Source organism: Sphingobium chlorophenolicum, assembly GCF_000722875.1.
GTDB lineage: Bacteria > Pseudomonadota > Alphaproteobacteria > Sphingomonadales > Sphingomonadaceae > Sphingobium > Sphingobium chlorophenolicum.
The window spans coordinates 1-57358 of sequence record NZ_JFHR01000032.1 but is presented as its reverse complement, the minus strand read 5'-3'; the positions used below and the strand labels follow the sequence as shown (position 1 = coordinate 57358).

Sequence of the window (57358 nt, the reverse complement as noted above, 5' to 3'; positions counted from 1 at the left end):
ATAAAGTCGCGTATCTCATCGCGCTTAGCGTCATCGTCTTCAATGATGAGAATCTTCATGTCAGTTTCTTCAGTAAGGTGGTGAGCCGGACACTGTTGGAGGGTGAGCGGTACTTGTAAAGTACACCGCCAATCACATGCTGTTCGTAGCGCCGCGAGAGCATCTCGGACGCCTTGTCAAGCTTATAGCGCTTACCGCCGATTGTGATCTCGGGATATTGGGTGATAATGATGATCTTGGCAGCAAGGTTGCGGGCCTTGAGCGCCCGAAGTACCTCGACACCCCCCAGCGCCTGGTCATGACCTCGTTCGGCCGCGCTTCCTTCGGTGGAGAATGTCGGCAGCGCCATGTCAAGGATGATCAAGTCGAATTCGTCGGCTGACACTGCCCAAAATGCCGCGTGCACGCTGTCGACATGCTCAAGCTGCAACGCGTTGCCAAAGAATTCAGCCAGGCAGGCGGTGAGCTCCTCACGCTTGTGAAGTTCGTCCTCGACAAGAAGAATTTTACTAATCGTCATTCTCCCCGCCGGCGACTTCAGTTTTGAGGCGGAAGCGAAGCTCGATGGCGTCATCTAGCAGATCGAACGACACAGTCGACTTGCCCTCGTTGAGGCGCGTAATGAATTTAACTTTCTTGATCCCCGAATAGCCCTCGGTGACCATGTCGCGACCGGTTTCCGAAGAGGTAAGAGCCTCCGAGACGCGCGCTATGCATTTTTCGCCGCCGCTGGCGGGTAAGACTGATCGCACTGCGACCTCGAGTACATGAAGGTTGGTCTCCTCAATTGGGCTGCTCGACATGTGTACAGTGACGTCGGTGCCTGCTTTGCCGTGCTTGAATGCATTTTGCAGCAGAACGGCGAGGCAGTCGTATAATCGATGGACAGAGATGCCGTAATATTTGGTGAGTAGAGGTTTCCCGCTGACGATCGTTGGTGCCGCCGTGCGGCCATACTCAATATCAATAATATTGCAGATTTCGGGGATCGACGCCGGCACGAAGCCAGTCTGAGGTACCTGAAACCAGCTTGCTACCTGCGTGAACACTGAAGCGACCGCATCTTCCAGGGCGGACTTAATCTTGATCTCTTCGGGGCCATTGAACCGCTGCAGAATATGATCGAGATGCTGCGTTACGTCCTGCGTCATTTTGACACGGATCTGGCGTGAGGCGAACTCTAGCTGCGGTGCGATCTGGCGCCAGCAAAAAGATATGATGAGCTCATCTAGCATTTCCGGACCTGAGCGACGCAGGGTCTGCACTAGCTGGTTAAGATTGCGTCGTGTCACTTGATCAGCTGGGTCGATTCTGGCGTCGAACAGCGCCTGCGGCTTGGCCTCGCTTCGGAATTGCAGGAAATCGCGCCGCATTCGTTCGATGAAGACCTTATAGCTATGTTCCCACGAACGTAGCGCAGCGCCAAATGGCGTACCAGCTATTACCGGATGATGTTCAGGGCGGCGCAGCACAGCATCGACGCTGTTGGTCATCACGCCCTGCAGTGTGTTGTGGCGGATGCGGCGTCCCAGATAGGATTCTATACCGAACTCGTTGTTGACGCAGAATTCGCGGAATGCTTCCGTTGCGATCCGTTCCACCAGATATTCGTCGGTCGATGTGATTTGGACGATGTCGATGGTCGCCTCCTTGCCCGAGGCGGTGACAACATTCTGTGACGCGGCCAGCCGCGCGGTGAGCTTTGGCAAGAGCTCTTTATATTGCTCGGTATACGCTGATGGGTTCGAGCTCAGCCATTTGTTCATCGCGACCGAATCAACGAACATGCGGCTCGCGTCGAAGTAGTCCTTAAGTTTGGCGACTTTTGCGCGCGTCTCTATCGCTTCGGCCTCGATGATGTATTCGATCTTGTTGAGATGAATGCCTACGCTCGTGAGGATATCACGCCTGGCACTCTCTGCTGCGAGCGGTGAATCAATGATCTGGTACATCTTCTGCAGAGTAACTTCATCGAGAGAAGAAGCGATATAGTTGGCGACATCCGGGCTCTTAGGTGCGAGATGGTCGATGAAATCCGGGATGCTCCCGCCAAAGTTGCGGATGATATAGTCTTCGAGATTGGCGCGGAAGTCGAAATCGATATCGGGATCTGACGACTTGCTGCGGTAGAGCGCGAGCGCCAGCACCGAGATGATCGCGCGCGCTTCATCCGAGGCGTTAAGATGCATCGTCTTGAGTTCCCGCTCGAGCAGCAGCGTCTCAAGGCGCATCGTATTGTCGCAAATATACTGGACTTCCTCGCTCGAGAGTTGGCTGAGGTTCGCGGCATCTTGGATGAGGCGCAGGAAGAGATAGGTGCGGTAAAAGGTATCGACCTGGACCTTGTCCTGACCATGCTGGGCCAGCTCAAATACCCCATCTGCCTGCTTGAGCGTGGCAATGTTTGAGAACCCGTCGGCATGCCAGCGCGAAATATCAGGCAGCAACGGCGCGACGAGCCGATGCCCGATCACCCGGTCAAGATCGTTGCGATAGCTGCAAAGCTGCGGAAATTCGAGGAAGGCGATGCTGCGCCGGTAGAGGGAAAGCGAGCGCTCCTCACCGGGCAGTTCGTCCACGGCACCCTCGTCTGGGTTGGCAAGCGGTGCGGTGCCGGCAAGTACGTCGGGGACAGGCGAGTTGGCAATTCCACGCTGGAGACGCAGCAAATGCCCTAGGATCTCGGGGTCAAGATTGCGCTCGATCGCACGATATACGTCAGGAAACCGGCTTCGGAGATTGACCACGATCCACAGGCAGCGCGCGGCATCGATCAGGCTGGTTTCGACGGCTCGCAGCAGAAAGCCTGCGCAATCCTCCGTGCTGAACGGCGTTGCAACGACGTTGTTGAGGCTATGGTAGCGCCGAAAGTCGCCATCTATATGGTCGAGCAAAATGTTTGTGTGGCGCCGTGCGACTGAGAAGATCGACAATCGGGTCTTGAGATTCTCCAGCGCCGAATATTGAATCGTCGGACTCTTGGCATGGCCAAGCAGCTCGTCGATCTCCGACAGCACCAACCGCTCGGCATCGGCAAGCTCAAGAAACTCCTTCACGTAGGCAATCTTGAGCGCCAAATAATTGGATGCGCCCCATTTCTGCGCAGTGCGCAACAGCGCACCGATCGCATCGGCGCGCGGCACCTCGGTCATCTGACTGAGAATTGCGATCGTCTCGAATGCACGGATACTGTCGTGCTTCCAGCTGTTTAAGAAGCCACAGGCATAGGCTGCCTCGAGATTGGCCGGCAGTGCGTGCAGTGCATGAGCGAGCGCTATGTCGCTTTGCAGCAGCCCTTCGACGCGTCGCTTGCGTAACCCGGCTGGGGATTCGAGAATGACCGCAGCGGCCGCCATATCGGTCTCACTCGAATTGGCGCGCACCGCATTGAGCAGAGTGGTGCCTGGCATTGTGCGCCGTGCGTCGGCGACCGCGCCTCGGATCGCGTTGCGCCGGGGTTCGGAGAATTTTTTGATTGTGCGCGCGACCGTCGCGCTCACTGGCTTAGCTTGGGCCGCATGCACCGGCCCCCCCCATTTTTTCATTCGCCCTGTACCAAAATGAATTTCTTTGCTTCTGCCTAAGCCAGTGCCGACAAGCAACTGAAATGCTTGACCAGGCTGTTTCGGTGGGAGGCATGCCTTTCCGCAGCGGGCCAGTCTTGAGGGTCCTGTCTCCAACTGCGGATCGGCCGTAAACCGGAGAGTTTATTGCCCACTAGCCGATGCCACGCCGCTCCATCTCGTCGCGAACTATCTGCTCTGCGGCCCGATCAGCATGCCGTTGCATCTCTGCAAGTGTCTGCATCACTTCGGCATCTCTCATACTCGCCAGCTCACTACGAAGCGCGTGCTCAGCACCGCGTTCCATTCTGCTCATATCGACGCCCCCGTTCCCTTCTGGCAACCTGCCAGTCACCTAGCTGAATTTACAGGTTTTTCCGCCCAGAACCACAGGTCTATTCGCCATTGACCTTGAGCGTGCAATGAGGTTAGCCGACAGTCCGCTGGAGGGTAGCAAAAATTTGTCGCTGAACGACAAAGTTGGGTCGGTTAACGAAGTTTGGTTCTGTTGAGCCTGGCATTGTCGATTAGGCGCGGAATTAACGGGGACAGTTCGCGCGCCAGAAACCCCGCCATAGCCACGTGACGTGACAGAACCTCGCCCGCCCGGCCATGCAACCAGCTTCCCCATCCGGCAGCCGTGAGTGGCGACGCGCCCTGTGCCGCCAGCCCGCCGATGATGCCCGCCAGCACATCGCCTGATCCCCCGGTTGCTAGGCCCACGGTCCCGCCCCGATGCACGAATATTTCGCCTGACGGCTCTGCCAACAGGTTTTCCTGTCCCTTCAACAGGATGACAGCGTTAAACCGCCTTGCGACATCACGCGCCACGCCTTCCAGGTCGGCCTTCACCGCTTCTACTTTCAACCCGGACAGATGGGCCATCTCGCCATGATGTGGGGTCAGGATGACATGCCCATCATGCGCCGCGATAAGTTTCTCCAGATATCGCGCCGATGTCAGCGCCGCCGCGTCCAGCAAAATGGTGCGCGAAGCGTCGGGCGCGCTGAGGAGGTCCGCGACCAACTGGTCTGTCCGCTCCCCGATGCTCATGCCAGGGCCGAGGATCAGGGCGTCGCAGCGCAAAAAGCGTTCGCGCAGCACATCCGCCGCCTCCGCCGCGATCTCGCCTTTTTCGTCAGAAGGCAGCGCAATCATAGCCGCTTCGGGGATTAGCACGCCCAGCGCCATCGCCACTGCCTGCACCGTCGCCATCTGCAGCTTGCCAGCACCGGTGCGCAGCGCTGCCTCGCCCGTCAGCCGCAGCGCGCCGGGCACAAACTCCGCCCCGCCGACCACCAGCACGCGGCCACGGCTGTCCTTGTCGGACACAGCATCAAAGCCCGGCAAAGGATGAGCGGCGAGCCACGCTTCGTCGATTTCAATCACCCCCGCGCACCCGCGATGCGATCCGGTGCCTTGGTGACAAGCGTCGCTTCTTCCTCCATGGGCGCTGTGACATTGTAGCGTTGCAACACCAGCTTCCCTGCCTCCGCATTGAAACGATAATCGGTGATCGCGCAGTTGGCTACGTCGCCCTTGGCATCAATGGCGAGTATCTCCTGCTCGCCCAGATTTTCGATAATATAGCGTAAGCACAGTATCACGACCTGATGGGAGAAGATCATCACCCGTTTGCCCGCATAATGGAGCGAGATGGTGTCCATTACAGACCGCAACCGCAGGATCACGTCGCACCAGCTCTCCCCGCCCGGTGAGCGATGGTAAAATTTACCGAGCAACTGCCGCGACGCGGCCTGTTCGGGCTGGAGATGGCGGATGCCCGTGTGGGTCAGTCCATCCAGTATCCCAAACTCTTTCTCGCGCAGGCGCTCATCGAAGCAGATCTGCTCGTCTCGGGGCGCGCCGCCAACGTTCCGGAAGATATCGGCAGTCTGGCAGGCGCGGAGGTAAGGCGAGGATAGAATGACCTCCGGTCGGTCTTCCTCCGGCTGCTCTGCGAACCAGTGTCCTAGCGCCGCCGCTTGCTCCCGCCCAAGATCGCTGAGTGGCACATCGGCATCGCGGATAGAGAGAAGGATGCGATCCTCCTGCGCCTCATGCGCAGCATCGCGCGCGACGTTCCCGGCGCTCTGCCCATGGCGGACGATGATCAGCCGGTTTGGCCAGCGGCCGGATCCACTCAAGGCATTCTCCTAAAAAAGCAGGCATTTCTTAGTAAGTGCTCGCCAGCCCCGGTAGTTCCCACAAATTAGCATGTGGAGCTTGGTACGGCGTCATCTGTCACGCGATGGTAGCAGGCATTAGAGAAGCGGACGTCGGCAACCCGCTCCCAAATTTAAGGCTTTTCGTCCGCTATGGGTCGTTGAGCACGTCCCCGTTAGATCGTGTCGTTCAGGATGGGCTTTAGGGCACGACGACGGGGATGGCGTCCAATTTCGCAGCGCGTTTGGCGAACCTCCGGTCGAAGGTCAGAAATTCAGTGCATTGAGCGGATCGCGCAAGATGAAGAGCGTCGGCGAAATCCATTCCATGTTCCATCCAGTCGAGGGCTAATGCCATATGGGCAGGCTCTTCTACCAGCATTCCCGGAAGACCGGCTAGGCCGCGTAACGCGCGAGCAATCTCGTCGGGTGCGAAGCCATAACCCGCTCGCAGCACCCATTCTGCCTCCAACAGCACTGTTACGCCGAGAAAAATTTCGTCCCCATCAACGATGCTGCGGGCTGCCTTCGCCTGCTTTTTATCATCGGCGGTCAGCAAGCGGACGACGATGTTGGTATCAATCCGCGCACGCCGCTTTGCTTCCTCTGATATGACCATGTTCATCTCATCGATAGAGAGAGCGGGCTTTGTTGAGCGCAGCGAACCAAAGACAGATTCGATATTCGTGGCGGCAAAAACAGGCGCAGCCTTCAGGAGCACGCCCTCATCCGTTTCTTCCACAATCAGCTTGGTGCCCGTCGCCCAATGTTTCTGTTCACGGATAGCCTTGGGCAAGATAACCTGCCCTTTAGTGGAAACCGTGGTGGTGATCCGTTCATGAACGCCCATGGCGGCCTCCGTGAGTAAGACAGCATTGGATGTGGTCTGTGGCAAGGACCGGCCGGTTCTCACATCGACAGCTAAATTTGGCGGTCGAGTGGCAGGCATGGATCGCCATCAGAGGTGATCTATAAGGAAATCAGGCGAGTTTATCGAATTTCCCTAACTTCGATGCACATCGCGGCGGACCCTGATATGCCGCATCCTGCTTGGTTGGACGTTCATCCCCTGGGCCATCATGGCCACTGGAGATGTATCATGGGATTATCAGAATTTGATCCCGCCGCTCGCGGGCGGGTGTCGTGGAACGCCGGATGCAAAGTCGGCGCGAAGCGCGCGCTCAAGCCCCCGCCAGATCTGGGCGGAACCGAAATCTGAAGCGGGCTGGCTCCTCGCAGGTGCGAGGGGCCAAATCCGATGTCGCGGCCGCCACGCGCCCAGTCGAGCAGCTTAATGCGAATTGCTGCAAGCGGACTCCTCTAATGCCTTGGCCTAGTCGACATATCCGTAACTATCCTAATATTGCGCGGCAGATTAAAACCTTACCCTCATCCTGAACTCCTAAGGAGGACAGGATGAAAAACATACTTCTGCTCGTGCATGACGATGAGGGCCAGGAAGCCCGGCTGCAGGCTGCATTGGATCTGACCCGCGCGCTTGGCGGTCATTTGCGGTGCGTCGATGTCACGCCGCTGATAGTTGTGGCAGGGGACATGTATGTCGGCATCGGACAGGGCGCCGTGCTGGTGGATGAGCGGGAAAGCGAGGCGCGCAACAAGGAGCGACTTACGGCTCGCCTCGCGAAGGAAGATGTGCCTTGGGACTGGATCGACGTAACAGGAGAATTTGCAAGCTGCCTTCTGAAGGAAGCCAGCCTTGCGGATGTGGTCGTCCTGAACCGGCAACTGGACCAATTTCCTCTGCCGGACATGCGGATGGTGACCAGCCAGGTTCTGATGCATGCACGCGTGCCCGTGCTGGCGGTGCCCCAGACACTTGAGCGCTTCAACATCGGCAGAGCTGTGCTGGCTTGGGACGGCAGGCAGTCCTGCATCGCGACCATGCGCGCGTCCGCGCCGCTGCTCGCGCTGGCGGACGAGGTGGAGGTGCTGACGATCCATGATGGATCGATCGAGGCTGCGCCTGCCGACTCCGCGCGATATCTGTCGCGACATGGCGTCGATGCGACGATCCGCAGCATAAACGATCGCCTGCATCCGATTGAAGTCATCATCGAAGAGGAATGTGCGCGGTTCAGGGCCGACTATCTGGTTATGGGCGCCTATGGGCGCGGCAGGCTGATGGAAACATTTGGCGGCGTTACCAAGCGGTTGCTGACGCGCAGCAAATATCCCCTGTTGCTGGGTCATTGAGGCGGTGGCGGCGTAGAGCCGCTATTCCGTCAGTACCTGCGTGGCCAGTTCGTAAGGATATGGACGATTTCGGCTGCAGGATGTTTGACAAGATCCTTGTCCACTTCAGCGATCAGCCTGTTCCTGATCGCCGGGGTATAATGATCCCGCAGGACATGAAGCGTGGCCGGTGGTGCGACGACGATGATCTCGGCTTCATGCCCGGCGGCGGTTTCCGCCAGAGCCTCTGCCGCTTCGATTGCGAAGCGATCTTCCCGCAATTGATGGATATCGGCTTGCTGGTAGCTGCTTCTGGTGCCGCCCCTGCTGGAAAAGCTTACGCCGGGTGCGTCGGTCAGATGTTCCCGATTGGGTGGGTTGTCGATCTCGCGATGGGCGACGACTGACAGTTCAGGGTAAAGGGCGTCGCCCTCATTCCTCATCACCAGCATCCTCGAACCGTCGGTTACGAGCAGGATCGTTCCATAGGCGATTTTCATGATCAATCTTCCCTCGACTGTAGGCCCCCGATGGAGATCGTGAATTCTTCGGATGAGGATGCGGGAGAGTCCCGGCCGGTCCGCTGGCGCATTATGAGTCGTTGAACCCGACATGCGCTATTGGGGCTTTCCCTTATGGCACCAAATATCCCGTTGGCCATGATGGGCCAATCGGCTTGGCCGATGACATAAGTCCGCTGGTGAGATTGGGGTGAGAAACGTGCAGGAGAGTGCAGGACTGCTTCCCTATCGCTGGCATGAAGGAAGATTGCAGGTCTTCCTGGTGCATCCGGGCGTCCCTTATTGGCAGCGTGAAGACGAGGGCGCCTAGCAGATTGCCAAGGGCGCGCCGCTGCCGGGGGAGGCGCTGCCCAATACGGCTTTGCGGGAGTTTCAGGAGGAGGTGGGCATGTGCCCCGCCGCCATTCCCTGGCCGCTTGCCCGGATTCGTCAGAAAGGCGGCAAATGGGTGAAAGCCTTCGCGGTGGAAGCGGAGCCCGGACCAGCCAATGTGGTGAGCAATATGTTCACACTGGAATGGCCGCCCCCCAGCGGGATCGTCCAGTCCTTCCCAGAGATCGACCGGGCGAACTGGTTTACCCTTGAGGAAGCGCGCGGCAAGATGCTGACCAGCGAAACACCGTTGCTGGTTGCGCTGGAGCAGGCGGTGCCCGCGCGATGAGATGTGGCCGGCCATGACCTTATCAAGTCAGCGCGAGGCCAGCATATGAGCCTGACAGCGCAGCTTTTGATCGCGACCGGCGCCGTTGCCGCGACGGTGCTCGTCCATCTGACCGGTCTGGCGATCTTGCTCGCCGCGTTCGGTTTGCTCGCGCTTCATGCCGTTGAGATCTGGCTGTGGCGGCATTGTACCGGCTATTGGACATCTCCCCCATCTTGAAGAGGCGCCGTATTTTTCAAACTCCACCTATGTGACCATCGGTTATGGGGATGGGGTGCTGCCAGCAGGCCAGAGAATATTGGGCGCAATAGAGGTTGCGAATGGCATCATATTGATCGGCTGGTCGACGGCTTTCTTCTCTTAGATTGTCGATCGGTTGAAGCTGCTGGAGCGGACCTTGCAAAAAGGCTGACTTAGAGCAGCCTTGCAGCGCTGGGGAAGAAAGCGGCGGCGCTGCGCCAGAGCATATAAAGGGCGACGATGAAGATGAGTCCGGCAAAGATGCTGGTGAGGCCTCCAGTTCGCTCACCCAGTTTTTCCGCCGCTCGCGTACCCGCGATGCTGCCCGCCACTCCCCCCATCACGAAGACGAGCGCAAGCAGCCAGTCGACAAGGCCAGAAAAGGCGTAGTTGACCGCGGTGGTGAGGCCGAACGCCGTAACGGCGATCAGCGAGGTGCCGACCGCCATCAACATTGGCATGCCGGTCGATGCGACGAGGCCGGGCACGATCAGGAATCCGCCGCCAATGCCGAAGAAGCCGGAAAACAGGCCCGAGCCAAGTCCGTAGCCGATCACCTGGGGCGCTTTCTCGCGATTGCATTCCGCGCCGGGATCGCCGGGGTTGTCCCGGCCCTTGAGCATCAGACCGCCGACGAGCAGCATGACGAGGGCAAAGAGGAACAGTAGCTTTTCGCCGTTCACCACCTTGCCAATACTAGACCCCGCGAAGGCCCCCGCGACGCCAGCCGCTGCGTACATGCCGCCGCAGCGCCACTTTACATGATGCGCGCGAGCGTGGTTGGCAAGGCCCGCAGCAGCGTTGGCGGCGACCGCCAAAGCGCTGGTGCCGATGGCGAAATGGGGGCTTGGCACGCCGACCAGATAGACCATCAGCGGCACGGCGAGGATCGATCCGCCGCCGCCGACCAGACCAAGGACGAAGCCGACAAGGCCGCCTGAAACGGCCCCCAGCACATAGTGAAGACTGTCCATGCTTCAGCCGCGCTGCGTTTCGGAGGCCGGGGGGCGGTGGCTGCTCGTCCCTTTCGCTCGTTGGCTTGTGCCTGCGGTGCCGCTCGGCGCGAAACGGTTGAGCGCCATTCCCGCGAGCATCGCCAGCACGAAGGGCGCGGCATGAATCGGCTTCAGCGCAAGGCTGGCGATCGCAGGTCCGGGGCAGAGGCCGCCAAGACCCCAGCCAATGCCAAAGAGTATCGCGCCCAGTGCCAGCTTCCAGTCGAGCCTCCGTGTTTCCGGTAGGTTGAAGGCTGCTCCGGCCAGCGAGCGCTCAAGTCGCTTTTGCACCACCCAGGCGACCGCCATCGGGATCATCGCGCCCCCCATGACGAAGGCGAGCGTCGGATCCCATGGACCGAGAAGGTCGAGGAAGGCGCGTACCCGCATCGGGTCAGCCATGCCGGATAGCGCCAGGCCAGCGCCGAACAGGGCGCCTGATATCAGCGCGATGGCGACCTTCATCATAGCGCACCTGTGAGGCGAAGAACCGCGACTGTGGCAAAGCCGCTGGCCATGAAGAGCGCCGTCGCGAGGAGAGAGCGGGGCGAGAGGCGGGACACGCCGCACACGCCATGACCACTGGTGCAACCGGACCCCAGCCGTGTGCCGAAGCCGACGATGACGCCCGCGATCAGTAGCAGGCCGATCGAAGGAAAGCGCGCTGGCACCCCGCCTGTCAGCAGGGATACGACAAGCGCTCCCACGGGCAGGCCGATGATGAAGGCGATCGCGATGCTGCGCGGCGCTCCGCTGTCGGCAAGACCGGTGGCCCGCGCCACGAGACCGCTGACGCCTGCTATACGGCCCAGGCCGAGCAGCATGATGGCAGCGGCGATGCCGATCATCAGGCCGCCGATCAGTCCTTCGACCGGTGGCGCTTGGGGGCAGGCTGGGATCATAGCTGGTTCACCGGAATCTTGAGATAGACGACGCCATTATCATCTGGGGGCGGAAGGTGGCCCGCGCGCATGTTCACCTGCACGGATGGCAGGATGAGGCGTGGCATGTCGAGCGTGTGGTCGCGCGCCTCGCGTATGGCTACGAATGTGTCCTCGCTTATGCCGTCATGGGCATGGATATTGGCGCGGCGCTGCTCCCCGACCGTCGTTTCCCAGACATAATGGTCGCGCCCGTCCGGCAGATAGTCGTGACACATGAACAGCCGTGTTTCCGGCGGCAGTTCCAGAAGGCGGCGGAGCGAACGGAACAACTGGCGCGCATTGCCGCCGGGGAAGTCGGCCCGCGCGGTGCCATAATCGGGCATGAACATCGTATCGCCTACGAACACCGCATCGCCGACGACATAGGCGACGCAGGCAGGCGTGTGACCCGGAACGTGCAGCACCGTGACGGCAAGATCGCCGATGGAGAAGCTGTCGCCATCCTGCCAAAGATGATCGAACTGGGAGCCGTCCGGCACGAACTCGACGCCTGCGTTGAACAGTTTGCCGAAGGTCTGCTGCACTTCCCGAATATGCGCGCCGATGGCGATTTCGCCGCCAAGCTTGCGCTGAAGATAGGGGGCGGCCGACAAGTGATCGGCATGGGCGTGTGTCTCCAGATGCCAGTCGACCGTCAGCCCCTCCGCTTCGATATAAGCTATGATCGGATCGGCTGTGTCCGGGCTGGTGCGGCCGGACGCCGGATCATAGGCGAGTACGCTGTCTATGACGGCTGCACGCCGGTTCGCGGCGTCGTGAATGACATAAGTGACCGTGAAGGTGGGCGCGTCGAAAAAGGCCCGGATCACGGGCAAGGCCTTTCGTGCTGCCGTAACCTGCTGCGCTGCTTTGGCGAGTGCTTCGTCTAACATGCGCTTCTCCACCATCGTCGCTTCCATACTGCGCCTTCCGAGCCGCTTTGCACTACGGAAATGTCCGCATCCGTTAGATGAATATCGCCCAGGCCAAGATGCTGGCTGCCGCCGTCACCAGCGCCGCAAAAAGCGGGACCGACGCCCCGATGCCGCCATGACCCCAGCCGATGACCACCGTTATGACCGCCTTGGCGAAGGTGTTGGCGAGAACAGCGCCCCCCAGCGACAGCCCGGCGGTTCGATTTGTGAGCATATGAGCGGGCAACCCTGACATGGTGATGACCGCTGCATCGACGTCAGAGATGCCGGTGAGCGTCAGCACCACTGCCATCCCCTGTTCCCCGAAATGGTGGAGCGCCCATCTTGCGACCAGCGACAGCACGACCACCATGGCCGCCAGGATCAGCGCGGGGCCGAAGCCGAGCGGGTTGGATATGCTTACGTTTGCACTGTCGCCGCGATGTCGACGGAAGGAGAAGAGAGCGAATAATATGGAGACTATCGTTGCGGGTGCCATGGTGAGGGCCAGGGTCGGGAGCGCGCGGGGGATGAGCGCCAGCGCCAGCAACTGCACCCGGATGAACATCACGATCGAGGCGATGGCGATGCCCGCTGCGAGCGGCCCACGAATAGCGGGATTTTCCCGCAGGCGCCGTGCATATTCGGCCGTCACCGCGGTAGAGGACACGATCGCGCCGGTCAGCGCGACCAGCAGGATGCTCCTGTCCTGCCCGAGCCTCCGCGATAGAGCATAGCCGGCGAAGGACAGGCCGATAACGAAGACGACGACCAGCCAGATGTTGCGCGGATTCCATGCTTCATAGGGCCCCATCGCCCGATCCGGCAGCAGCGGCAGGATGACGAGCGCGACCAGCAGGAAGCGCGATACGCCCTCAATCTCGTTATCGTCCATTCCCTTCAGCAGAGCATGCATCGATTGCCGCGCGCTCAGCATCGCAAAGGTCGCACCGCCGATGGCAAGGCCCAGCGAAGGGGAAAAGCGGGTGGCGCAGAAGCTGGCGGCGAAGGTCAATATGCCCGCGAGCGTCGTGGTGGCCGACAGATGATCCTGATCCGCGCTGCGGACATAGCCTGCGGTCAGCACTGCCGCCACGCCGATTGCAAGGGCGGCTGCCATCATGTCCGGCGCCAGACCACCTATGCCGCCGATCAGGCCGATCAGACCGAAGGTGCGGAAACCGGCGACGCGGCGGCCAGTGCCGAAGGACCTTTGCGCCCATCCCCTCTGCATGCCAATCAGCAGTCCAATGGCTATGGCGGCCAGCAGCGGCAGATAAGGCTGTATGATGGAGGAATTGACACCAGCGGTCATCGCGGTCTCACACTCGTTTCCTTGATACGGCCGTCCAGCATGGAGATTTGCACATCGGCAGCCGCCGCGACATCGGGATCATGCGTGACGCACACCACCGCGCGGCCCTGATCATGGGCAAGGTTGCGGAACATCTCGACCACGCGGGCGCTGTTCTGGCTGTCGAGATTGCCCGTGGGTTCGTCGCCCAGCACCAGCGCGGGATCATTGGCGATGGCGCGGGCGATGGCGACACGCTGACGCTCGCCGCCGGACAGGCGATCAGGCGTCTTCGTGCTTTTCTCTCCAAGGCCCATGCCCTCAAGCAGCGCCTGCGCCTTGGCCTGTATTTCGGTGAGCGACAGTTTGCCGAGCCTGCGCATGGGCAGCATGACATTTTCTAGCGCGGTGAACTCTGGCAGCAGGAAATGGAACTGGAAGACGAAGCCGAAGCTCGCCAGGCGGATTCCGGCGCGCGCGTCGCCCCGCAGCGGATTCATGTCCTGCCCGTTGAACAGCACCTGTCCGGATGTTGGCCGGTCGAGCAGGCCGAGCAGATAGAGCAGCGAGGATTTGCCGCAGCCGGACGGGCCCACGATGGCGACGAAGGTCGCGGGCTGGATCGACAGGGAAACGTCAGATACCAGCGTCACCGGTGGCGTGCCGGGCAGGCTGCGGGACAGGTCTTGAACCTCTATGATCGCACTCATACCGCGCCCCGCAATATGTCGACCGGATCGACCCGCGCCGCCTTTCGCGCGGGGAGCCATGCGGCAATCACGCCAGAGAGCAGGGACGCTGCCGCCGCGATGGCATATTGCCGAGCGGTGCGGTCGAGGGGGAGGTGTTGATCCTCGCCCGCGATTGGGAATTTGAGCGAGCCAAGGATCGCCATCAGCCCGTATCCCAGCAGCCATCCCGCGACGATGCCGATCAATGCCAAGGCGAGACCTTCGAACACGAATATCAGCTGAAGATCTCGCTCTGAAAAGCCCATGGAGCGCATGATTGCGATGTCGCGCCTTTTGTCGGAAACACTGTTGGATACGACCGTGTAGATGCCGAAGCTGGCAACCAGCAGGATGGCCGACACGACGCTGTACATGATGACGTTGCGGGTCACGAGCAGGGAAAGAAAGTCGGCGGAACGCTCCTGCCAGCTTTCCGCTTTGTAGGCATAGCGGGCCTCCAGGCGGCGGCTGATCGGCTCGGCCTCATAGGGGTCGGCAAGGCGTACGCCGATGCGGTTGATGATGAAGGGACGGCCGAGCAGAGATTGCGCTTCCCGCAGCAGGACATAGCCCAGGCCGGATGAAATCTGCGTCTGGCCGCGTTTGAACAGGCCGACGATGCGAAGCGACCGGCTCTTGCCCGAAGCGGAGGTCGCGCCAACCACGTCACCTACGCCCAGGCCAAGCCGCCGCGCCATTTCCTCGCCGATGATGATGCCTCCTTGCGTGCTTTCCAGGTCGCGCAGGCGTCCGATGCGCAGTTGGTCCTGAATAGTGCTGACCTTTTCCTCGATCGCGGGGTCGACACCGACGATGGTCAGCGCTTCCTCGCGTCCGCCGCTGCGCAAGGTTATTGCGCCGCTGAGACTGGGCGAGCCGATCGCGCCGGGTAGCGCGTTCACGGTACGCAATATTTCCGGCCAGCCCTTGAGCCCGCGCACCTCGTTGCGGACCTTATAGTGGCGAAGGTTGATCGCTGCCCCCTTGTAGAGGCTGACGCCCGGCTGGGCCGGCGGGCTGCGCAGCTCGTCGGAAATGATGATATGTGGGGCGGCGTCAATCAGCGTCTTGATGAAGTCATTCTGGCTGCCGATCATCATGGCCGATACGGCTAGGAAGAAGCCGACGCCGACGGCCACGCCACTTACCGCGACGATGGTCTGTCGGCGGCGGCCGACGAGATGACGGGCGGCGACGCTGGCCAGCAGCCGCAGTTGACCAGTCATTGCCGCACCCGAACGCGCATGTCGTCCTTTAGCTTCCCCTCGGGCGCTTTCACGACCATCTCACCACGCGACAGACCGGAGAGGATTTGCACGTCGGTGGTCCCGGCAATGCCGGTGCGGACGGCCTTCGCATGAACGCGGTGGCTGCGAACGATCCACAGCTTTCCGTCTTCGATCGCACTCGCCGGTGCCAACAGCGCTTGTTGTGCCCTGCACGTGACGATGTTGACCTCCAGCGTCAGGCCCAGCGGCAGCGCCACCGCATCGTCCGTCACGATGCGGGCGCGAAAGGCGCGCTGTTCGGGATCACCGCCCGGCGTCACTTCGCGCACATGACCGTGGAGCACCCGACCGGGCCAGGCGTCGCTCGACATCAATGCTTCCTGACCGGCACGAACGCGGGCAATGTCGCGTTCGTCTATGGTGGCCGTGATCCATATGCGGGAAGGATCGCCCAGCGTCATGAGGATGCGACCGGGACTAGCGAGATCGCCAGCCTCCACGTCCTGACGCAGGACGACGCCATCAATGCCTGACCGCACAATCATCTGGTCGAGCCGGGCGCGGGCGCTATCCTCTGCCGCCCGGGCGCTGTCGGCGGCGGCGACGGCGGAGTCCCGCGCGGCGCGGGTGACCCAGCCCTTGGCGAAAAGCGCCAGTGTGCGCTGCTCATCCTGCTGGGCGACGCGGCGTTGCGCAGCCGCCTGTTGCAGCGCGTGGCGCTGCTCCTCGTCATCGAGAAGGATCAGCGGCTGACCGCGCACGACGCGCTGCGCTTCATCGGCGAGGACTTCGCGGACGGGGGCGGTGAGGCGGGCTGAGATCGATACGGGCTGCTGAGCCTCCACAAAGCCCGTCGCATAGACCAGTTCGACGGCCTGACCGATACGGACGGGCGCGAGTTCGACCTCTTGCGCCCGGCCCGCGAGCAACCACCATGCGGCAGCCGCCGCGGCCAGCGTGAGCGGCAGCAGCCAGAGCGCGATACGTTTCATAAGAGGCTATATAGCATCACGCGAAGATCATTGCCCGCCCGTATCGATTTGCGCGCCTCTATTTCGATCCCACCGGGATCTGGCGCGGCTTGCTTGCTTCCGTGGCGAGCCGGGGGACGATCACCTTCAGCAGGCCTTTTTCCAAGTGGGCGCTGGCCTTGTCCGCATCGGCTTCGAATGGCAGTGCAACGCGGCGCAGATAGCTGCCCCGACTGCGCTCGATCAGATGATAATTCTTCTTTTCATCCTTTTCCTCGCGGTCTTCGTTATGCTCGGCCTTTATGGTCAAGACATCGTCCTGAACGTCGAGCGACACGTCCTTTTCATCAAAACCCGGCAGTTCGGCGGTGAGCTCAAGACCCTTGTCCGTTTCTGCGATGTCGACGCGGGGGAGGTTGAAGCCCCTGCTGCTGCCATCGCCGCCGGTGAGCCAGCCACGGCCGAGATCGTCGTTGAGGCGGTCCATTTCCTTGCGCAGATCGGCAAAGGGATCAAAGCCGGTGCGGAAGAGATTGCTGCGTCCAAAGGGGATGAGTGAACGAAAATCAGTCATTGGTCCTTCTCCTGCTTTTGTGAAACTCTCGGTTCGCCGGGATGGTGCATCATATGCTGCTGTCCGTCGGCAGGGCTGTGCATCGTGCGGCAATGCTCCATCGCTTCAGGCATGGGCTGCCCGTTTTGCATCGGCATGGCGCCCGGCCGCATCATGTGCCCGCCTGCCTGATCATGCATCGGGCAGTTCGTGGCGGGCGGAGCGGTCGGCGGCGCGCGAGGCGTCGCAGTCTGTGCGGATGCTCCGGCGACGAGCAAGAGGCGCAGGAGCGTGGCGCTGGCTAGAATATTGTGCATGGATAATTTCCCGTTCCGGACTCCATGCCGAAGTGTCGCGCGAGGCGGGATGCGGCGCCATAAGTAGAGTCACGCAGGCTGCGATGGCGGCATAAGGACTGCCGCGCCCTTCACCTTGCCTTCGCGCAGGCTTTGCAGCGCCTCGTTGGCTTGCTCCAATGGAAAGCTTTGGGTGACGGTGTGCAGTTTCATGCCGCCCACCAGATCGAAAAAGGAGGTGCCGTCTTCCCGCGTCAGGTTGGCGACCGAGAGAATCTGCCTTTCCTGCCACAGGTCGGCATAGGGGAAGGATGGTATGTCGCTCATGTGGATGCCCGCGCATATGACGCGGCCACCCTTTCTGACTGCGCGTAGGGCTTGGGGCACGAGTTCGCCTGCCGGTGCGAAGATCAGGGCAACGTCGACAAGCGCAGGCGGGCTTTCGGATGAGCCGCCCGCCCAAGCGCAGCCGAGCGAACGGGCAAAGTCCTGCCCTGCTGTGTCGCCATCACGGGTGAAGGCATAGACAGTGCGCTGCTGATGCCGGGCGACCTGCGCCAATATGTGTGCGGCCGCGCCAAAGCCGTAGAGGCCGACGAAATTTGCCGGGCCAGCCAGCCGCAAAGCTCTCCACCCGATCAGGCCCGCGCACAGCAATGGTGCAGCCTCCACATCCCGGAAGCGATCCGGCAGGTCGAAGCAATATCGCGCATCGGCGATCACATGGCTGGCATAGCCGCCGTCGCGCGTGGCCCCGGTGAAGAGTGGAGCGTCGCACAGATTTTCACGCCCGGCGCGGCAATAGGGGCAAATACCGCATGTATGTCCGAGCCAGGGGACGCCGACGCGCTGGCCTATGGCGAAGCCCGCAACGCCCCTGCCCAATGCCGCGACCCTGCCGACGATCTCATGGCCTGGTATGATGGGATAGTGGGCGGGGATTTCGCCGTCGAGGACGTGCAGATCGGTTCGGCAAACGCCGCAAGCGGCGACTTCGATCAGCAGTTCGCCGGGTCCAGGATCAGGTATGGGACGCTCGATCCGCACCAGGGCAGCGCCCGGCGCGGGGATCTGCATCGCCACCATCTGCTTCACTGTACGCTGGCCGCCGAACGCAGGGAAAAGCCGAACAGCATCAGCATCACGCCTTGCGATATCAGGTCTATGGCGAGCACCATTCCCAGTAGCCACAGGCTGCTCCACGGCCATGACACCGCCACCAGCACAGCGGCTATGATGCTGATGACGCCGGACAGGATCATCCACGCCCTCCCTTCGCTGTGCCGGAAAGCAAGGATTAGGCGGGCGATGCCTGATGCCGCCAGGGTGATGCCGATGAAAACCGTCAGGACGCTCGCACCAAGCAGAGGATCGACGATCATGATGCTGGCCGTGATGAGGTAAAGCAGCGCAGCCAGGCCCCACAGGACTCCCGATGAGAAGCGCCGCACGCTGAAGGCGTGGAACAGTTGGAATATCCCTCCCGCGAACATGGCCGCGCCCACGACATAGGTGGCAAGGATCGTCGCGAGGAGCAGGTTGACGCTGGCAAGGATGCCGAGCAGCGCGAGCGCGGCGCCGATGCCGATGAAGGTGCGCCATAACTGCGGCCCCGATATGGACGTTCCTGGTCCCAAGGCCATTTTCAAGTTCATCGTCGCCCTCCTTAAGATGTGAGACGGCGAGTCTAGCGCTGGAGGCGGTGTGATGATGTTCGTGAATCTACGAATAGGATGCCGTCGAAGGCAACGCGATCATCCCGGTGATAATCCTTCAAGGAGCGTTCGATGAAAGCGTTGATCTATGACGGGCCGGGGCGAAAGCATCTGGGCGAGCGGGAAAGGCCACAGATCAAGGATGTCGGCGACGCCATTGTCCGCGTCACGCACACGACTATCTGCGGCACCGACCTCCACATATTGAAGGGCGATGTGCCCACTTGCGAGCCGGGACGGACATTGGGCCATGAGGGCGTGGGCGTTGTGGAGGCGGTCGGATCGGCGGTCTCGAATTTCAGGCCCGGCGATCATGTGCTGATTTCCTGCATCACCTCATGCGGGCGGTGCGACTATTGCCGCCGGGGCATTTACTCCCATTGCGTGAGCGGCGGATGGATATTGGGCAATGCCATTGACGGTACGCAGGCGGAATATGTGCGCATCCCTCATGCTGACACCAGCCTCTATCCAGTCCCGGCAGGAACGGACGAGGAAGCACTGGTGATGCTGAGCGACATATTGCCGACCGGCTTTGAATGCGGCGTGCTGAATGGCAAGGTCGCGCCCGGCAGCAGCGTCGCCATCGTGGGCGCAGGCCCGATCGGGCTGGCCACCTTGCTGACAGCGCAATTCTATTCGCCCAGCCAGATCATCATGATCGACATCGACGCCAACCGGCTGGCGGTGGCTGAGCGGTTCGGCGCTACCCGCACGATCAACAGCCGGTCGGAAGACGCGGTGGCAGAGGTCAAGTCGCTGACGGATGGCAGGGGCGTTGACACGGCCATCGAGGCTGTCGGGGTGCCTGCGACATTCGAACTATGCGAAGACTTGGTCGCTCCCGGTGGGGTCATCGCGAACATCGGCGTGCATGGCGTGAAGGTCGACCTGCATCTGGAAAGGCTCTGGTCGCATAATATCACGATCACGACCCGGCTGGTGGATACTGCCACCACTTCGATGCTGCTGAAGACAGTCGCGAGCGGGAAGGTCGACGCGAAGAAGCTCGTCACGCATCGCTTCACGCTGGACGGCATCATGGAGGCCTATGATGTCTTCGGCCGGGCGGCGGAAACGCAGGCGCTCAAGGTGCTGATCACACCCTGATCCGCCACGCAGACCCTATCGCATCGCGACCCGCTTGAGCGCTTCGGCGCAGAGGAGATAGACGGCGACCAGGGCTGCCGTCACCATGAGGATGCCCGGCGGAGGCGCGGAGAAGCCCAATGTCGGCGCGAACGGTAGGAAGGGCAGGGTGATCGCCGCGCCCAGGCAGAGGCTGGCGCTTATTACGAGCAGCCGGTGCGGCCGCTGCCGCCACAAGGGCGCGGACGTGCGGATGATGAAGACAACCAATATCTGCGTCGCCATGGATTCGATGAACCAGACCGTGCGGAATATGGGCACGTCGACATGGAAAAGGGCGATGAGTGCTGCAAATGTCGCGATGTCGAACAACGACGACAGCGGCCCCATGATGAGGGTGAAGCGAACAAGGCCCCGCATGTCCCATCCACGAGGCGCGGCGAGGTCGCTGCCTTCTGCCCGGTCGAACGGTATGCCGGTCTGCGACAGATCATAGAGCATGTTGTTGAGCAGGATCTGGACCGGCGTTAGCGGCAGGAAGGGCAGGAACAGCGACGCCAGCGCCATGGTCAGCATATTGCCGAAGTTTGAGCTGGTGCCCATGCGGATATATTTGAGGATATTGGCATAGGTGCGACGTCCTTCCGCCACGCCATCCGCCAGCACGGCAAGATCTGGCGCGAGCAGGATCATGTCTGCCGCTTCGCGCGCGACATCGGTCGCGCCATCGACCGACAGGCCGACGTCGGCCGCCCTAATGGCAGGCGCATCGTTGATGCCATCGCCCAAGAACCCGACGATATGGCCGCGCGCCTGAAGCGCCCGCACGATCCGGAATTTCTGGTCTGGTGTGATCCGGGCGAAGAGGCCGGTGTCGGCCACGCGAACGGCCAGAGCCTCGTCATCGAGGGCTGCGATTTCCTCTCCGGTCAGGAGCTTCGCATCCGGCTTTCCGAGCGCGGCCATCAGATGCCGCACAGCAGCGGCGGAGTCGCCGGAAATGACTTTGGTCCTGACGCCCGCTGACTCCAACCGCGCGATGGCGGCGGCGGATGAGGCTTTGGGCGGATCGAGGAAGAGGCAGAAGCCCGCGAAGATCAGATGTTCGTCATCGTCTGTCTCGATGCTATCGCGGCGAGGTGCCGCTTTCCACGCGATGCCGAGCAGGCGCAAACCTTGCGCGGCATTGTCATCGTGCAGCTTGATGAGGCTTGCCTTGAGCGTAGCATCGAGTGGCATGATCGTTCCGTCTGGCGCTCGCGCCTGATCGCACAGATCCAGGATCGTTTCTGGCGCCCCTTTGACGATCTCGATCCTGTCTCCTTCCCGTTCAGCCAACACCGATACGCGCCGTCTTTCGAAATCGAAGGGCCGTTCGTCCAGCTTCTGCCAGCCAGTCAGCGGATGATGGCCGGTATGCGCGAGCAGGGCGTCGTCCAGCGGACTGCGCAGGCCGCTTTCGAAGCGGGCGTTGACGGCTGCGAGTTCGAAGACGTGCTCGCTGTCCACCCCGTCGATCCCTGGGTGGCCGGTCATCATGATCCGCGCTTCGGTGAGGGTGCCGGTCTTGTCGGTGCACAATATGTCCATTTCGCCAAGATCGTGGATCGCCGAGAGCCGCTTCACCACTACCTTTGCCGCCGCCATGCGCTGGGCCCCGCGCGCCAGGCCGATGGTCATGATCATCGGCAGCAGTTCGGGCGTCAGGCCGACCGCAAGGGCCATGGCGAAAAGGAAGGATTCGACCGGCGGCCGTCCTAGAGCGAGATGGGCGAGGATCACGAAGAGGACAAGGAAGATCGTCATTCGCACGATCAGCATGCCCAGCCGGTGAATCCCGCGTTCGAAAGCGGTGGGAGGCTGTTCATCGCCCAGCGACCGGGCGATGCCCCCGAAATGGGTGCGGTCGCCCGTCTGCACGACGAGCATGGTCGCGCTGCCGCCGATCATCGAACTGCCGTGCAGCAGGAGGTTGGGTGCCTCGGCCAGGGCGGCGCCGGGGTCGATGACTGGAGATTTTTCCACGGGGAAGGGCTCGCCGGTGAGGGCGGCCTGGTTGACCTGCGCGGCGTTGGCGGACAGCACCAGCCCATCGGCGGGCACCAGGTCTCCGGCGGCAAGCATCACCACATCGCCCGGCACCACATCTCGTACCGGCAGCGTGGCGACTGCTCCGTCGCGCTGCACGCGCGCGGTGAGAGCGATCGCCTCACGCAGCGCCGCCGCTGTCGCTTCCGCGCGGCGTTCCTGCACTGTGTCGAGGATGGTGGAGAGGAGGATCATGGCGACGATCAGCAGGAAGCTGACCATGTCGCCGGTCACGCCCGCAACCGCCGCAGCCGCAAGCAGCATCAGGACGAGCGGATTGCCAAGCCTGCGCGCCAGATCGGCTATGAGGCGGCGGCGCGCCTTTTGAAAGAGGATGTTGGGACCGGCCGCTTCGAGCCTGCGGGCGGCCTCGGCGGAGGATAATCCATCTGCGCTGGTGTCAAGGGCGGCGAGCGTCTGGCCGACCGGCAGGCGCCAATATTCGTCGGACAGCTCGGTTCCCTGATTATTCGCTGCCGTGAGGGGTTCGTGCTGGAGCGGCAAGGAGATGCTGAAATCCATCGCTACTCCAGACGGGCTGAGGATGGGCATGGAATGGATGATCAGGATCGGATGGCGAATCCGTTAAGCTACGTAACTGTCCGAAGTTCGCTCCCCATGCCGTGACCGTAAGTTTTCGGCTCGATAGGCGATGACCAAGGGCGGAGGCTGATATGGCGTCAGCGGGATGGCGAAGCTGGTTTCTGGCGATCCTGATCGCAGCCGGACTGATTGCCGCGGTTGCCCATTGGGGCGAGGTGGAGCGGTTTGCGGCGCTGCTCCGCCAGGCGGAGCCGGGTTGGATTGGCCTTGCCGTCATGCTTCAGCTCACCACCTATTTCAGCGTGGCGAGCGGGTGGTCGGCGGTGCTGCACCGCGCTGGAACGCCGCAGCGGATGCGACCGCTGGTGCGGATCGCCTTGACGAAGCTGTTTGCCGATCAGGTTTTGCCCAGCGCGGGCATGGGCGGCAATATCCTGCTGGTGGATCAGCTGCGCGGGCTAGGCGTGCCCAAGGGGACGGCGGTGGCTGCCCTGCTGCTGTCGATGATCGGCTTTTACGCAGCCTATGCCTGTTTCGCACTCGTCACGCTGATCCTGCTTTGGCTGCATGATCGCGCTACGCCGCTGATGGCCGTTGTCGTCACCACCTTCCTGCTGGTGGCTTTCGCCATCCCCGCTCTTGCCCTCTGGCTGCGGAGTCGGGGGAGCAGGCCTTTGCCGGACCGGATCGAACATATCGACTTTGTGCGCAGGCTGCTGGAAACGGTGGCGCAGGCGCCATCAGCCCTTTTACGGGACAGGCAACTCGCGATTATGGTTGCGGCGTGCAATGCGATGATCTTCCTGGCGGATGCCGGGACGCTTTTCGCCTGCTTGCACAGCCTTGGTCAACGGGCGGCGTTCGGCACCGCCTTCATCGCGCTCATCATGGCGTCGGTGGTTGCGACCCTCGGCCCAATTCCGCTGGGGCTGGGCAGTTTCGAAGCGACGTCAGTGGCGACGCTTCATCTGCTGGGAGTCGAGCTGGAGGCCGCATTCGCCGCGACCATGCTGCTGCGCCTCTTCACGCTGTGGCTGCCGCTCATACCGGGTATGGTGATGATCCGCGGCGTTGCGAAGAAGCGTCCTGCGCAGCGATAGCGCCGCACATGCTTTCAGTTGGCATGAGCCGCCAAGCTCTTCCGGGCGATCCGGACGGTGGGATCGTCGGGGTCCGCGATGGTGACGAAGCCAAGCTCCCGTTCCATGCGTAGAGCCGCGTCATGATCGGTGGACTCGATGGACTCGATCGTTTCGATGCCTTCCGCCTTCGCATAGCGCAGGACATATTCGAACAAGGTCCAGCTAAGGCCCTTGCCCTTCATGTCGGTGCGGGTGCTGAGCGCAATTTCCGCGCGAGTGCGATCAGGATCGGTCGCGAGCATGGCGATGGCGAGGAGGTCGCCCTCCTCGCCGAAGGCGACGAAGCTGATTGTGCGGACATAGTCCACTCGCGTCATCATCACGATCTGCTCGCGGCTGACTTTGCAAACGCCCGACATGAAGCGGAAGCGCAGGTCTTCAGGCGAGACATGGTCGAAAAGGGCTGCGACCGCCGGCCCGTCGTCAGGACGCACGGGCCGTACATGGAAGCGAAGTCCCTGCTCCGTGACGAGGTCGGACGCCCAGCCTTCCGGCGGCGCGCGCAGGACCAGGCGGAATGCTGTTGCCGCCTCGGCGCTGATCCGCGCCCGCGCATCCAGGGCGATGACCCCTGCCGCGCTCGCGATCAGGGGGTTGATGTCGAGTTCCAGCAGGCTGGGAAGGTCGACCGCCATGGCCGACACGGCGTCCAGCACATCAGCGACGCTTTCGACATCGGCTGCCGGGACGTTCCGATACCCGGCGAGCATCCGGGACATATGCGTCCGCGCAATCAGGGCGCGAGCCTGCGCATGGTCTATGGGCAGGAGGTCGATGGCCTTGTCATCGAGAAGCTCCGTCGCGGTGCCGCCTGCCCCAGCCATGATCATGGATCCGAAAACCGGATCGGTGCCAAGGCCCACGATCATCTCCCTGCCGTCTTTCACCCTTATCATGTCCTCGACAGCGAACCCCTGGATTCGCGCTTGCGGGAAATCGCGGCGGATACGCCGTTCCATCTCCCGCGCGGCCGCCACGGCCGCCCGGGCGTCCGGCAGGTCGAGTGCGACCCCGCCCACATCCGATTTGTGCGGCAGGTCGCGCGAGACGATCTTCACCGCATAGGGCGCGCTCAGCCGGCAGCAAGCCTCTTCCACCGCGTCCGCGGAAGCGGCAAAGCGCGTGGGAGCGACGGGGATGCCATAGGCCTCCAGCAGTTTCTTCACCTTGATTTCGGAAAGCGTCGTGCATCCATCCGCCTGCGCATCGGAGATGATGGCGCGGGCGGCGGCACGGTCGGCCTGGACCTCACGCGACCGAGCGGGCGCTTCCGTCAGGCTCTCGCGAAGGCGGCGAGCCTGGGCCAGATAGCCAAAGGCGCGCACGGCGTCGTCGGGCGTTGAAAAGACTGGAATGCCGGCTGCCGCGAACACAGGCCTTACCCTATCGCTGTTGGCCTCACCCAGCCAGCAGGCAAGGACAGGCTTGTGGATACGCTCCTGCGCTGCCGCCGCGACTTCGCCGCAGATCGCCAGCGCCGTTTCCTTCGCTTCGCTGCGCGCGGTGGGGCAGTTCATGAGCAGCACCGCGTCGCTCCCGCTGTCGCGCAGGATGGCTCGTACCGCAGCGGCATAGCGGTCCGCGTCCGCGTCGCCCAATATATCGACGGGATTGGCGCGCGGCGAACCTGCGGGTGTTGCCTCCGCTAGGGAGGCAATCGTTTCGGCGGTTAATGTGGCGAGTTGCCCATCCGCCTGCGCCAGGGCATCGACCGCCAATATGCCAGCGCCGCCGCCATTGGTCAGGATCGCCAGCCGGTTGCCGGGCACCGGCGCACAGGCGCATAGTATTTCAGCGGCGTCGAACAATGCCGTCAGACTGTCCACCAGCAGGATTCCGGCGCGTTCGAAGGCGGCTTTATACACATCATAGGAGCCGATCATGGCTCCTGTGTGCAAAAGGGTCGCTTGCGCGGCGAGCTGGCTTTTGCCGGCCTTGATCGCAATGATCGGCTTATGAAGCGCGGCGGCGCGGGCAGCGATCATGAACTCGGCCGCCTCGGTGACGCCTTCCACATAGAGCAGAATGGCGTGGGTGTGGGAATCGGCCGCGAGCAGGTCGATCAGGTCGCCAAGGTTTACATCGGCCATGTCGCCTGCGGAAATGATGCCGGAAAAGCCAACCCGGCGGGTTTGCGCCCAATCGAGCACTGCGGTGATGAGCGCGCCGCTCTGCGAGATCAGCCCCAGATTGCCCGGCAGCGCCGGGGTGCAGGCGAAGGTGGCGTTGATCCGCGCATGGGGCGCGATGATGCCAAGGCAATTAGGTCCGACGATCCGCATGTCGTGCCGCTGGGCCGTAGCCCTGATCGCGTGGTGGAATGCGCTAGCATCGTGAAGACCCGCCGACAGGATGACGGCGCAGCGGGTGCCGAGGCTTCCTAGCTCGTCGATGATGGCTGCCACGGTCGGTTCGGGCGTCATGATGATCGCAAGCTCGGGCGCGGCGGGCAGGTGGGCGACGCTGGCGACCCATGTCGTGCCTTGTTGCGTCACCGGGTGAGGATTGACGACATGGATGCTACCTTCGAACCCGCCCGCGAGCAGATTGTCGAGGACGAGCGTGCCGACGGCGCCTTGCTCCTGCGATCCTCCGATCAGGGCGATGGTCCTGGCGTGAAGAAGCGGCGACAGGTTGCGGATGGTCATGGCTTTTCTCGTCCTTGGCTGAGATCGCGCGATTGCGGAGCGATCCTAGGAAGGGGGATGTCCATGACGATATTCGTAAATACCGCAGGGCGTCCTGGCGCGGTTAATGAAAAGCTACTTACGGGAAGTTGCGAATAGGGTGGCGATGCGCAGTCCCTAAAATGGCCTCATCAGCGAGGAGGCGAACATGCAGCGTTCAGGAGACACGGAAGGCGGTGCTCCACGGCACGATCCTGTCCGGCAAACGGCTCACGCTGCCGCAGGATCGGAGATCGGGTCTGGCTGGTGATTGCGGACGATGGCCCGGGCTTGCCGGCCAACGGTACTGCCCGACCGCCACTCGACGCAGGAAACGGCGGCCGTGGAAATGGCTTGCAGCGGGTCCGCAGGGCGATCCGCGACATGATGGGCAAAATATTCATTCGCGGCAGTGCCCGAGCAGGTTCGGGCACAGTGGTCGCCATCCTTTTGCCGGTGGCGCTTCCAGCCGCCAGCAAATCACGCGCCCAGCATTGGAGCGCGTCCACCAACGAGGAGAGTTGCGATGAAGACCGATGGACAGTTGCAGCATGACGTCATGGACGAGCTGGAGTGGGATCCCAGCGTCGATCATGCGGATATCGGCGTGGCGGTGAATGACGGGGTGGTGACCCTGTCCGGCTATGTTTCCAATTATCTGGAGAAGATGGCGGCGGAAAAGGCGGCTCGGCGCGTCAGCGGGGTCAAGGCGATCGCCGAGGAGATCCAGGTGCGCTTCAAGTCCGAACCCAAAACGGCGGACCACGAAATAGCCAAGCGCATCCTCGACATGTTTTCGTGGAATGTCTCCATCCCGCACGACAAGATCAATGTGAAGGTCGAGAAGGGCTGGGTCACGCTGTCGGGCGTTGTCGATGCCTATTATCAGAGCGATGAGGCGAGAAGGGCGACCGCAAGGATTTCAGGCGTGACCGGCGTCAGCAACCTTATCGAGGTGAAGAAGCTGCCCGTCAGCGCCGACATCCGGGACCGGATCGCCGCCGCCTTCAAGCGTCAGGCGGATCTGGACGCTGCTGGCGTCACGATCGCCACGGATGGAAACACCGTACGCCTGGGCGGCCGGGTGAAGGCCTGGCACGAACGCGGCGTAGCGGAGCGGGCGGCCTGGGCAGCGCCCGGCGTGACCAAGGTCGAGGACAATATCGTCGTATCGACATTCTGACCCCGAAGTCCCGGCAGGCGTCACGCTTGCCGGGGCTCCATTGCGGGTCGGTTACTGACGCCATTTCATTGGAGGAGCATATGCCCGTCATAGATCGCGTGCGCCGATCCGTAGACGTCATGTTTCAGGCAGCGATGACCATCGGGCTGATGATCGCCATCGCGGCGATGATCCTGGCCCGGATGCCGGGATGACGTCCGTTGGATAGCGAACATCTTATCATGAGGAAATCGACATGAAGAACGTGCTCTTGCTCGTCCATGATGATGTCGGCCAGGAAGCGCGGCTCCAGGCGGCGCTGGACCTGACCAGATGCTTGTCGGGCCATTTGACCTGCCTGGACGTCGTGCAGATCCCGGTGATGGCGGGCAGCGGATATTATCCGGACGCCGAACTGATGCTGCTTCAGGATGCGCGGAAGCGGGAAGAGGTCAATGCCGGACGGATCCGGGCGCGGCTTCAGGCGGAAGATGTGGCTTGGAACTGGGTTGACCAGACGGGCTATATCGCTCCGCTGATACAGGATAGCGCGGCATTGGCGGACATCATCGTCCTCAATACGTCGCTTGCCGATCGCATGATGCCCGACATGATCCCGATCGTGTCAGATGCGGTGCTGAAATCCGGGAAGCCGATATTGGCGGTTCCCGACGATAGCCGGGGCATCGATTTTGGCGGCCATGTCCTTGCCGCCTGGGACGGATCGAGGCCGGCCGCCGAAGCGCTGCGGGCGGCGGCGCCGCTGCTGGCAAGCGCGCAGGGCGTGACGATCATCGAGATGGGCGAAGTGAGCGGCGAGCTTGCCGAAGATGCGGCGGCCTATCTTTCCCGGCATGGCGTGCGGCCGCGTGTGGAGCGGCTGGACGAGCCGGAAGCGGGTGTCGCGGCGGGACTGCTGGCCGAGATGAACAGGCGGCGGCCGGCTTTCTGCATCATGGGAGCATATGGACATTCGCGGTTGCACGAGAGTTTGTTCGGGGGAATTACCCGGAAAATACTGGCGAAAGCGACGGTGCCGTTGTTTCTGGCTCACTGAATTGCATGAAGGAAAGCGTGAATTGAAACGGATTTTGGAGGAAGGCGGAAGGGTTTGCCCCCCCTCGAAAGGCTTAAATGATGGAATCGTTCGGATAGTATAATGACTAGCCGGAAGGACACTGATATAGCCGAACTATTGTTACTGTAATATCAGTGATTTATGCCTGATGAGGAAAGTCCCGTGTTACAGTGTGATCGATGATGATAAGATGGGCTGAGCCTTTGCCAGGCTAACGTTGAAGTGCCGTGCAGGGTGAGCCATGGCTTCATGGAAAACAGTGCGTCTGCAACGCTACGCCTTCGCGATTGTGGGCGTTGCTTTGGTAGCGGCGGTCCGGCTGCTGCTTGACCCATGGCTGACCGACCGGTCAGCCTATATGCCCTATATCGTCGCGATCGTCGGCATCGCGCTCTGGCTGGGCGAGGGGCCGGCGATCCTTGCGGCCCTGCTGGGCGTCGCCGCAGGGCTGATGATTACCCATCGGTCTATCTTTGAGAGCCGCGATCTGATCGAGATTGCGCTGTTCGTCGTGACGGCAGCCGGCATCATCCTGATGAGCCGCCTCGTCCGCCGGTCGAACCAGCGGTTGAAGGTGGCTGAACTGGCCGCCGAACATCGCGGCGCGGCGAGCGAACAATTGGCGGTCGAACTCAACCTGTTGATCGATGGCGCGCATGGGTTGGCGATCTACATGCTCGATCCGGCTGGCCGTGTGACGATCTGGAATAGGGGGGCCGAGCGGCTGAAGGGCTGGACCGAGCAGGAGGTGCTGGGCAAGCCGTCCTCGCTCTTCTATCCCCGCGAAGCCATCGCTGCGGGCAAGCCCGAAGCCGATATCGAGCGCGCCCGGAATGAAGGACGGTTCGAGGAAGAGGATTGGCGCGTCCGCAAGGATGGTTCGGAATTTCTGGCGTCGGTCAGTTGGACCGCCCTGCATGGCAAGGATGGCGGACTGCGCGGCTTTGCCAAGATCGTGTCCGACATCACCGAAAAAAGGTCGGCGGATGACCAGCTACGCGCCCATGAAAGCCAGTTGAACGCGATCCTGTCCACCGTGCCCGACGCGATGGTGGTGATCGACGAGGCGGGCACGATGCTGTCGTTCAGCGCGGCGGCGGAGGCGTTGTTCGGCTATGCCGAGGAAGAGGTGCTGGGGCGGAACGTGCGCATGTTGATGCCGTCTCCTGACCGCGAACGGCATGACAGCTACATCCAGCGCTATCTGGAAACGGGGGAAAAGCGCATCATCGGCAAAGGCAGGGTCGTTTCGGGCCAGCGGGCCGACGGGTCATCGTTTCCGATGGAACTATATATCGGCGAGGCGGTGCGGGGGAATGAGCGCATCTTCACGGGCTTCATCCGCGACCTGACCGAACGGCGCGCGGTCGAAGATCATATGGCGACGTTGCAGGCCGAGCTGATCCATGTGACGCGGGTGAGCGCGATGGGAACGATGGCGTCGACGCTGGCGCATGAACTCAACCAGCCGATCGCCGCCGTCGCCAATTATGTCGAGGCGGTGCGAGACCAGATGGCGCAGCCGCAAGAAAGCGAGTGGCCGATGATGCGCGAAGCATTGGTGGAGGCGGCGAGCGAGGCGCTGCGCGCAGGCCAGATCGTCCGCAGGCTGCGGGAGTTCGTGTCGCGCGGCGAGGTGGAAAAGACGATCGAAAGCCTGCCCGAACTGGTGCAGGAGGCGTCTGCGCTGGGACTGGCAGGCGCGCGCGAAATGGGGATCGCCGTGCATTTCGACATCGATCCGCTGGCGTCGCCCGTGCTGGTCGACAGGGTGCAGATCCAGCAGGTCCTGATCAACCTGGTCCGCAACGCGTGCGAGGCGATGGCGGAGAGCGCGATCAAGCAACTGACCATCGCCACACGCGCCGCCAAGGACGATCTGGTCGAAGTCATCGTGTCGGACACCGGCTGCGGCATGGCGCCGGGCGTGGCGCGACAGTTGTTCACCGCATTCGTCAGCACCAAGCCCAACGGCATGGGTCTTGGCCTTTCGATATGCCGCACCATCGTCGAGGTGAACGGCGGCAAGATCTGGATGGAAAGCCGCAAAGGGGAAGGCACCGATTTCCACTTCACCCTCATTCGAGCGCAAGCGGAGGAGGTATATGACCGTGAAGAAATTCGTTCACATCATCGATGACGAGGATGCTGTCCGGCGATCGGCGGGCTATATGCTCAAGACGTCGGGCTACACCGTGGAGACATGGGCGACGGGCGCCGCCTTCCTGAAGGAGGCGAGATCGGCAGAGGAAGGCTGCATCCTGCTGGACGTCCGCATGCCGGAAATGGATGGGCTGGAGGTGCAACGCATCCTGGCGGAACGGGGGATCGCGATGCCGGTCATCATCATGACCGGGCATGGCGACATATCGATAGCGGTGCAGGCGATGAAGGCCGGCGCGATCGATTTTCTGGAAAAGCCATTCGAGAAGGCGGTCCTGGTCGACGCGATCGAGCGCGCGTTCGACCGGGTGCGCTCAGCCCAGGGCGCGGCGGCCGATGCGGCGCGCGCGGACCTGATCATCAGGGCGCTGACCGTGCGGGAGCGGGAGGTGCTGGAGGGGCTGGCGCAGGGGCTTCCCAACAAGACGATCGCCTATGACCTTGGCATTTCATCCCGGACGGTAGAGGTGCATCGCGCAAACCTGATGGCGAAGTTGCATGTCCATAGCCTGTCCGACGCCCTGCGCATCGCCTTTGCCGCGGGCATGGGCCACAAGGAACTGACTGCGATCAATACGTAAAGACGTGCGCGCGCGCGCCGTGGCACCATTTTCGCATGATGCTCACATCAGCGGCGCAAGGCGCGCGAAAATTATTCGGCCCCGCGATTTCCATCGCGCTGTTGGACGACGACGCCGGGGCGAGGCGTTCGATGCAGTTGCTGTTGCAGGGGCGTGGTTTTCAGGTGCGTTCCTTCGCTGATCCCGAGGCGCTGGTCGCCGATGTGAAGGCGAACAACCCGGCCTGCCTGGTGACGGATTACCGGATGGCGGGATGCAATGGCGTGGAGGTGCTGGACAGGTTGCGCACGGCGGGATGGAGCGGGTCCGCGATACTGGTCACCGCTTATGGTTCGGCCGAATTGCTGCAAAGGGCGATGGCGCACGGCTTTGACGCCGTGATCGACAAGCCATGCAAGGATTCAGCGCTGATAAACGCCATCAGGGACGCGACGATGGGTCGAGCAGGGAACTGACAGGTGCCGTCATGATGAACGCGGGGAAAAAGCAGGCAGCCGCGCGGCCTTTCGCCGCCATGGACCTGTTGTCGCCCCGCGAACGCGAAGTGCTGGCCGCGGTGGCAAGCGGCCATACCAACCGGGAAACCGGCAAGCTGCTGGGCATCAGCCACAGGACGGTCGAGGTCCATCGCGCCCGGTTGATGCGGAAACTGGGCGTACAGTCGGTGGCCCAGCTCGTCGCCCTGTATGTTCTTCACGGCCAGTCGCACGCCGGTCAAGGCAGGCCGTCGCTTTGAGCCCGACCGTCTGCCCATCTTGCCGGGCGCAGTCGGTCCCGGCGCTGGGGCACCTCGTATAATCCCCAATGTCGCCGGGCATGGATTGTGGGATCATGGCGGTCGGGTCCGGAATAGCGACCCTTCGATCTTCAGCGATTTCGTGCGAGGAAGATGATGACCGAGGCAAGAACGGCCCGCCATTCGACCATGGAAGCGTCCGACGAACTGGTGCGGATGCTGCGCCGCCATGCCGAGCCGCTGCCTTCCCCCGACGAGGTGGAGGCGTTCGGAAGTTTCTTCGACCGGTTCGGGGATGCGCGCGTCGTCCTGCTGGGCGAGGCGAGCCATGGCACATCGGAATTCTACCGCGCGCGGGCGGCGATCACGCGGCGGCTGATCGAACGGCACGGCTTTACGCTGGTGGCGGTGGAGGCGGATTGGCCCGACGCGGCGCGCATCGACGATTATGTCCGGCATCAGGCTCCACGCCCCAGGAAAGGCGATGTGTTCGTCCGCTTTCCCACATGGATGTGGCGCAACCAGGAAGTGCTGGCCTTTGCCGACTGGCTGCGCGGGCATAATCAGGGGTTGGAGGAACGGCGGCAGGCGTCCTTCCATGGGCTGGACGTCTATAGCCTGAGCGAATCCATCCATGCCGTGCTGGCCTATCTGGACAAGGCCGATCCGCAGGAAGCGGAGCAGGCCCGCTGCCGATATGGTTGCCTGACGCCATGGCAGGACGAACCGGCCCAATATGGCCGCGCGGTCATGATGTCGGGTGGCAATGGGTGTGAGGATGGCGTCGTGGCGCAGCTTCGCGAGCTGCTCGACCAGCGGCTGGACCTGCTGAAACAGGATGGCGAGGCGTGGTTCGACGCCTATCAGAATGCGCGCATCGTGCGGGCGGCGGAACGCTATTACCGGGCGATGTATCGCAGCTCGACCGAGAGCTGGAATCTGCGCGACCGGCATATGTTCGAAACGCTCCAAAGCCTGATGGCGCATCGCGGCAATGGCACGAAGGCGGTCATCTGGGCGCATAACAGCCATATCGGCAACGCCGCCGCCACGGCGATGGGGTGGCAGGGGGAGTTCAACATCGGCCAGCTTTGCCGCCTTGCCTATGGCGATGATGCGGTGTCGATCGGGTTTGGCACCGACACGGGACTGGTCGCGGCGGCGAGCGATTGGGGCAGCGCGATGGAGATCAAGACCGTGCGCCCCGCGCGGCCCGACAGCTATGAGCATGCCTTCCGCCGGACGGGCGTGGCGCGCAGCCTGACCGATTGGCGCGGGCGGGACAAGGCGGCGTTGCGCGACGCGCTCAGCCAACTGCTGCTGGAGCGGGCCATAGGCGTCATCTACCGGCCCGAGACCGAGCGGCTCAGCCATTATTTCGAGGCCGTGATGGCGGAGCAGTTCGACGCGTGGGTGTGGTTCGATCAGACGACGGCGGTCGCGCCGCTGGGCGCCGAACGGCCGCATGGCGCGCCGGAAACCTGGCCTTTTGGATTATGATCATGACAGAGCTTATCGCGAACAGACATGATGTGGTCATTGGCGGGCATCGCCTGTCCGGATTTCTGGACGTGCCGGAAAATGCCGCCGGGCTGGTGATATTCGCCCATGGCAGCGGCAGCGGACGGCACTCCCCGCGCAACCGGCATGTGGCGGCGGGCCTTAATCGCGTGGGCATGGCGACCTTGCTGGTCGACCTGTTGACTCCGGAGGAGGAGCGGGACCGCCGCAACGTGTTCGACGTGCGCCTGCTCGCCGGGCGGTTGCGCGAAGCGGCGGCATGGGCGGAGGAGGTGCCGCAGCTTGGGGCCTTGCCGCTCGGCTATTTCGGCGCGAGCACGGGCGCGGCGGCGGCGATCATCGCAGCGTCCATGCCGGGCGATCGCGCCGCCGCCATCGTGTCGCGCGGCGGACGGCCCGACCTTGCGGGCGCGGCGGCATTGGGGGGCGTGAAGGCGCCCACGCTGCTGATCGTCGGTAGCCTGGACCAGGATGTGCTGGGACTCAACCATGATGCCAAGGCGTTGATGAAGGCGCCTGCGGAACTGGTGGTGGTTCCGGGCGCAAGCCACCTGTTCGAGGAGCCGGGGACGCTCGACCGGGTGATCAAGCTTGCGGCGCGCTGGTTCACCTCTCACCTGAAAGGAGCGGCGCGATGAAGCTGCAATCGATGCTGTTCCAGGATCGCCGCGATGCTGGCGTGCGTCTGGCGAAGGTGCTGTCCTATCTGGCCGAGGACAATCCCCTGGTGCTGGCGCTGCCGCGCGGCGGCGTGCCGGTCGCTTTCGAGGTGGCGAAGGCGCTGAAGGCGGACCTGGACCTGCTGTTCGTGCGCAAGCTGGGCGCGCCGGGATATGAGGAGCTGGGCATCGGCGCGGTGGTCGATGGGGCGAACCCGCAGCTTGTCCTCAACGAGGATGTGGTGCGGCAATTGGGGCCGACGCCCGAATATGTCCGGGCCGAAATGCGCAGGCAGCTGGCCGAGATCGACCGGCGGCGGCGTGCCTATCTGGGCGACCGGGAGCCGATTGCGGTGGCCGGGCGCACGGTGATCATCGTCGATGACGGGATCGCCACCGGCGGCACGGTGAAGGCCGCGCTCAAGGGACTGAGCAAGGCGCATCCCGCGCGGCTTATACTTGCGGTGCCGGTGGCTCCGGCCAATGTGGTCGCGGGTCTGCGGGAGGAGTGCGACGAGGTGATATGCCTCTATGAGCCCTATCCCTTCTATGCGGTGGGGGCGCATTATGTCGAGTTCGACCAGACGAGCGATGAGGAAGTGGTGAGCCTGCTCAGCGAGGCGCGGCAATTGCGGAGCGGGCAGTCGGCTTGATGAGCGGCTAAGGCAGTTCGTGCTGCATGATGCCGTTCAGGATGACCCAGAGCCACTCCACGCCGATCAGTTGCACGACGAGGACGGCAAGGATCAGCGCTACGGCAAGGGTGGCGAGGATGAGACGGTAGCGCATGGCGCGCCCGCATCACGGAGTGGTGCGGCTGGTGACGACCGCCGATCCGCTGGGCTGGATCTGGATCAGGTGATAGGCCTTGTCCTCGCACTGGGCGCGCCAGACGACGGAGGGCGCCGGGGCGCCGGGCATGGGGTTGCTGCTCACGATAGTCTGGCACGGCAGGCCCGCGTCGCGGATGGCGCGGAAGAAGACGGCGTCGCGGGCCTGCTTGGGCAGCGCGGCGACCTCCATGGCGTAGTTCATCGCCGATGCGTTGGCGTCGGGGGCGGGAGCCTCCGCCTTCTGGGCGGGCTTGCATGCGACCGCCAGCAGCGCCGTCGCCAGTACAGCCATTGTCCGCATCGCACCCTTGTCCTTTCCTGGAATATCGGCATGCCCCTTTTCCCATGTGCGCCGCGCGGGACCAATGGGGACATATACTTATACCGGCGGCGGGGAGGGGCAGATAGCCTCATCCCCATGAAGAGGATCATCACCCTGACGATGAACCCGGCGATCGACGTCGCCTATGAGACGGACCGGGTTTTCCACACGCGCAAGATGCGGACCCAGCAGGAACATTATGATCCGGGCGGCGGCGGCATCAATGTGGCGCGGGTGATCGCGCGGCTGGGCGGGACGGCGCGGGCCTATTATCTGTCGGGCGGAGCGACGGGCTGCGCGCTCGACGGGCTGCTGGACAAGCATGCGCTGGTTCGTTTCCGCATTCCCATCGAGGGCGATACGCGCATCAGCACGTCGCTTCATGAAAAGGAGACGGGCAAGGAATATCGCGTCGTTCCCCGGGGACCGGAGGTGAAGGCGGAGGAGTGGCAGGCCGCGCTCCATCATCTGGACGGGCCGCAGGCGGACTATCTGGTCGCCAGCGGTTCCCTGCCGCCGGGCTTGCCGGAGGATTTCTATTGCCGCGTCTGCGAGCTTGGACAGCGGCATGGGATGCGCATCGTCCTTGACAGTTCTGGCGATGCCCTGCGCGCGGCGGTGCGGGGCGGCGGGCTTTACCTCATCAAGCCGAGCATTGGGGAATTGCGCCAGCTTACCGGCAAGGCGCTGACCGAAGAAAGCGAGATCGCTGCGGCGGCGCGGGAGATCGTGGACAGCGGCAAGGCGGAGCATGTCGCCGTGACGATGGGCCACGACGGCGCGCTGCTGGCGAGCCGGTCGGGGACATGGCGGCTGCCCGCAATCCCGGTCGAGGCGAAAAGCGCGGTCGGCGCAGGCGACAGTTTCCTCGCGGCGATGGTGTTCGCCCTGGGATGCGAGCAAGACCCGGTCGAAGCCTTCCGCCTTGGCATCGCGGCGGGCACTGCGGCGGTGCTGACGCCGGGCACGGACCTTTGCCAACGCGCGGACATAGAGCGGCTGCTGAAGCTGGTGCCCAAGCCGGGCGATCCTCAATTCATGTAAAAGGAGCAGGCGCATGAAAGCCAGTGACATCATGACGCTGGGCGCGGCGACGACAACGCCGGACAGCTCGCTCGCAAGCGCGATCCGCTGCATGGGCGACCATCGCATCAGCGCGCTGCCGGTGGTCGATGGAGACGGCAAGCTGCGTGGCATAGTGACCCAAGGTGATTTTTTCCGGAGGGATGGGCAGGGGTTCCGGCTTGAGGAACTCGCCCGATCAGGCGTCGGTAGCGCTACGCGGGAGTTGGAGGGACGGCGCGTGGCCGAAATCATGACGTCCGCGCTTATCAGTGTCGAGGGCGATGCTCCGATCGAGGAAGCCATCGGTTTGATGGAGCGGCATGGAATGAAACGGTTGCCGGTCATGGCGCATGGCAGGCTGGTGGGGCTGATCAGCCGGGCGGATATCTTGCGGGCTTTGTTGGGGGAATAGAGGGTTTCGAAAAGCGCAGCCGAACGAAGCGTTGGTGCTTCGGTGATCTAGACCAGTCCGTCGTCCCTCAGCGCGTGCGCGATGAGGGGGGCGAGCGCAGCCTTGCTTGTTGGTCCGTCGATGCTGTCGCTGCTGGCGATGCGCGCGATCCCATGGGCGGCCATGAAGGCCAGGTCGTCGGGGCGAGCGAGGCAGTGAGTGGCTATGGCTTCGATGGAGGTTGCGCCTGCCTGGCGCAGCAATTTCGCCGCCTCTGCCAGCGTGCGTCCGCTGGAGATCATGTCATCCACGATGATGACGCGGCGGCCCTTTGCGCGCTCCACCTCCGGGATGGTCAGGCTCACCTGACGGTCGCCGAGACGTTGCTTCGTGGCGATCAGGGTTTCGAAGCCAAGCGGCTGGGCGATCGCTTCGGTCCATTGGCGGGATTCACTATCCGGCCCGATGATGATGGGATTGTCCTTCGCGTCGATCAGCGCCGTGAGCAGGGGGGCTGCGGACAGGCTGATGGCAGGGATGCCGGGGATGGCTTGCGATAGCGTGGCGACGCGGTGGAGGTGGGGATCGACCGTCAGAAGGGCATCGAAATGGCTGGAGAGCAGGCCGCCAATGACTTTCTGGCTGACTGCTTCGCCGGGGTGGAAGGCCTTATCCTGCCGCATATAGGCGAGATAGGGCGCAATGAGGATGACGCGCTGCGCGCCGCCGTCCCGCGCGGCGGAGGCGGCGAGCAGGAGCTCGATCAGCTTGTGATCGGGATCGTTGAGCGAGCGGTAGAGGATGACGGTGTGCGCTGACGTGGGGATGCGGACAAGGGCTTCATTGTCGGGGAAGTGGCGGACGGCGACCTGATGCACCGGCAGGTCGAGCGACGTGCCAAGCCTGCCCGCTGCCGCCATGCTGTCCGTAAAGGCAAGGATGATCGCGCTCACCGTGTCACCTCATAGCCGGAGTCCTCAGCCGCCAGATCCCGTGCGAAGCCGAGGCCGGTGCGCGACTGGGCGTGGATGCGATAGAGCGCCTGTCCCTTGCGCACCTGCGCGCCGACCTTGTGCAGCAGGTCGATCCCCGCGCCCTTGTCCATCGGCGCGCCCGCCAGGCGAGCGATGCGCGCGATGCGGTGGCAGTCGATGGCGCTCACCCGCCCTTCCTGCGTCGCGAACACTTCATGGACGTGGTCGCCAAGGGGGAACTTTGCTGGCTGCCGTCCTTGTGCATCGATCAGCCGCTCCATGGCGGCGAGCGCCTTGCCGGAAGCGAGCAGGTCCATCGCCCGCGCATAGCCCCGGCCGCCGCGCAGCGCGGGATCGAAGTCGAGGACGCGGCCCGCGAGGAACAGCGCATGTTCGCGCAAGTCCTGCGGCGCGTCGGCATCGTTGCGCAGCACCGCCATGACATCGCGCGCCTCCAGCACCGGGCCGATGCCACGGCCCACGGGCTGCGATCCGTCGGTAATGACGATGTCGACGACGAGACCGATCTTGTCTGCGACATGTTCGAACAGCTTGCGCAGGCGAACGGCGTCGTCCTGCGTCCGCACTTTCGCGGTGGGGCCGAGCGGTATGTCGAGCACGAGATGGGTGGACCCGGCGGCGAGCTTTTTCGACAGGATGGAGGCGACCATCTGGTCGAACGTGTCGATTCGCAGCGGGCGTTCGACGGAGATCAGCACATCGTCGGCCGGCGACAGGTTCACCTTGCCGCCCCAGGCGAGCACGGCCTTTTCCTTCGCGACGATGGCGCGCATCGCCTCTTCGCTGAGGTCGACGCTCGCCAGCACTTCCATCGTGTCGGCGGTGCCGGACGGGGAGGTGATCGCGCGCGACGACGTCTTGGGCATGATGAGGCCGTGCGCCGCGATGATCGGCACCACGATCATCGACGTGCGGTTGCCGGGTATGCCGCCGATGCAATGTTTGTCGACGACGAGCGGAGCCTTCCAGTCGAAGCGGTTGCCGATATCGGCCATGGCGCGGGTGACAGCGAGGGTTTCCTGCGTGCTCATGAACCCGGCGCAGGCGACCAGGAACGCGCCGATTTCCATCGGCGAATAGCGGTGGGCGGCAATGTCGCGAATGATCGCGGACACCTCATCATCCTGAAGCGTGTCGCCATCGATCTTGCGCCGGACAAATTCCAGGCTGGGGGGCGGCATCGCTTGTTCGATCGCGACGGATGCGCCTTCGGGCAGGGCGAGCCGCCGGAAGGCCTGCTCGCCCAGACCTATTTCACCCGGCTTCAGCATCGCGGGTTCATCCACCAGCGCGAGCGTGGCTAGGATTTCGGCGCTGCCGTCACTGATGCGGATCTTGCGCAGGGCCTGGAATTGCTCGGCGGAATAGCCGTTGCTCTCTCGCAGCAGGAAGGCGGTGTTTTCGGGATAGGTATCGATGGCGAGGCGCTTGATCGTCAGCATGGCGGGTCAACTGCCGTCGCCAAGCTGGGGCGGGAGAGGCGTGCCGTGCAGTTCCTCTGCGACGCGGGCGCAGATGCTGGCCGCTCGTTGGCGCACGCGGGCGAGATTGTCCTGGAAGAAGTTGGCGGGCGCGCCTTCCACGACATTGCCGATATGCACTGCCTCGGTCGATTGCATGGCGAAGGCGCGGAACAGATAGGTGCCGGCGAGATCGCGCAGCGCCTGCGTCTGGCCTTGCGCTTGCAGCCAGTCTTCCGATGCGCCGGAAGTGGTGATGGCGCACAGATGGCCGTTGTCCAGCAGGCCGCGGCCAGCCCCATGCCGGACCTGCCCCACGGTCGTTCCCGCGCCCAGCACCCGGTCGATATAGCCGACGAGGATGGCAGGCGGCATGCCGAACCAGACGGGAAAGACGAAGGTGACGACATTCGCGCCGCACAGCAGGGCGAGTTCGGCCTGCACGTCGGGGGACAGGCGAAAGTCGCTGCGTCCCGGGCGTTCGTGCGCCTTCAGCACCGGATCGAAATTCATGGCGTATAGATCGCGCAGGATTACCTGCTGGCCTGCGGCTTCGACCGCCTCGCAATAGGCGTGGGCGATGGCCGCGTTGAAGCTGCTGGGATCGGGGTGGGCGAGCACCACCGCGTGGCGAATGGGAGAAGAGCTGGGCATGGCCTTGTCCCTCATTTGGCGTGCTGGCGCTGCTTCGCCTCTTCATAGGCGTCGAGCACGCGCCGCATCTGCGCCAGCGCATCGCGGCGGGCGCGTTCGCTGCGGATGCGGCCGAGATGCTGTTTCAGATGGGTGATGAAGTCGGCATAATCATTCTGCCAGTCGGGGCCGCTCAGTTGCTCCATGTCGACCCGGCCGGTCTGGATGCGGCGGGCGGGCTTGCCGGGTTCCAGCGCATAGACTTCGCCGATCTGCGGGGCGATGATGCTGGCGGCGGCATCGTCCGCCTGCGTCAGGGTGCGGAGCGCCGCGACGGCTTCGGGTTCGCCATGGTCAAGGAACAGGCTACCGCGGATCGGCCTGCGCGCGCTGATCCAACTGTGCAGTTCGTCGCGGTCGGCATGGGCGGAATAGCTGTCGATCCGGCGGATGCGGGCGCGAACGTTGATGTCCTCGCCAGAGATGCGCACGCGTTGGGCTCCGTCGAGGATGACGCGGCCGAGCGATCCCTTTGCCTGGAAGCCGACGAACAGGATGGTGGAGTCGCGGCGGAACAGATTATGCTTCAGGTGATGGCGGATGCGGCCCGCTTCGCACATACCGGACGCTGCCATGATGATCGCGCCGGACATGGTATTGAGGCGGATTGATTCCGCCACGTCCTCGACATAATGGATGGACGGGTGGCGGAAGACGTCTTTGCCGCCGGTATCCTCCAGTTCCGACGCATGGGCGGCGAACACCTTTGTTGCGCGGCTGGCGAGGGGAGAGTCTACGAAGATCGGCACGTTGGGGATGCGGTTGGCGTCGGCCAGCTTGGCGAGGTCGAGCAGCAATTCCTGCGTGCGTTCGAGCGCGAAGCTGGGGATGATGAGGTTGCCGCCGCGTGACAGGGCGTCTTTGATCTCTGCCTCCAACTGGGTGCGGCGTTGTTCGATGGTGAATTTTTCCCGCGCGCGGTCGCCATAGGTGGCTTCGCAGACCACATGGTCGAGGCCGGCGGGGGCCTGCGGGTCGGCGTGGAAGGCTTTGTTGATCGGGCCCAGGTCGCCGGAGAGGAGGAGGCGTGTGTTCGCAGCTTCTATCTCGACCGAGGCTGCGCCCAATATATGGCCTGCGTTCCAGAAGCGGGCGCGGAAGCCGGGGGTGGGTTCGAACCAGTCGCAGAGCGGTGTCGGGCGGGTGAGGCGCCAGGCGTTGAGCGCGTCTTCTTCGGTATAGAGCGGCTTGAAGAGGCTTTCGCCCGCGCGGTCGCGGCGGCGGTTGCGGCGGTCGGCCTCGGCTTCCTGGATGCGGCCAGCGTCGGCGAGCATATATTCGAGTAGGTCCGAGGTGGCGGGCGTGCACCAGACCGGCTTGTCGAAACCCTGCGCGGCGAGCTTGGGGAGCAGGCCGCAATGGTCGATATGGGCGTGGGTGAGGACGACCGCCTCGATACTAGCGGGGTCGAAGCTGAATGTGCCGTGGTTCAGCGTTTCGAGCGTGCGCGATCCCTGGAAGAGGCCGCAGTCGACAAGGATGGCCCGATCGCCCAGCCGCAATTCCATGCAGGAGCCGGTGACGGTGCCTGCCGCGCCGTGGAAGGTAAGGGTTAAGGCAGGGCTCACGCCGTTTCTCCCGCTGGGTGTTTCCGGCGTGATCATGGGGCCAACGGGCCGGGTAGGCAGTCCGTAGTTATACTGATGGGTGGAGCGCATCCGTATCTTTACTAATGTCGCGGGACTGGGCGCGTCCGCACAGTGACGGGATGAGCAGCCAAGCGCCAACGAAGCCGCCATTGCCCGTCAACGACGAGGTGATCCTCTGGTTCGATGCGATCGGGCGCGGCGATGTGGGCCGGGTGGGTGGCAAGAATGCTTCCCTTGGTGAGATGGTTTCCATGTTGGGCGCGGCGGGCATCGCGGTGCCGCCGGGCTTTGCGACTACGGCGGCGGCCTATCGCGCGCTGGTGGAGCATAACCGGATTGGGGATCGGCTGGCGAGCATCGTGGCGCAGTATCGGAGCGGCGCGATGCCGCTGCATGAGGCGGGCGATGGCGCGCGGCGGCTGTTTCTGGACGCGGAATTGCCGCCTTCGGTCGCTGATTCGATAGCGACGGCTTATCGGGATTTGTCGCGGAAGGCTGGCAAGCGTGAGGTCGCGGTGGCGGTGCGGTCGAGCGCTACGGCCGAGGACTTACCCGACGCGAGTTTCGCGGGGCAGCAGGAAAGCTTCCTGAATGTCGTGGGGGAGCGGGCGCTGATCGACGCGTGCCGCCGCTGCTTTGCCTCGCTGTTTACCGATCGGGCGATTTCCTATCGCGAGGCGAAGGGTTTCGACCATCTGCAGATCGCGCTGTCGATCGGGATACAGGTCATGGTGCGGTCGGACCTTGCGGGATCCGGGGTCATGTTTTCGATCGATACGGAGACGGGCTTCCCCCGCGTCGCCGTCATCAGCGCGGCCTGGGGGCTGGGCGAGACGGTGGTGCAGGGGCGGGTCGATCCGGACAGCTATATGGTGTTCAAGCCCTTCCTGTCGGACGGGCGGCTGAAGCCGATCGTCGAGAAGCGGGTCGGCGCGAAGGCGCAGAAGCTGATCTATGCGACCGGCGGCAGCGCGCGGACGGAGCTGGTGGAATGCAGCCGCCATGAGCGAAAGCATTATGTGCTGGAGGATGAGGAAATCCTGGAGCTGGCCCGCTGGGCCGTGCTGATCGAGCGGCATTATGGCTGCGCGATGGACATGGAATGGGCCAAGGATGGCGAGAGCGGCAAGCTGTTCCTCGTGCAGGCGCGGCCGGAAACGGTGCATGGGTTGCGATCCGCCACGGCGCTCAAGACCTGGCGGCTGACGGCCAAGGCGCCAGCGCCGGTCGTGACGGGCGCGGCGGTGGGCGATGCCATTGCAGCGGGCGCGGCCTGCATCATTCGCAGCACCGATGATATTGCGCAGTTCGTGGATGGCGCGATCCTTGTTACCGACAATACCGATCCCGACTGGGTGCCGGTGATGCGGCGGGCGGCGGGGATCGTCACGGATCATGGCGGGCCGACCAGTCATGCCGCGATCGTCAGCCGGGAGCTAGGTGTGCCCGCTATCGTGGGGGCAGGGGACGCAACCAGCCGCCTGCGCGCGGGAGAGGAGATCACCCTGTCCTGCGCGGAAGGGGACCGGGGACATGTCTATCCCGGACGCCTGCCCTTTGTTTCCGAGGAGGTCGATACCGCCAGCCTGCCCGCCACGCGCACGGACCTGATGTTGAACGTCGCGAGCCCGGCCAGCGCGTTTCGCTGGTGGCGGCTGCCTTCGCACGGCGTAGGCCTCGCGCGGATGGAGTTCATCATCAGCAACCTCATCCGCGTCCATCCGATGGCGCTCGCCCATCCCGATCAGGTGAGCGATGCGGCTGAACGCAGGGAGATCGAACTGCTGACGCGGGGCTACGACCATCCGCGCGACTATTTCATCGAGACGCTGGGCCGGGGCATCGCGAAGATCGCCGCCGCGCACCATCCCCATCCGGTGATCGTGCGGCTGTCCGACTTCAAGACCAATGAATATGCGCACCTGCTGGGCGGGGCGGCGTTCGAGCCGCATGAGGAAAATCCGATGCTCGGATTCCGGGGCGCGTCGCGCTATTATCATGAGCGCTATCGCGACGGCTTCGCGCTGGAATGCCGGGCCATCCGTTTGGTGCGGGAGGCGATTGGCTTTGAAAATGTGATCGTGATGATCCCCTTCTGCCGGACGCTTGGCGAAGCGGACCGGGTGATCACTGAAATGTCGCGCTATGGGCTGATGCGGGGCGAGCGGGGGTTGCAGCTTTACATGATGGCGGAGATCCCCGCCAATGTGGTGCTGGCGGAGCAGTTCGCGGCGCGGTTCGATGGTTTTTCGATTGGCTCCAATGATCTGACGCAGTTGGTTCTTGGTGTAGATCGCGATTCAGACTTGCTCGCGCCGCTGTTCGATGAGCGCGATCCTGCGGTGATGCAGATGATTGCGGACCTGATTGCCCGCGCACGAAAGGCGGGAGTGAAGGTCGGGATATGCGGGCAGGCGCCGAGCAATTATCCGGAGTTCGCCGAATTCCTGGTGCGCGAAGGGATCGACAGCATATCCCTGAACCCTGACAGCTTCGTTGCGACCCTGAAATGCGTGGCCGGGGCGGAAGCCAGGCGCGCTGCTCCTGCGGCCTGAGATGGCCGCTGCTGCCGCTGAACTAATGGGCCTTTCCGCTTCGCAGGCCCTGGAGCGGCTGGCGGCGGAAGGGCCGAACGAACTGCCACGGCCAGCGCGGCGCACGCCGTTCAGGATCGCGCTGGAGGTGCTGGGCGAACCCATGTTCGCGATGCTGCTGGCGGCGGGTACCCTGTATCTGCTGCTGGGAGACAAAATTGAGGCATTGATCCTGCTGGGCTTCGCGGGCCTGTCCATCCTCATCACCATCGTTCAGGCGGCGCGCACGGAACGGACGCTGGAAGCGCTGCGCGACCTGTCCGCGCCGCGCGCGATGGTGATACGCGATGGGGAAGCGCTGCGCATAGCGGGGCGCGAGGTGGTGACGGGCGATATATTGGTGCTGGATGCCGGGGATCGGATCGCGGCCGACGCGCTGCTGCTGGAGACGCAGGCGCTGGAGGCGGACGAATCCCTGCTGACCGGCGAAGCGGTGCCTGTCCGCAAGCGGGCGGCGGGGCCAGGCGATCAGGAACAGGCCGAGCCGGGCGGGGATGATATGCCCCATCTCTATTCAGGCGCCATCGTTACGCGCGGCAGCGGGGTTGCGCGCGTGACCGCGACAGGCTTGCGTAGCCGCATCGGTCAGATCGGACGGTTCCTGGAGACTTTGGAGACGCAGGTTCCGCACCTACAGAAGGAAACGGCGCGGATGGTCAGCCTGTGCGCCGTCGGCGGCATCACCGTGGCGCTGCTGGTCGTGCTGCTTTATGGCGGTTTGCGTGGCGACTGGATGGCGGCGCTGCTGGCGGGGATCGCGACCGCCATGTCGTTGTTGCCGGAAGAATTCCCGGTGGTGCTGACCATTTTTCTGGCGATGGGCGCGTGGCGCATCGCGCAGGTGGGGGTGCTGACCCGGCGCGCGTCGGCGATAGAGGCCTTGGGCGCTGCCACGGTCCTGTGCACCGACAAGACAGGCACGCTGACGCAGAACCGGATGACAGTGACGGAGCTTTGGTTGCCGTCCGGTGCGGCGACGGGCCTGGGCGAGGGATTGCCGCATCCCGACTTTCACGACTTGATCGGGGCGGCTGCGCTGGCGAGCGCGCCGGTGCCGGTCGATCCCATGGAGGTCGCGTTTCACAGCGTCGCCAGGGACGTCCATATTCCCGCGAGGGGCGACTGGGAGTTGGTGCATACTTATGGTCTGCGACCGGACCTGCTGGCGATGTCGAACGTGTGGCGGCCGACGGGCGAAGGCGAACCGCTGACCGTGGCGGCCAAGGGCGCGCCGGAAGCGATTGCGCGCCTGTGCCGACTGGATGGGGACGCGCGCCAGGCGCTGGAACAGGCGGCGCAGGCGATGGCGGCGCGGGGCATCCGCGTTCTGGGCGTCGCATCGGCGCAGGCGTCGGGCGATGATCTGTCCAAGGGGCATGAAGTGCATGACTTCGCGCTGCTGGGACTGATCGGCTTATCCGATCCGCTGCGGGCTGGCGTGGCCGAGGCCGTGGCGCAATGCCTGTCGGCTGGTATCCGGGTCGTGATGATCACCGGCGACTATCCGGTCACTGCACAAGCGATAGCCGCGCAGGCCGGGATCGGGGCGGGAGTGGTGATGACGGGCGACGAGGTGAGGATGTTATCCGACGCGGACCTCTGCGCGCGGGTGAAGGATGTCGCGATATTCGCCCGCACCATGCCGGAACAGAAGCTGCGGATCGTGTCGGCGCTGAAGGTCGCGGGCGAAGTGGTCGCGATGACAGGCGACGGGGTCAATGACGCACCCGCGCTGAAGGCCGCAGACATCGGCATCGCCATGGGCAAGCGCGGCACCGATGTTGCGCGGGAGGCGTCGGCTATCGTGCTGGTGGAGGATGATTTCGGCGCGATCGTCGTCGCCATCCGCCTTGGCCGCCGCATCTATGACAATATCCGCAAGGCCATCGGCTTCATCTTCGCGGTGCATGTGCCGATTGCGGGGCTTGCCGTTTCGCCGCTGTTGCTGGGCCTGCCGCTGGTGCTGGGGCCGATCCAGATCGCGTTGCTGGAAATGATCATCGATCCGGTCTGCGCGCTGGTTTTCGAAGCCGAACGGGAAGAAAGCGGCATCATGAAGCGGCCACCGCGTAATCCCGCCGAGCGCCTATTTTCAGCGGGCCTGGTCCTGCCGAGCATCCTCTATGGAGGGATTGCGCTCGCGCTGCTCATCGGGCTTCAGTTGGGCGCGACTTATGGGGGTTTTGCACCGGATCGGGTGAGGACGATCCTTTTCTTCGCGCTGGTTGGTTCCATCATGGCGCTCATACTTGTGAATCGATCCTTTAGCGCCTCGCTCACCCGCGTTCTATGGCGAAATAATGCGTCATTGCGGTATATCGCGGCTGCTGTACTGCTGGTAGCCGGATCGATCGTCCTTCTGGCGCCGCTACGACGGATCCTCGATTTCTCCCCCCTCGAGCCGCGGGATTTCCTTTTTTTGATTATGCCGCCCACAATTGTTCTGTTTCTGTGCGAGATCGTCAAGGAACGGCGTGGCAGGTCCGCTTGACCGATCTTCAAGTTTCAGTTCATCGGATGAGATGAATTGTGGCATGCTGCTCCTTTGGAAATCATGTAAAATAATCATCTAGCGGTGAATTCAATACAGGGAGGATTCTCACCGCTCTTTCCCCTTGAGTGCGGCAACTCCTTGCCCTGCCTGACCGCAGTTGCTGCCGAAAGCTAGTCTGGCCTTCACACTGGGCAAAGGAAAGATGCCTTGAGATCGATCCCCACCCATTTTCGTTAGGGTGAAGGCGTGCGTCACGGACAGAGGCCGCCTATGGCGATGTCCACAAATCTGGCGAAATCAATGCAGCTGCGGATCACGCAAACGATCTTGCGACATCGGTAATATTGTATCGGGAAGATCGGCCACGTTCCCAGCGTTGATATGGGGATCGAACGCATCAGCACGGCCAATCTCATCTTCGAAATCCGGTCCGCCGTAGCGGCATCCCTCCCGCGAGCAAAAATATTTCTACCGGTTGCTGTGGTGCTCGCCACGCAGCGGCGTCGATCTAGCGAAACAAGGTGAGTGTGGCGATGAGTGAAGCTGTTCGGGCCTTCGTGGCGGATCGATATGCGGAGCAGCATGGAGCCAAGCCCTGCATGGATTATGGGCATTGGCATGTCATCCACGCCCGAGCCGAGCAACCGATGGCGGCGCTGGCAGTCCGTCGCGCGTCGGACGAAAGGCTCTTCCTGGAAACCTATCTTGGCGTCTCGATAGAGGCGGCTGTCTCTGAGGCGTTCGGCAATCCTGTTGAGCGAAGCGCGATTGTCGAAATTGGATGCCTGGCTGCGGTGCCGACCCCGGCGATGCTCAAGCTGTGGAGCGAGGCCGCGATCAGCCTGTCCGAGCAGCATCGTATCGCAGTCGCTACGCTCACCTTGCCATTGCGAAAGATGTTCGCCCGCGTGGGGCTGCCCTTTATCGAACTGGCCAAGGCAGACCCTGCGCTTCTGCGCGGTGCCGCGCGCGATAATTGGGGCCGCTATTACGAGACCCAGCCCATCGTCTGCGCTGGCGACATCGTAGCGGGTTCTGCTGCCTTGCAAACATTCGCGATGGGAGGAAGCATATGAGCCTGCTACTCCAGGCGATCTTCGCCAGAGCCGATCACGATGGTGACCGGACTGCGCTCGACGACGGATCGCGCCAACTGCTCTATCGCGATCTCCCGAATGCCGTCGCAGCCATGGCCGGGACGATCCGTGACGCGATTCCCGGGTTCGGCCCAGTCGCTATCGAACTCGACAACGGCATTGACTGGGTGATCGCTGATCTTGCGCTGTTGTCGCTTGGACGGCCGAACATTCCATTACCTGCGTTCTTTACCAAGGAACAGCGGGCCGCAGCGCTTGCCAATGCGGGAGCGGTGGGATCGATCACAGTCGCGGGCATTATCTTGTTCGATCATGCAATCGCGGCCGTCCCGCCGGGAGCGGCCAAGATCAGCTACACGTCGGGATCGACGGGCGATCCCAAGGGCATATGCCTGGACGATCGCCTTATGCTACAGACGGCACAGGCAATCCTTGCGCGCTTGGGTGAGGATTTTGCGGGAATCCACTTTCCCATACTTCCGCTGGCTGTTTTGCTGGAGAATGTAGCCGGGCTCTACGCAACGTTGCTGGCGGGCGGGCGCTATCTCGTGAGGTCTGCGGCTGCGATAGGGTTGGCCAATCCCTTCGCCATTGATGACGCGCAGTTGGTAACAGCGATCGAAGCAAGCAATGCGACCAGCCTGATCCTGGTGCCTGAATATCTCGCGTGCATCGTCGATCGACTTGAACGCACCGGCGTCCGCCTCGACCAGCTTCGCTTGGTCGCCGTTGGCGGATCACGTGTTCCGCTGTCGCTCATCGATCGCGCCGATCGGGCCGGGCTGCCTGTGGTGCAGGGGTACGGACTGACGGAGTGCGGTTCGGTAGTGTCGCTCGAGGCTTTTGGCGAGCGTGATCGTGGAACCGTCGGTCATCCGCTGGACCATGTGGCTGTCTCGCTCGCGTCTGATGGTGAGATCGTCATCGCCGGCCACTTTCATCTCGGGACCGTAGGCGATGCCCGCGTCGATGGTCCGATCCTCACCGGAGATATCGGCGCGATAGACGGTCAAGGCCGCCTCTCGATCATCGGACGCAAATCAAGCCTGATCATCACCAGCTTCGGTCGCAACGTAGCGCCCGAATGGATTGAAGAGCAGCTGGTGGCCCAGCCCCAGATCGCCCAGGCGATGGTTTATGGCGATGGCGAAACCATGTTGCGCGCACTGATCGTACCGTCCGCGCCCGATGCCGACATCGCGGCGGGCGTGGCCGCCGCCAATGCCGCTCTGCCGGCTTATGCGCAGATCGGGCTTTGGCAGGCCAGTCGACCCTTTACGCCAGCGCATGCTACATTGACCCCTAATGGCCGCTTGCGCCGGGCGGCGATACTCGACCGCCTGGCGACGCGCCCCTTCTTTGAGCGTCTTTGCGCGGAAACCGGGCCGGCACGAGCGCGGCTGTTCTCCGTGCCGCAGCTTCAAGCCGGCCTTGCCGGACGCATCAGCCTTGCCACCTACCTGGCCTATCTCGCACAGGCCTATCACCATGTCCGCCATACCGTACCGCTCATGCGGCTCGCACGATCGGGGCTAATGGCCAAGTCCATGCTCGTTGAAGCACTCGACGATTATATCGCGGAGGAGGAGGGGCACGAGCAGTGGATACTCAACGACATCCGCGCGGCGGGAGGCGATGCCGACGCGGTGGTGCTGGACGGGCCGTCACCCGCGACTGCATGCATGGTCGACCACGCCTACGCCACGCTTCGGGATGGTAATCCGGCGGCCTTTTTCGGCATGGTGTTCGTGCTGGAGGGAACCAGCATAGCGCTCGCGAGCAACGGCGCCGAGGCGGTCCGCGCGAGCCTCGGGCTGCCGCATACGGCCTTCACTTATCTGACGTCGCACGGCGCGCTTGATCAGGATCATATGCGTTTCTTCGAGACACTTATGAACCGCCTCACAGATCCAGCCGATCAGGACGCCATCGTCGCGATGGCGAACGATATTTTCGATCTGTTTGGCGGCCTGTTCGCCGCCATTGCGATGGAGGATGATCGTGCAGCGGCTTGACCAGAAGCGTATCGCCGTCACCGGCGCTGCGGGCGGGTTGGGTGTTCCACTGGCGAGGTTGCTTAGAGAGCGAGGCGCCTATGTCATAGGTATCGATCGGGTCGAATGTCCTGGCTGTGACGAGAATATCGTCACCGACCTGTCTGATGATGCGTCGCTGGCATTGCTCGCCGGACGACTCGCACAGGAGACACCCGACATTCTCGTGAACCTTGCCGGGGTCATGCGCTTTGGTCTGCACGAGGGTCAGCCCAGAGATGCGCTTGCGCTCTGCTATCACGTGAACCTCTACGTCCCGGCGGTCTTGGCCCAAGCGGTTTCCGCGCCGATGCGCGCACGCGGCCATGGGCAGATCGTCAATATCGGTTCGGTGCTCGGAGCAATACCTTATCCGTGGTTCGCGGCCTATTCGAGCAGCAAGGCCGGGCTCGCGGCGCTGAGCCAGAGTCTTCGCCGAGAACTGGCCGGCAGCGGCGTGAGCGTTACGCATATCAACCCGCGTGCCGCCAAGACCTCGCTCAACAACAGCGAGGTCAATCGCTTCCTCGACATTACCAACATGAAGGCTGACGAGCCGGAGAAGGTCGCACAGCGGATTGTCGAAGCGATAGTCGGGTGCCGCGAGACCGTTACCATCGGCAGGATGGAGCGGCTCTACGGAATCGTGAACGCACTGGCACCGCGCCTCATCGACAATGGCATCGCGCCGCAAATCCGCCGCGCACGCGCCGAATTCTGCCGATAAAACATAGGAAAGACAGTCATGAAATCACATGTCTTACTGGCCGCCATGATCTCCATGGCTCTACCCGCCGCTGCGTTTGCCGGAATGCCCGAGGACGTCAAGGTCATCAATGACAACTGGGCGCGCATTTCCTACCAGATGAATGGCTCAAGCCATCAGACCACCGCGCTGGACAAGCTCGCCCATCTCGCCGACGTGACTGTCGCCCGCTATCCGGGTCAGGCCGACCCGCTGCTGTGGCAGGGCATTGTGGTCAGTGAGCAGGCCAATCGCGCCAATATCTTTCACAAGTTGAGCCTGGCCACGCGCGCGCGTGATATCCTCGCCCGCGCCTATGCCATCAACCCGCGCGCCGGCAATGGCGGCGCGGCGATGAGCCTTGGCGTGCTCTACTACAAGGTGCCGGGGTCACCGATCGGCTTTGGCGACAGTGACCGCGCCCGCAAGCTACTCCAGCAAGCCCTGGCGCTCGATCCGGACGGGCTCGACGCCAATTATTTCTGGGGCGATTTTCTTTACGATCAGGGCGACAAGGCGGGCGCAAAAGCAGCACTTGCGAAGGCGCTGCTCGCGCCGCACGATCCGGCACGCCCCGTCTGGGATGCCGGTCGGCGCCGCGAAGTCCAGGCCTTGCTGCGGAAGATCGGCTGATGAGCTTCGCCGCCACTCTGGCCCGTCAACTCGCGGCCCCCAGTGGGGTAGTGGGTATGCTGTGCGGGGCGGCGATGGACATGGCAAACCGCGTGCCGTTGCAGATGGCGGTCGATCTGCTGACTCCGGTCGATGGCGAGATGCTGCTCGATGCCGGATGCGGCACCGGCGCTGCGAGCGAGGCCATGCGGCGGCGTGCGGACTGTCGGATTGTGGCCATCGATCAGTCGGAGACGATGGTCCGCCGCGCACGTTCGCGACTGGCAAAGGCGTGCAAGAGCGGGACGGTCGTAGTGCATCAGGCGATGCTGGAGGAGTTGCCATGCAGGCCCGGCAGCATCGACGCCGCACTTGCCCTCAACATATTTTATTTCTGCGGCCCGGACGGCTCGATGATCCGCGCGATCCGCGAGGCGCTGCGGCCAGACGGGCGTCTCGTGGCCTATGTCACCGACCGGGACAGCATGCAGCGATGGTCGTTCACTCGTGTAGGCTTGCACCGCCTCTATGATGGAGAAGGGCTTCAGGCGGCTCTGGTCGATGGCGGCTTCGATCCTGCGCGCGTCACTATCACGAAGAAATCCATCGCTCCCGGGATAAGCGGCCTGTTCGCCCTCGCTTTTGCCGGGTGACGCCGTGAGCGCTCAATAATGCAAGTCGATCATGATCGACCTGTTCTGGTCGTCCACCGTGAGCTTGGAAGCGTTGAAGCTCGGCGGCCCGATTACCCTCGGATTGTTGGACAAGCCCCAGCCTTCGGTCGGGAACATGCCGAAGCGAAGGTCGAGCTTATCGTTGCTGTTGGCGTCATGATAGACCATCACCGCATAGTCCCCCGGCGGCAAAGCCTGGAACCGGACTGATGCCATGACAGAACTCGCCGGTGCCTTGAGTACCCGGAAGGCGTGATCCTCGTGACGAAAGCCGGCGGCGCCGCGATAGAGCACTACATGGATCGAGCCGGGTCCGGGCGTGATATGTTCGGCCTTGACTTCCAGATCCCCAGCTTGGGCTGGTGACGCGAATAGCCAGAGGCTGACCGCCGCCGTGTGCACGAGGCCGATCGTCTGACTGGTACAGAAACGAAACATTACGAACCTCCCATCCTGTTCGACCGTCGGACTGGTTGAAGGCAAGACGCCGCGGGCTATCTTCCGCCACAGCTCGGAAGAAGGCCGACAACACGAATTTTCAGGCGGATTGCTGGCGGACTGTGGGGGCAGCGCTGCGGCGGCGTCAGATGGCAGTGGCCTGGTCTGAGATCCTACCGCGGAGATTGCGCATGTACCGTTCTTCCATCCTCCTGCTGCCTTCCCTCGCCTTGATGGCAGCGGCGCCCGCCGCGCTTGCCGGAACCTATCCGCTGAAGAGCAAAGCCGACGGAGTCAGCGGACGGGTGACGCTGACCGACGCGCCCAAGGGCGTGATTCTCCGGGTCGAGGCCCATGGCCTGAAACCGGGCTGGCACGCCGTCCACTTTCACGAAAAGGCCGATTGCTCCGACGCGATGTTCAAGTCGGCCGGTGGCCATGTCCATATGATGACGCCCGCGGTTCACGGCCTTTTGAACTCGGCCGGCAACGACTTTGGCGATCTCCCGAATCTGTTCGTCGGAGCCGATGGAACGGCGACGGCGGAATTTTTCTCCCCCTATGTGGCGTTGCAGGGCGGAACAAAGCGCGCGAACCTGCTCGACGCCGACGGATCGGCGCTCGTCATCCATGCCAATCCTGACGATTACATTACCCAGCCGATCGGTGGGGCGGGCGAGCGGGTTGCCTGCTCGGAAATTCACTAGGATTGCACCTGGAGTGATGCGGACAGATTCAGGGATTTTCCGCGCGACTTCCTCGATTAAGGCGGGCAATATAGTGGCCCGCTCCGGCGCGGCGGCAAACAGTCGTTGTCTCAGAGCACCGAACGCGAAATCCGGGATAGAGACCAGGAGGTCCGCTGTCGAAGAAGAGAATGAAGGTGGTGGCGGCCTGACAGCCGTACTCACGGCGAATCGACCCCAACTCATCCGCTTCTTCACCAGCCGCACGGGCAGTCTGGCGGAGGCCGAGGATGTCGTGCAGGAAATCTGGCTGCATGTCGCACGCGCCGACACCGGACCGGTCGTCAGTCCGCTAGCCTATCTGCACCGGGTCGGCTTGAATATCGTGCTGGACCGTGTCCGCGAGCGTCAGCGGCGGATGAAGCGCGAACAGGGCTGGTCCGACGTTGCGATCGAACAACGTGGCGGTGAAGCGACTGACGACAGCCCATCGCCGCATGATATCGTAGATGGCCGGCAGCGGGCGCGACAGCTTGCAACAGCAATCGAGGCACTACCGCCCGGCGCGGGGCGGGTGTTTCGGCGGCACAAGCTCGATGGTCTGAGCCACAGCGAAGTGGCTGCGGAACTGGGGATCAGCCGCAGCGCCGTCGAAAAGCATATCGCCGTGGCACTCCGCTATCTGCGGGCGGCGCTCGAATGATGCTGACAATGAAAAGCAACTGGGGTGGTATGGCGTGGGCGGCGTCACGCTCGCGGGGAACAGATAGGGAGTTTGGAGGTCGGCATGACCCATGCTGAGCAACAACAGGGACGCATCGACACGGCAGCGGCGGACTGGCATGCGCAGCTAGAATCCCCCGACATGGATTGGGAGGCCTTCGGCGCGTGGCTGGATGCCGATCCCGCGCATCGCGTCGCATATGATGCCATTGCGTTGCTCGATGCCGAGATCGAAGGCCGGCGTGACGCGATCACCGCCAGCCTGCCCGCCAATGACGTGTGCGACGACCAGACGACTGTCGGCCAGCGGCGGCGCTGGTGGATCGGTGGCGGCATCGCGACCGCTGCTGCCATCGCCATCCTGCTCATGCCGAAGATGGCGACGGTCCCCACCGAAACGATGGTGGCCTACAGCACTGGTCCCGCGCAGACCCAGATGATCGACCTCAAGGACGGAAGCCATATCCTGCTTGATCGCAACTCGCGCCTTGCTCTGTCCGACAGCCAGTCACCCAGAATCGAGATGCAGAGCGGAACGGCCTATTTTGATGTGCGCCACGATCCGTCGCGTGCCTTTTTGGTGCAGGCCGGAGGCTATGAGATTCGCGACATCGGCACAAAGTTCGACCTTGCGATGACACCCCAGAGGCTTGGCGTCGCTGTCAGCGAAGGCAAGCTCATGGTTGCGCCCAAGGATGGTGCGGGCACTTTGATCGTCGCGGGTGAACGGATCGATGTCGCGGCGCAGACCGGTGAGGCGCAGGTCAGTCGCATTGCCGCTGCCAGCGTCGGTTCGTGGCGCAAAGGACAGCTCATTTATCAGGCGACGCCGCTGGGTCTGGTAGCCAACGATCTGACCCGCTATGTCGGTCGCCCAGTGACAGCCGATCCGTCGATTGGCGATTTGCGAGTTTCGGGAGTGCTTGCGATCAGTGATGGTGCCGGACTTATCCAACAGATCGAGGCTCTTCTTCCGGTCAAGGCAGTGGAAACGGGCGGTTCGATTCATTTGGTCGGGAGCAACGGTCGCTAGCCTGTTTCATGGCATCGCACAGGCAGAGCCTCGTACAGTCGATATCCCGGCCGGCTCACTGCAATCGGCGCTCACTGAGCTATCGAGCCAGACCGGCATCTCGGTGGGCATGGCAGGCACTATTCCCACACATTCGACACCGCGTGTCCGTGGCCGTATGGAGCCTGAGGCCGCACTCGCGCGACTGTTAAGAGGATCGGGCTTGCGGGCGGTCCGGGCCGGGCCGGCGATATGGCGCCTCGAACGCCAGCCCTTAGAGGTGCCGACTCCTCCCAGGGCACCTCTCGCGATCTCGCTGCAAGATATCGTGGTTACAGGTCGCAAGCGCGATGAACGGCTAAGCGACGTCCCGATCGCGATCAGCGTCATTCAACCCGACATGGCGGGGGAGATGGCCGCCCGCCGCAGCGTTCATGATGAGCTTGCCTCCGCTGAAGGGGCGTTCACCACCAATCTGGGCCCTGGCCGCGATCGGATCTTTCTGCGCGGCGTCGCCGACAGTGCGTTCAACGGCTCGACCCAGTCGACGGTCAATATCTATCTCGATGACGCGCGAGTCAGCTACGCGACCCCTGATCCCGACTTACGCCTCCTCGACATCGATCGTGTCGAACTGCTTCGTGGACCGCAGGGCACTCTTTATGGATCGGGAGCACTGGGTGGAATCGTGCGGATCATACCTAATAAGCCCGACTTGCAGAACTGGTCGGGCATGGCCGCGATCGAAGGAAGCCAGGTTGCACATGGCGGTCTAGGCGGCGCGATTGAGGCTGTGATCAACGCTCCGCTCATTTCCGGTCGTTTGGGTTTTAGGCTGGCCGCTTATGGCGATCAGGTTGGGGGCTGGATCCACGATCAGGCGCGAGAGGCTTCGGATGTCAACCGAAGCCGACGGTTTGGCGCGCGTGCGATTTTGGGGTGGCAGATCGCCGATGCCTGGCGGGCGGATGTCGGTCTTACCACCCAGTGGCTCAACGTCCGCGATAGCCAATATGCCTTTCGCGGCCTCGAACGGAGCACTGCGCGCGCCGAGCCGCACGACAATGACTTCCTGGCCGCAACGGTGGCCGTGCGCGGCAAGCTGGGCGCGCTCGATCTCACCTCTTCGACCGCTTATGTGACTCATGAGTTCAGCAGCATCTATGATGCGACTTCTCGTGCCAGCGCGCTTGGCCTAGCGGCTCCTTTGGGCTTCGAAGAACACCGTCTCTTGACGCTTGCGACCCATGAAATTCGGTTGAGCGATTCGGTATCGCGTCGCCCATGGGTAACAGGAGCTACCATCCTGCAAGCTGAAAATACGCTGCAGGACAGTTACTTACCGCCAGCATCGCCAAATATTCGGCTCCTGTCCCAGCACAATGACAGCTTGGAGGCCGCATTGTTCGGCGAGGTGACCCAACCTCTCGGGAAAAATTGGTCAGCGACCATCGGCGCGCGGGCTTATCTTTCCCGCGTCGATAATGAGCAGGATGGCCAGACCGCGCGGCGCGCGCGCAAACAAGGGATCACGCCCAGCCTGACCTTGTCCTGGCGTCCTCTCGATCACGGTGTGGTGTGGCTTCGGTACGCGAGTGCGGTGCGGCCCGGCGGCATCAACACCGATGGTGACTCGAGTGCGAGATCGTTCCAGTCGGACGATCTCAAGAGCCTGGAGCTAGGCTGGCGTCTGACGTTGGCCGATGGCCGTCTCCGATTGAACGGCAGCCTGTTCGGCCTCCGCTGGGAAAATGTCCAGAGCGATACACTCGGCATGGACAGTCTCGTCAGGACCATCAATGCCGGGCGAGCACGCAATGTCGGCGCTGAACTCTCGGCTGCGCTGCGCTTTGAGCCGTTCCAAGTGGAGGGCAATCTCACGGTCCAGCGTGGGCGGCTCTACCGGCCGTCGCCTGCGGCAAATGCACTTGGCGATGACAATCGGCTTCCAGTGCTCCCTGACTATGCCGGGGGCCTCAAACTTACATATGCTCGGCCAGTTGGCGACGCGATGCTCGGCGGGTTCGTCTCGGCCCGCTACACGGGTTCCGCCCGCCTTAGCTTTGATCCATCGCTTGACCGACCGATGGGAGATTTCTGGGTCAGCGATGTTGGTGCCGAACTGTCGCGGGGCAACTGGAAGGCAGGGCTGACGGTTGCCAATCTTTTCGACCAGCGCGAAGATAGCTTTGGCTATGGCAACCCTTTCACCCTGCGCACAATTGATCAGCGCACGCCCATGCAACCCAGAACGCTGACTTTGCGATTGCAGAAGCACTTCTGACGCGACTCGGTTGCCACTCTACCTGTGCCGTCCAGCCTCGGATACGATAATGGACATCGCGCTTTGAAATGCGGCTGTGTTCGGTGTGACGTAAGCGGTAAAAATCCCCCACATGGCATTTGAGGCGGTTCTGTAATTTGGGATGGTCAGGCGGCGCTTGCGATGCCGTTCAGTTCGAACGAAGCTTGCGCGGCATTGGTGTCGACCCAGTTGTACGGCAACAGAT

The 57358-nt window shown here is 62.9% G+C and carries 55 protein-coding genes and 1 pseudogene (1 of these 56 cut by a window edge); 29 read left to right on the top strand and 27 right to left on the bottom strand.

Annotated features, from left to right (window positions below; genetic code table 11):
- The 6 genes from BV95_RS14060 to BV95_RS24580 all read right to left on the bottom strand — a co-directional run.
- Positions 1-59 carry the 5' portion of a response regulator gene (locus BV95_RS14060; protein WP_051749789.1) on the bottom strand. 748 nt of this gene lie to the left of the window's left edge, so only the first 59 of its 807 coding nucleotides appear in the window; the start codon lies at positions 57-59; its stop codon lies beyond the left edge, outside the window.
- Positions 56-520 carry a response regulator gene (locus BV95_RS14055; RefSeq protein WP_037452990.1) on the bottom strand — a complete coding sequence of 155 codons (465 nt, stop codon included), beginning with the start codon at positions 518-520 and terminating at the stop codon, positions 56-58. The genes BV95_RS14060 and BV95_RS14055 overlap by 4 nt, the downstream gene beginning before the upstream one ends.
- Positions 510-3500, bottom strand: a complete 2991-nt coding sequence (locus tag BV95_RS14050) for a hypothetical protein (protein ID WP_051749788.1) — start codon at positions 3498-3500, stop codon at positions 510-512. Before BV95_RS14050 ends, BV95_RS14055 begins: the two co-directional genes overlap by 11 nt.
- A 552-nt stretch (positions 3501-4052) precedes the next feature.
- Entirely contained in the window at positions 4053-4952 is a 900-nt protein-coding gene (locus tag BV95_RS14045) for an NAD(P)H-hydrate dehydratase (RefSeq protein ID WP_037452988.1), read from the bottom strand.
- Positions 4949-5710, bottom strand: a complete 762-nt coding sequence (locus BV95_RS14040; protein ID WP_037452985.1) for a histidine phosphatase family protein — start codon at positions 5708-5710, stop codon at positions 4949-4951. Before BV95_RS14040 ends, BV95_RS14045 begins: the two co-directional genes overlap by 4 nt.
- 220 nt (positions 5711-5930) lie before the next feature.
- Complete coding sequence (locus BV95_RS24580) at positions 5931-6578, bottom strand: PIN domain-containing protein (RefSeq protein ID WP_156028660.1); 648 nt, start codon at positions 6576-6578, stop codon at positions 5931-5933.
- Positions 6579-7144: 566 nt separating this feature from the next.
- On the opposite strand from BV95_RS24580, the gene BV95_RS14025 reads away from it, so the two are divergent.
- Positions 7145-7942 carry a universal stress protein gene (locus BV95_RS14025; protein WP_037452983.1) on the top strand — a complete coding sequence of 266 codons (798 nt, stop codon included), beginning with the start codon at positions 7145-7147 and terminating at the stop codon, positions 7940-7942.
- 29 nt (positions 7943-7971) lie between these two features.
- Here BV95_RS14025 and BV95_RS14020 read toward each other — a convergent pair whose 3' ends face one another.
- Complete coding sequence (locus BV95_RS14020; protein WP_037452981.1) at positions 7972-8421, bottom strand: host attachment family protein; 450 nt, start codon at positions 8419-8421, stop codon at positions 7972-7974.
- A gap of 334 nt (positions 8422-8755) precedes the next feature.
- On the opposite strand from BV95_RS14020, the gene BV95_RS14015 reads away from it, so the two are divergent.
- From BV95_RS14015 to BV95_RS24570, 3 genes are read left to right on the top strand one after another with little or no spacing between them, the layout of a single operon-like run.
- A complete protein-coding gene (locus BV95_RS14015; protein WP_305851997.1) occupies positions 8756-9103 on the top strand; it encodes an NUDIX domain-containing protein in 348 nt (115 codons plus the stop codon).
- A 45-nt stretch (positions 9104-9148) separates the two neighbouring features.
- Positions 9149-9322, top strand: a complete 174-nt coding sequence (locus BV95_RS24575) for a hypothetical protein (RefSeq protein WP_234703199.1) — start codon at positions 9149-9151, stop codon at positions 9320-9322.
- 31 nt (positions 9323-9353) lie between these two features.
- Complete coding sequence (locus BV95_RS24570; protein ID WP_234703198.1) at positions 9354-9467, top strand: hypothetical protein; 114 nt, start codon at positions 9354-9356, stop codon at positions 9465-9467.
- Between the two features lie 49 nt (positions 9468-9516).
- On the opposite strand, the gene BV95_RS14010 is transcribed toward BV95_RS24570, so the two are convergent.
- From BV95_RS14010 to BV95_RS13955, 11 genes and pseudogenes are all read right to left on the bottom strand, one after another.
- Positions 9517-10317, bottom strand: a complete 801-nt coding sequence (locus BV95_RS14010) for a sulfite exporter TauE/SafE family protein (RefSeq protein ID WP_037452977.1) — start codon at positions 10315-10317, stop codon at positions 9517-9519.
- A gap of 90 nt (positions 10318-10407) precedes the next feature.
- A pseudogene (locus BV95_RS14005) lies at positions 10408-10806 on the bottom strand (DUF6691 family protein); the annotation flags it as partial.
- Positions 10803-11240: a YeeE/YedE family protein gene (locus tag BV95_RS14000; protein WP_037452974.1), complete on the bottom strand. Its 438-nt coding sequence runs from the start codon at positions 11238-11240 to the stop codon at positions 10803-10805. The pseudogene BV95_RS14005 and the gene BV95_RS14000, both read right to left, overlap by 4 nt.
- Positions 11237-12154, bottom strand: coding sequence for an MBL fold metallo-hydrolase (locus tag BV95_RS13995; protein ID WP_037453025.1), 918 nt, complete (start codon positions 12152-12154; stop codon positions 11237-11239). The genes BV95_RS14000 and BV95_RS13995 overlap by 4 nt, the downstream gene beginning before the upstream one ends.
- A 73-nt stretch (positions 12155-12227) precedes the next feature.
- Positions 12228-13490 (bottom strand): MgtC/SapB family protein, encoded by a 1263-nt coding sequence (locus BV95_RS13990; RefSeq protein ID WP_051749787.1) that lies wholly within the window; start codon positions 13488-13490, stop codon positions 12228-12230.
- Positions 13487-14179 carry an ABC transporter ATP-binding protein gene (locus BV95_RS13985; protein ID WP_037452973.1) on the bottom strand — a complete coding sequence of 231 codons (693 nt, stop codon included), beginning with the start codon at positions 14177-14179 and terminating at the stop codon, positions 13487-13489. The genes BV95_RS13990 and BV95_RS13985 overlap by 4 nt, the downstream gene beginning before the upstream one ends.
- Positions 14176-15426: an ABC transporter permease gene (locus tag BV95_RS13980; protein ID WP_037452968.1), complete on the bottom strand. Its 1251-nt coding sequence runs from the start codon at positions 15424-15426 to the stop codon at positions 14176-14178. Before BV95_RS13980 ends, BV95_RS13985 begins: the two co-directional genes overlap by 4 nt.
- Positions 15423-16421 carry an efflux RND transporter periplasmic adaptor subunit gene (locus tag BV95_RS13975; protein WP_037452967.1) on the bottom strand — a complete coding sequence of 333 codons (999 nt, stop codon included), beginning with the start codon at positions 16419-16421 and terminating at the stop codon, positions 15423-15425. The genes BV95_RS13980 and BV95_RS13975 overlap by 4 nt, the downstream gene beginning before the upstream one ends.
- 58 nt (positions 16422-16479) lie before the next feature.
- Positions 16480-17067: an Hsp20/alpha crystallin family protein gene (locus tag BV95_RS13970; protein WP_234703197.1), complete on the bottom strand. Its 588-nt coding sequence runs from the start codon at positions 17065-17067 to the stop codon at positions 16480-16482.
- Positions 17068-17339: 272 nt separating this feature from the next.
- Positions 17340-18335 carry a zinc-dependent alcohol dehydrogenase family protein gene (locus BV95_RS13960; protein WP_037453019.1) on the bottom strand — a complete coding sequence of 332 codons (996 nt, stop codon included), beginning with the start codon at positions 18333-18335 and terminating at the stop codon, positions 17340-17342.
- 5 nt (positions 18336-18340) lie between these two features.
- Entirely contained in the window at positions 18341-18904 is a 564-nt protein-coding gene (locus BV95_RS13955; protein ID WP_051749786.1) for an HdeD family acid-resistance protein, read from the bottom strand.
- Positions 18905-19036: 132 nt separating this feature from the next.
- Here BV95_RS13955 and BV95_RS13950 point away from each other — a divergent pair, with 132 nt between their 5' ends.
- Positions 19037-20074, top strand: a complete 1038-nt coding sequence (locus tag BV95_RS13950) for a zinc-dependent alcohol dehydrogenase family protein (protein ID WP_037452957.1) — start codon at positions 19037-19039, stop codon at positions 20072-20074.
- Between the two features lie 15 nt (positions 20075-20089).
- Here the strand turns inward: BV95_RS13950 and mgtA are convergent, their stop codons facing one another.
- Complete coding sequence (mgtA, locus tag BV95_RS13945) at positions 20090-22663, bottom strand: magnesium-translocating P-type ATPase (protein ID WP_081873382.1); 2574 nt, start codon at positions 22661-22663, stop codon at positions 20090-20092.
- A gap of 152 nt (positions 22664-22815) precedes the next feature.
- Between mgtA and BV95_RS13940 the strand changes: the two genes are divergently transcribed.
- Positions 22816-23784 (top strand): lysylphosphatidylglycerol synthase transmembrane domain-containing protein, encoded by a 969-nt coding sequence (locus BV95_RS13940; RefSeq protein ID WP_037452956.1) that lies wholly within the window; start codon positions 22816-22818, stop codon positions 23782-23784.
- Positions 23785-23798: 14 nt separating this feature from the next.
- Here the strand turns inward: BV95_RS13940 and BV95_RS13935 are convergent, their stop codons facing one another.
- Positions 23799-26474, bottom strand: a complete 2676-nt coding sequence (locus tag BV95_RS13935; protein WP_037452952.1) for a bifunctional acetate--CoA ligase family protein/GNAT family N-acetyltransferase — start codon at positions 26472-26474, stop codon at positions 23799-23801.
- Between the two features lie 264 nt (positions 26475-26738).
- On the opposite strand from BV95_RS13935, the gene BV95_RS24945 reads away from it, so the two are divergent.
- The 10 genes from BV95_RS24945 to BV95_RS13890 all read left to right on the top strand — a co-directional run bounded on the left by BV95_RS24945 (position 26739) and on the right by BV95_RS13890 (position 35045).
- Entirely contained in the window at positions 26739-27047 is a 309-nt protein-coding gene (locus tag BV95_RS24945) for an ATP-binding protein (RefSeq protein WP_409372102.1), read from the top strand.
- Positions 27019-27675, top strand: a complete 657-nt coding sequence (locus BV95_RS13930; RefSeq protein ID WP_037452950.1) for a BON domain-containing protein — start codon at positions 27019-27021, stop codon at positions 27673-27675. Before BV95_RS24945 ends, BV95_RS13930 begins: the two co-directional genes overlap by 29 nt.
- Before the next feature lie 235 nt (positions 27676-27910).
- Positions 27911-28711: a universal stress protein gene (locus tag BV95_RS13925; RefSeq protein WP_037452948.1), complete on the top strand. Its 801-nt coding sequence runs from the start codon at positions 27911-27913 to the stop codon at positions 28709-28711.
- 262 nt (positions 28712-28973) lie between these two features.
- A complete protein-coding gene (locus BV95_RS13920) occupies positions 28974-30872 on the top strand; it encodes a PAS domain S-box protein (RefSeq protein WP_037452946.1) in 1899 nt (632 codons plus the stop codon).
- Positions 30838-31476 carry a response regulator transcription factor gene (locus BV95_RS13915; RefSeq protein WP_037452944.1) on the top strand — a complete coding sequence of 213 codons (639 nt, stop codon included), beginning with the start codon at positions 30838-30840 and terminating at the stop codon, positions 31474-31476. The genes BV95_RS13920 and BV95_RS13915 overlap by 35 nt, the downstream gene beginning before the upstream one ends.
- Positions 31477-31511: 35 nt before the next feature.
- Positions 31512-31931 (top strand): response regulator transcription factor, encoded by a 420-nt coding sequence (locus BV95_RS13910; protein WP_037452942.1) that lies wholly within the window; start codon positions 31512-31514, stop codon positions 31929-31931.
- Between the two features lie 14 nt (positions 31932-31945).
- Positions 31946-32212 (top strand): response regulator transcription factor, encoded by a 267-nt coding sequence (locus BV95_RS13905; RefSeq protein WP_234703196.1) that lies wholly within the window; start codon positions 31946-31948, stop codon positions 32210-32212.
- 156 nt (positions 32213-32368) lie between these two features.
- Entirely contained in the window at positions 32369-33712 is a 1344-nt protein-coding gene (locus BV95_RS13900) for an erythromycin esterase family protein (RefSeq protein ID WP_051749785.1), read from the top strand.
- 2 nt (positions 33713-33714) lie between these two features.
- Positions 33715-34371: a dienelactone hydrolase family protein gene (locus tag BV95_RS13895; RefSeq protein WP_037453010.1), complete on the top strand. Its 657-nt coding sequence runs from the start codon at positions 33715-33717 to the stop codon at positions 34369-34371.
- Complete coding sequence (locus tag BV95_RS13890) at positions 34368-35045, top strand: phosphoribosyltransferase (protein ID WP_037452936.1); 678 nt, start codon at positions 34368-34370, stop codon at positions 35043-35045. Before BV95_RS13895 ends, BV95_RS13890 begins: the two co-directional genes overlap by 4 nt.
- Before the next feature lie 7 nt (positions 35046-35052).
- Here the strand turns inward: BV95_RS13890 and BV95_RS24760 are convergent, their stop codons facing one another.
- Positions 35053-35181, bottom strand: coding sequence for a hypothetical protein (locus tag BV95_RS24760; RefSeq protein WP_255265444.1), 129 nt, complete (start codon positions 35179-35181; stop codon positions 35053-35055).
- 12 nt (positions 35182-35193) lie between these two features.
- Positions 35194-35526 carry a hypothetical protein gene (locus tag BV95_RS13885; protein WP_156028659.1) on the bottom strand — a complete coding sequence of 111 codons (333 nt, stop codon included), beginning with the start codon at positions 35524-35526 and terminating at the stop codon, positions 35194-35196.
- Between the two features lie 117 nt (positions 35527-35643).
- Between BV95_RS13885 and BV95_RS13880 the strand changes: the two genes are divergently transcribed.
- Both BV95_RS13880 and BV95_RS13875 read left to right on the top strand, forming a co-directional pair.
- Positions 35644-36591: a 1-phosphofructokinase family hexose kinase gene (locus BV95_RS13880; RefSeq protein WP_037452933.1), complete on the top strand. Its 948-nt coding sequence runs from the start codon at positions 35644-35646 to the stop codon at positions 36589-36591.
- Between the two features lie 13 nt (positions 36592-36604).
- The gene (locus BV95_RS13875; RefSeq protein WP_037453007.1) at positions 36605-37024 is read left to right on the top strand and encodes a CBS domain-containing protein; all 420 of its coding nucleotides are present in this window, start codon (positions 36605-36607) and stop codon (positions 37022-37024) included.
- Positions 37025-37071: 47 nt separating this feature from the next.
- Here the strand turns inward: BV95_RS13875 and BV95_RS13870 are convergent, their stop codons facing one another.
- Genes BV95_RS13870 through BV95_RS13855 form a run of 4 tightly spaced genes read right to left on the bottom strand, consistent with a single transcriptional unit; the run spans position 37072 to position 41719 of the window.
- Positions 37072-37956: a ribose-phosphate diphosphokinase gene (locus tag BV95_RS13870; RefSeq protein ID WP_037452931.1), complete on the bottom strand. Its 885-nt coding sequence runs from the start codon at positions 37954-37956 to the stop codon at positions 37072-37074.
- Positions 37953-39440 carry a thymidine phosphorylase family protein gene (locus tag BV95_RS13865; RefSeq protein ID WP_037452929.1) on the bottom strand — a complete coding sequence of 496 codons (1488 nt, stop codon included), beginning with the start codon at positions 39438-39440 and terminating at the stop codon, positions 37953-37955. Before BV95_RS13865 ends, BV95_RS13870 begins: the two co-directional genes overlap by 4 nt.
- A gap of 6 nt (positions 39441-39446) precedes the next feature.
- The gene (locus tag BV95_RS13860) at positions 39447-40112 is read right to left on the bottom strand and encodes an NAD(P)H-dependent oxidoreductase (protein WP_162179752.1); all 666 of its coding nucleotides are present in this window, start codon (positions 40110-40112) and stop codon (positions 39447-39449) included.
- An 11-nt stretch (positions 40113-40123) separates the two neighbouring features.
- Positions 40124-41719: an MBL fold metallo-hydrolase gene (locus BV95_RS13855; RefSeq protein ID WP_037452926.1), complete on the bottom strand. Its 1596-nt coding sequence runs from the start codon at positions 41717-41719 to the stop codon at positions 40124-40126.
- Positions 41720-41859: 140 nt separating this feature from the next.
- Between BV95_RS13855 and ppsA the strand changes: the two genes are divergently transcribed.
- The 7 genes from ppsA to BV95_RS13820 all read left to right on the top strand — a co-directional run bounded on the left by ppsA (position 41860) and on the right by BV95_RS13820 (position 51968).
- On the top strand, positions 41860-44295 hold the full coding sequence (gene ppsA / locus BV95_RS13850; RefSeq protein ID WP_051749781.1) for a phosphoenolpyruvate synthase: 2436 nt from the start codon (positions 41860-41862) through the stop codon (positions 44293-44295).
- A 1-nt stretch (position 44296) separates the two neighbouring features.
- Positions 44297-46825: a cation-translocating P-type ATPase gene (locus BV95_RS13845; RefSeq protein WP_037452920.1), complete on the top strand. Its 2529-nt coding sequence runs from the start codon at positions 44297-44299 to the stop codon at positions 46823-46825.
- Positions 46826-47361: 536 nt separating this feature from the next.
- Positions 47362-47904, top strand: coding sequence for a thermostable hemolysin (locus BV95_RS13840; RefSeq protein WP_037452918.1), 543 nt, complete (start codon positions 47362-47364; stop codon positions 47902-47904).
- A complete protein-coding gene (locus BV95_RS13835; protein ID WP_037452915.1) occupies positions 47901-49940 on the top strand; it encodes an AMP-binding protein in 2040 nt (679 codons plus the stop codon). The genes BV95_RS13840 and BV95_RS13835 overlap by 4 nt, the downstream gene beginning before the upstream one ends.
- Positions 49921-50685 carry an SDR family NAD(P)-dependent oxidoreductase gene (locus BV95_RS13830; RefSeq protein ID WP_081873380.1) on the top strand — a complete coding sequence of 255 codons (765 nt, stop codon included), beginning with the start codon at positions 49921-49923 and terminating at the stop codon, positions 50683-50685. The genes BV95_RS13835 and BV95_RS13830 overlap by 20 nt, the downstream gene beginning before the upstream one ends.
- A gap of 18 nt (positions 50686-50703) precedes the next feature.
- On the top strand, positions 50704-51336 hold the full coding sequence (locus BV95_RS13825; RefSeq protein WP_037452912.1) for a tetratricopeptide repeat protein: 633 nt from the start codon (positions 50704-50706) through the stop codon (positions 51334-51336).
- A complete protein-coding gene (locus tag BV95_RS13820; protein ID WP_037452909.1) occupies positions 51336-51968 on the top strand; it encodes a class I SAM-dependent methyltransferase in 633 nt (210 codons plus the stop codon). Before BV95_RS13825 ends, BV95_RS13820 begins: the two co-directional genes overlap by 1 nt.
- Positions 51969-51980: 12 nt before the next feature.
- Here BV95_RS13820 and BV95_RS13815 read toward each other — a convergent pair whose 3' ends face one another.
- A complete protein-coding gene (locus BV95_RS13815; RefSeq protein WP_051749779.1) occupies positions 51981-52427 on the bottom strand; it encodes a DUF2141 domain-containing protein in 447 nt (148 codons plus the stop codon).
- A 191-nt stretch (positions 52428-52618) separates the two neighbouring features.
- Between BV95_RS13815 and BV95_RS13810 the strand changes: the two genes are divergently transcribed.
- The 4 genes from BV95_RS13810 to BV95_RS13795 all read left to right on the top strand — a co-directional run bounded on the left by BV95_RS13810 (position 52619) and on the right by BV95_RS13795 (position 57132).
- Positions 52619-53134 (top strand): superoxide dismutase family protein, encoded by a 516-nt coding sequence (locus BV95_RS13810; protein ID WP_037452907.1) that lies wholly within the window; start codon positions 52619-52621, stop codon positions 53132-53134.
- A 73-nt stretch (positions 53135-53207) separates the two neighbouring features.
- Positions 53208-53816 carry an RNA polymerase sigma factor gene (locus tag BV95_RS13805; protein WP_234703195.1) on the top strand — a complete coding sequence of 203 codons (609 nt, stop codon included), beginning with the start codon at positions 53208-53210 and terminating at the stop codon, positions 53814-53816.
- Positions 53817-53900: 84 nt separating this feature from the next.
- Positions 53901-54869: a FecR family protein gene (locus tag BV95_RS13800; RefSeq protein WP_062792082.1), complete on the top strand. Its 969-nt coding sequence runs from the start codon at positions 53901-53903 to the stop codon at positions 54867-54869.
- A 307-nt stretch (positions 54870-55176) separates the two neighbouring features.
- On the top strand, positions 55177-57132 hold the full coding sequence (locus BV95_RS13795) for a TonB-dependent receptor (RefSeq protein ID WP_234703194.1): 1956 nt from the start codon (positions 55177-55179) through the stop codon (positions 57130-57132).
- The last annotated feature ends 226 nt before the right edge of the window (positions 57133-57358 follow it).

Bases quoted from the DNA above. Each gene is read 5' to 3' on its own strand.
- BV95_RS13820 (WP_037452909.1), top strand. From the start codon at position 51,336: ATGAGCTTCGCCGCCACTCTGGCCCGTCAACTCGCGGCCCCCAGTGGG.
- BV95_RS13935 (WP_037452952.1), bottom strand. From the start codon at position 26,474: ATGACCATCCGCAACCTGTCGCCGCTTCTTCACGCCAGGACCATCGCC.
- BV95_RS13875 (WP_037453007.1), top strand. From the start codon at position 36,605: ATGAAAGCCAGTGACATCATGACGCTGGGCGCGGCGACGACAACGCCG.
- BV95_RS13955 (WP_051749786.1), bottom strand. From the start codon at position 18,904: ATGAACTTGAAAATGGCCTTGGGACCAGGAACGTCCATATCGGGGCCG.
- BV95_RS13960 (WP_037453019.1), bottom strand. From the start codon at position 18,335: ATGGTGGCGATGCAGATCCCCGCGCCGGGCGCTGCCCTGGTGCGGATC.
- BV95_RS14010 (WP_037452977.1), bottom strand. From the start codon at position 10,317: ATGGACAGTCTTCACTATGTGCTGGGGGCCGTTTCAGGCGGCCTTGTC.
- BV95_RS13990 (WP_051749787.1), bottom strand. From the start codon at position 13,490: ATGACCGCTGGTGTCAATTCCTCCATCATACAGCCTTATCTGCCGCTG.
- BV95_RS13975 (WP_037452967.1), bottom strand. From the start codon at position 16,421: ATGAAACGTATCGCGCTCTGGCTGCTGCCGCTCACGCTGGCCGCGGCG.
- BV95_RS13925 (WP_037452948.1), top strand. From the start codon at position 27,911: ATGAAGAACGTGCTCTTGCTCGTCCATGATGATGTCGGCCAGGAAGCG.
- BV95_RS13900 (WP_051749785.1), top strand. From the start codon at position 32,369: ATGACCGAGGCAAGAACGGCCCGCCATTCGACCATGGAAGCGTCCGAC.
- BV95_RS13905 (WP_234703196.1), top strand. From the start codon at position 31,946: ATGAACGCGGGGAAAAAGCAGGCAGCCGCGCGGCCTTTCGCCGCCATG.
- BV95_RS24575 (WP_234703199.1), top strand. From the start codon at position 9,149: ATGAGCCTGACAGCGCAGCTTTTGATCGCGACCGGCGCCGTTGCCGCG.
- BV95_RS13840 (WP_037452918.1), top strand. From the start codon at position 47,362: ATGAGTGAAGCTGTTCGGGCCTTCGTGGCGGATCGATATGCGGAGCAG.
- BV95_RS13815 (WP_051749779.1), bottom strand. From the start codon at position 52,427: ATGTTTCGTTTCTGTACCAGTCAGACGATCGGCCTCGTGCACACGGCG.
- BV95_RS14055 (WP_037452990.1), bottom strand. From the start codon at position 520: ATGACGATTAGTAAAATTCTTCTTGTCGAGGACGAACTTCACAAGCGT.
- BV95_RS14000 (WP_037452974.1), bottom strand. From the start codon at position 11,240: ATGATCCCAGCCTGCCCCCAAGCGCCACCGGTCGAAGGACTGATCGGC.
- BV95_RS13885 (WP_156028659.1), bottom strand. From the start codon at position 35,526: ATGCGGACAATGGCTGTACTGGCGACGGCGCTGCTGGCGGTCGCATGC.
- BV95_RS13880 (WP_037452933.1), top strand. From the start codon at position 35,644: ATGAAGAGGATCATCACCCTGACGATGAACCCGGCGATCGACGTCGCC.
- BV95_RS13940 (WP_037452956.1), top strand. From the start codon at position 22,816: ATGGCGTCAGCGGGATGGCGAAGCTGGTTTCTGGCGATCCTGATCGCA.
- mgtA (WP_081873382.1), bottom strand. From the start codon at position 22,663: ATGGATTTCAGCATCTCCTTGCCGCTCCAGCACGAACCCCTCACGGCA.
- BV95_RS14020 (WP_037452981.1), bottom strand. From the start codon at position 8,421: ATGAAAATCGCCTATGGAACGATCCTGCTCGTAACCGACGGTTCGAGG.
- BV95_RS14025 (WP_037452983.1), top strand. From the start codon at position 7,145: ATGAAAAACATACTTCTGCTCGTGCATGACGATGAGGGCCAGGAAGCC.
- BV95_RS24760 (WP_255265444.1), bottom strand. From the start codon at position 35,181: ATGCGCTACCGTCTCATCCTCGCCACCCTTGCCGTAGCGCTGATCCTT.
- BV95_RS13920 (WP_037452946.1), top strand. From the start codon at position 28,974: ATGGCTTCATGGAAAACAGTGCGTCTGCAACGCTACGCCTTCGCGATT.
- BV95_RS24580 (WP_156028660.1), bottom strand. From the start codon at position 6,578: ATGGGCGTTCATGAACGGATCACCACCACGGTTTCCACTAAAGGGCAG.
- BV95_RS13845 (WP_037452920.1), top strand. From the start codon at position 44,297: ATGGCCGCTGCTGCCGCTGAACTAATGGGCCTTTCCGCTTCGCAGGCC.
- BV95_RS13910 (WP_037452942.1), top strand. From the start codon at position 31,512: ATGATGCTCACATCAGCGGCGCAAGGCGCGCGAAAATTATTCGGCCCC.
- BV95_RS13950 (WP_037452957.1), top strand. From the start codon at position 19,037: ATGAAAGCGTTGATCTATGACGGGCCGGGGCGAAAGCATCTGGGCGAG.
- BV95_RS13800 (WP_062792082.1), top strand. From the start codon at position 53,901: ATGACCCATGCTGAGCAACAACAGGGACGCATCGACACGGCAGCGGCG.
- BV95_RS13830 (WP_081873380.1), top strand. From the start codon at position 49,921: ATGATCGTGCAGCGGCTTGACCAGAAGCGTATCGCCGTCACCGGCGCT.
- BV95_RS13895 (WP_037453010.1), top strand. From the start codon at position 33,715: ATGACAGAGCTTATCGCGAACAGACATGATGTGGTCATTGGCGGGCAT.
- BV95_RS13865 (WP_037452929.1), bottom strand. From the start codon at position 39,440: ATGCTGACGATCAAGCGCCTCGCCATCGATACCTATCCCGAAAACACC.
- BV95_RS13980 (WP_037452968.1), bottom strand. From the start codon at position 15,426: ATGACTGGTCAACTGCGGCTGCTGGCCAGCGTCGCCGCCCGTCATCTC.
- BV95_RS13930 (WP_037452950.1), top strand. From the start codon at position 27,019: ATGAAGACCGATGGACAGTTGCAGCATGACGTCATGGACGAGCTGGAG.
- BV95_RS13890 (WP_037452936.1), top strand. From the start codon at position 34,368: ATGAAGCTGCAATCGATGCTGTTCCAGGATCGCCGCGATGCTGGCGTG.
- BV95_RS13985 (WP_037452973.1), bottom strand. From the start codon at position 14,179: ATGAGTGCGATCATAGAGGTTCAAGACCTGTCCCGCAGCCTGCCCGGC.
- BV95_RS13995 (WP_037453025.1), bottom strand. From the start codon at position 12,154: ATGTTAGACGAAGCACTCGCCAAAGCAGCGCAGCAGGTTACGGCAGCA.
- BV95_RS13915 (WP_037452944.1), top strand. From the start codon at position 30,838: ATGACCGTGAAGAAATTCGTTCACATCATCGATGACGAGGATGCTGTC.
- BV95_RS13835 (WP_037452915.1), top strand. From the start codon at position 47,901: ATGAGCCTGCTACTCCAGGCGATCTTCGCCAGAGCCGATCACGATGGT.
- BV95_RS13860 (WP_162179752.1), bottom strand. From the start codon at position 40,112: ATGCCCAGCTCTTCTCCCATTCGCCACGCGGTGGTGCTCGCCCACCCC.
- BV95_RS13825 (WP_037452912.1), top strand. From the start codon at position 50,704: ATGAAATCACATGTCTTACTGGCCGCCATGATCTCCATGGCTCTACCC.
- BV95_RS13810 (WP_037452907.1), top strand. From the start codon at position 52,619: ATGTACCGTTCTTCCATCCTCCTGCTGCCTTCCCTCGCCTTGATGGCA.
- ppsA (WP_051749781.1), top strand. From the start codon at position 41,860: ATGAGCAGCCAAGCGCCAACGAAGCCGCCATTGCCCGTCAACGACGAG.